The following is a 48586-nucleotide window of genomic DNA, read 5'->3' as shown; positions in this document are numbered from 1 at the left end:
TCCCTTACCGCGCCTGGAATGAGAAATCAATATAAAAAAGTGAATATTTTACCCTAAATACTACATAATGAGGATAATTATTCGTATCTTTGTCGCCCGAATAAATAAAAGAAGCTTTGGGAAAGTTTGATAAATACAAGATAGATTTGAAAGGTATGCAGGCAGACTCATGCAAATATGAGTTTGTTCTTGATAACCTTTTCTTTGCTGACATTGATGCTCCGGAAGTTCAGAAGGGCAAAGTCAATGTGGGATTAGTTGTAAAGAAAACATCTCGTGCTTTCGAATTGAATTTCCAGACGGACGGGATGGTATGGGTACCTTGTGACCGCTGTTTGGATGATATGGAACAGCCGGTCAGTTCAACTGACAAGCTGCTGGTCAAGTTCGGTCATGAATATGCCGAAGAAGGTGACAATCTGATCGTTATTCCTGAAGAGGAAGGAGAGATCAACGTTGCATGGTTCATGTATGAGTTTATTGCATTGGCTATCCCCATGAAGCATGTACATGCTCCCGGTAAGTGTAATAAGGCTATGAGCAGTAAGCTGAGCAAACATTTGCGTACGACTCCTGACGATGAAATGGCAGAAGATTCTTTTGCCCCTGAAGAGGTTGGATTGATGAATGAAGAAACAGAAACGCCGGTGGATCCGCGTTGGGACGAATTAAAGAAAATATTAGATAACAATTAAACATTAAAGAAAATGGCACATCCTAAGAGAAGACAGTCAAGTACGAGACAAGCTAAGAGAAGAACTCATGACAAGGCAGTAGCTCCTACATTGGCTATTTGCCCGAACTGCGGTGAATGGCATGTATATCATACTGTATGTGGAGCATGTGGCTACTACAGAGGTAAGCTTGCAATCGAAAAAGAAGCTGCCGTTTAATAGCAGGCGGTTTGACTAAAACTTATACTTGAATATCGGGCGTCTAAAAAGATTTGTGAATGGAATGAACAAACCTTTTTAGACTACCGTTGTTTAAGTATTTCTATACGAAAATAAGATTTTAATGGAAAAAATAAATGCAGTAATTACAGGAGTCGGTGGATATGTACCTGATTACGTCTTGACAAACGACGAAATCTCGAAAATGGTGGATACCAATGACGAATGGATTATGACCCGTATCGGAGTAAAGGAAAGACACATCCTGAATGAGGAAGGCTTGGGTACCTCGTATATGGCGCGCAAAGCGGCTAAACAGTTGATGCAGCGTACGGGGGCCAATCCCGATGATATTGATTTGGTGATTGTATCTACTTCCACTCCGGATTATCAATTTCCCTCTATCGCGTCTATCCTGTGCGACAAGCTTGGTTTGAAGCATGCTTTTGCATACGACTTATCCGCCGCTTGTTGTGGTTTTCTCTTTTTGATGGAAACTGCCGCGAACTTTATCCGTTCGGGAAGATACAAGAAGGTGATTATAGTAGGTGCGGACAAGATGTCGTCGATTGTGAATTATAGCGACCGTGCCACTTGCCCGATTTTCGGTGACGGAGCCGCGGCCTTTATGATGGAGCCTACTACGGAAGAGGTAGGGGTTATGGATGCAATCTTGAGAACGGATGGCAAGGGGCTGCCTTTCCTCCATCTGAAAGCCGGAGGGTCGGTTTGTCCTCCTTCTTATTTCACGGTGGACAACCACATGCACTATCTCTATCAGGAGGGACGTACGGTATTCAAATATGCCGTGTCCAACATGTCGGATGTCAGCGCCGCGATTGCAGAGAAGAATGGTTTGACCAAGGAGACGATTGACTGGGTGGTTCCGCATCAGGCAAATCTCCGCATCATTGATGCCGTGGCACATCGCTTGGAAGTTCCTCATGAAAAAGTGCTGATCAACATCGAACGTTATGGCAACACAAGTGCCGGCACGCTTCCGCTTTGTATCTGGGATTTTGAGGAGAAACTGAAGAAAGGCGATAATCTTATCTTTACGGCATTCGGCGCCGGATTTACCTGGGGAGCTGTTTACGTGAAGTGGGGGTACGACGGAAAAAAGCACTGACAATTTAATGGCGGATATTGAATCGCGGATTAAATTCAGCTGAATACATAAATATAAAGAAACGCATCCTATTTCGATTCGATGCGTTTTTTTGTCTCAATCCAAATATGTAAAGTTATGCACAAAGCAGGTTTTGTAAATATTGTAGGGAATCCCAATGTAGGCAAGTCCACATTGATGAATGCCCTGGTAGGCGAGCGTATTTCCATTGCTACCTTCAAGGCTCAGACTACACGCCATCGGATTATGGGAATCTATAATACGGACGATATGCAAATTGTATTCTCGGATACTCCGGGCGTGCTGAAACCAAACTACAAGTTGCAGGAGTCCATGCTGAATTTTTCTACTTCGGCATTGGCGGATGCGGACGTCTTGCTGTATGTGACCGATGTGGTTGAGACTCCCGACAAGCATAATGATTTTGTGGAAAAAGTGGCCCGCATGGAGGTGCCGGTATTGTTGCTTGTCAACAAAATAGACCTGAGCAATCAGGAAAAGCTGGTGGAGCTGGTGGAAGCATGGAAGGAATTGTTGCCGAAAGCGGAAATTATCCCTATTTCAGCGGCAACCAAGTTCAACGTGGACTATGTGATGAAACGGGTAAAAGAACTTTTGCCGGACTCTCCCCCTTATTTTGACAAGGACCAGTGGACTGACAAGCCGGCGCGTTTCTTCGTTACGGAAATCATTCGCGAAAAGATTCTATTGTACTATGACAAGGAGATTCCTTATTCGGTAGAGGTCTCGGTGGAACAGTTTAAGGAAGAGGCGAAGAAAATACATGTCAGCGCCGTAATTTATGTAGAGCGTGATTCGCAAAAGGGTATCATCATCGGCAAGCAGGGAAAGGCTTTGAAAAAAGTGGCCACCGAGGCGCGCCGTGATTTGGAGAAGTTCTTCGGAAAAACGATTTTTCTGGAGACATTCGTGAAAGTTGATAAGGATTGGCGCAGCTCGGACAAGGAGTTGCGTAATTTTGGTTATCAGCTGGATTAAGAGTTATTCATACGACTGGGATAGTCGCAAAAACAAAGAGTGTGAACTATGGGAAATTTAGTTGCAATCGTAGGACGCCCCAATGTGGGAAAGTCTACGCTGTTTAACCGTCTGACTAAATCACGTCAGGCGATTGTGAATGAAGAGGCAGGGACCACGCGTGACCGGCAGTACGGAAAGACTGAATGGCTGGGGCGTGAGTTTTCGGTAGTGGATACCGGTGGTTGGGTAGTGAATTCCGACGACATTTTCGAGGAGGAGATACGGAAACAAGTTTTGATGGCCGTTGATGAAGCTGATGTGATTCTGTTTGTTGTCGATGTGATGAATGGAGTGACTGACCTTGATTTGCAGGTAGCTGCCATATTGCGTCGTGCCAAGAAGCCGGTGTTGCTGATTGCCAACAAGACCGACAATAACGAGCTGCAGTACAATGCTCCGGAGTTTTATAAACTCGGATTGGGAGACCCTTATTGCATTTCGGCCGTGACCGGTAGTGGCACGGGGGATATGATGGATCTGATCGTGGGCAGCTTCAAGAAGGAATCGGAAGAGATCCTGGATGAAGACATTCCCCGCTTTGCGGTCGTGGGACGTCCGAACGCAGGTAAATCTTCTATTGTGAACGCTTTTATCGGGGAAGACCGCAATATTGTGACGGAGATAGCGGGAACTACACGGGATTCTATCTATACCCGCTATAATAAGTTCGGCTTTGACTTTTATCTGGTAGATACGGCGGGTATCCGAAAGAAGAACAAAGTGAGCGAGGATTTGGAATATTATTCTGTCATCCGTTCTATCCGTTCCATTGAGAATTCGGATGTGTGTATCTTGATGTTGGATGCCACCAGAGGTATTGAAAGCCAGGATTTGAATATATTCTCTTTGATTCAGAAAAATTCCAAAGGACTGGTCGTGGTCGTCAATAAGTGGGATCTGGTGCAGGATAAGACGGTCAAAGTGATGAAGACTTTTGAGGATGCCATCCGTAACCGTTTCGCTCCGTTTGTGGATTTTCCCATTATCTTCGCTTCGGCATTGACAAAGCAACGCATCTTGAAGGTGTTGGAAGAAGCGCGCAGCGTATATGAAAACCGTATGACCCGCATTCCCACCGCTCGCTTGAATGAAGAAATGCTTCCGTTGATCGAAGCCTATCCGCCTCCTGCGATCAAAGGTAAATATATCAAGATAAAATACATTACACAGTTGCCCAATACACAAGTTCCTTCGTTTGTTTATTTCGCCAATCTTCCGCAATATGTAAAGGAACCATATCGTCGTTTCCTTGAAAATAAGATGCGCGAAAAGTGGAATTTGACCGGAACGCCGATAAATATATATATACGGCAGAAGTAAGATAATATAGAATTACTTATTTAGAATAGAGTATTATGAAAAAATGTATTTTGTTTTTGTGCATGTGCTATGACTTATGCCAGTGAAGTAAAGGATACTAAAAAATCAGGGACAGGAAAGAAGGTGAATAGTGCTATAGATAATCCTTCTTCTTATTATAAGCGGCGAACTTTGCAAAAACAAAGCAATGATTCTATCGCAATAACCCAACGAAAAATTCGGCTTAATAAAGATGGATTAAATCCATTTGCGAAAATAATTAAGAAATAACAAGACTGTAGGTAAAGCATATATTGCATGTTACTTTATGAAAAGGATGTCCTGAAAGGGAACATCCTTTTTGTTTTGGAGCGAGATATGATAAAATTATTAATATTTTATTAATATATGGAGCGTTGGGAAAAATTTGCTTATTTTTGTTCGCATACTTAATGAATGTGTATATGGGATTGAAAAAAACAATTTATATATCTGTAGTATTACTTTTCATTCAGGGAATTGTGTTAGCCCAAGAAAATAATGAATTGTCGGAATTGCGTCATAAAGCTGCTAAAGTGAAAGATTTAGATGCTTATTGTGAAGTATGCAAGTATCTTTATGAAATGGGGAGTGGAGCTGATTTACTTTTGATTTATGCCGATTCTATTCGTCAATTAGCTATTCGTGATAAATCCTTGGACTGTTTTCTGGAAAGTTATAATTGGAGCAGTGAAGCTTATTTCATGAAAGGAGATTTTTCAAAAGGATTTAGTTTAAAGTACAAGACTCTTGTGTTGGCTGAGAATGCTCGGAGAATAGGTGATGCACTAATCCTTTGTAGCGATATAGGATATTATTATAATGTATGTGCCCGCTATGACTCAGCTCGATATTACTTTAACAAAGGGATGCAGTTGGCGGAAAAGACTCCTCTTTTGGCGGATAGATATAGGACAATGCTTACTAATTATGCAAGTTCTTATTTATTTGAGGGAAAAATGGATTCGGCGTTAGTATATACACTCCAAGCAAAAGAGCGTTCGGCTGCTGATAAAGATACCGCTATGCTGATAGAAAATCTGAATCAACTGGGGACCATTTATCGTCGGCAAAAGAATTTGGAAAAGTGTATCAGTAGTTTCGAGAATGCTCTTCATCTTTGTGAAGCCCAGAATAATTTCAGGACGGCTGCGTATATCTATGGCAACATCGCTACTGCTTATTGTGACTGGAAACGTCCGAAGGATGCAATCCCTTTTTCGGAAAAAGCTGTGGAGTATGCATTGAAACTGGGTAATCATCAGATGATTGGTGTTTGTTACGTCAATCTTGGAGCCATCATGTGTAATATTTCCGGCAGGAGGGAAGAAGGGATAGCTGTTCTGCAAAAGGCAATCCCTATTCTGGAGGAAGTGAATAACAGGAGGCGTCTCTGCGAGGTATATAGTTATCTGATAAATGCGTATCGGCAGAATGGGCAACAGAAAGCCGCAATGGATTATTTGGGCAAACTCGATAAGTTGGCTCATGAGCTGAAGACGGATGTGGAACATTATCGTTATTATAAATCAAAAGCTCCTTTGTTGCAGATGGGTGGGCGGTATGCCGAAGCCACGGATTATTATCTCCGGATGATAAATATGTTAGAGAACGGGTATCGCGACCCGATGGACTATGAACATTATATGCGTCTTGCAGAATGTTACCGGGCATTGCGTAAGGATGCTGCGGCATACGATTGTCTGTACAAAGCCTACGCCTTGCGTGATTCGTCATTTCATTTTGAATATACGGAGCAGTTGTCCGACTATTCAGTGAAATATCATACGAAAGAGAAGGAACTGGAGATCATCCGTTTAAGAAAGAATGAATTGGAGCGGGAAGCAGAGTTGTTGAAGCGGCGTATCATATTCGGTTCTGTGCTTGCTTTGCTTGTTATTGTAATGCTTTTCATGCTGTATATACGTCTGCGGCAGCAAGTCCGTATAGCGAGACTGGCTAAAATAGCAAGCGAGAAAGAACAGCAATTCCTGGTATTGCAGAAAGATACGGAACAACGTCTGACGCGTAAGTATATAGATGGCCTGGAGAGTGAACGGCAGCGCATGGCGACGGAGCTGCATGATGACGTATGCAATAGTCTGCTGGCTCTTGAGATGAATGTATGTTCATTGCCCGAGGTGAAGGACGGAAGGATGGATGGACAGTTGAAGCAGCTTGAAACGATCCGGCAGCGGCTGAGAAATATGTCGCATGAACTGATGCCTCCGGCTTTCCAATATGCTACCATTGATGAGATGCTGTCCGATTATGTATTGCATCTGACCTTGCCGGAGGGGATGAAGGCGGAATATTCTTCAACGGAAGGGGTGGATTGGCATAAGATTCCCCAGAAGGTAGGATTTGAATTTTATCGTATTGTGCAGGAAGCAGTCAGTAATGCCTTGAAATATTCGGCAGCGTCCTGTATCCGGGTGAGACTTGAGTGGAAGGACGGATTGCTTTCGGTCCTGATTGCGGACGACGGCAGAGGGTTTGAACCGAATAAAAAGACAAATGGTGTCGGATTGCGTACCTTGCTGCAACGTGCGGATGCCGTTGGTGCCAAGGTGGAACTTGATAGTGGAATAGGGAATGGAGTTCAAGTGAAAGTAACCGTTTTAGTATAATAGCTATGGAAAAAGGGGGAAAAGCAGAAATGTTGGTGGTAGATGACCACAGCTTGATATTGGAAGGCATTTGCAGGCTGGTAAGCAAGATGCCGGAGGTGGCAGTGGTCGATGCCGTTACTTCCGGTGTGGAAGCTGCCGGGCTGATTGCCAAGCGTGATTATGATTTGTATATATTGGATGTAAGGATGCCGGACATCTCCGGTTTCGATCTGATCGCCCGGATCAGGGAGGTGAATGAGCATGCGCGGATTATTGTCAATACGATGCATGAGGAAGTATGGATTATAAACCGGTTGGCGCAGAGTGGTGTAAATGCTGTAATTCTGAAAAGCTCGACTGCCTCCGAACTGGTGAATGCCATACATGCCGTACTGCGGGGAGAGCCGTATGCTTGTCCTCGTTTTACTTCCATTTACCAGAAGTTGCGCCGCTCTTCATCTGAATTGCAGCCGAGAGACGTTCCGACACGGCGTGAACGGGATGTCCTGCAGGCTGTAGCCAAAGGGATGAATACCCATGAAATAGCTGATTTATTAAAAATATCAGAAAATACTGTAGAAACTTTTCGTAGAAGGTTGATTTCGAAGTTCGGAGCAAAAAATGCGATAGATATGGTGTTGAAGGCTATTTCTCAAGGTTGGGTTATTGTTGAATAATTCATAAAAATGACATTTGTCATGGTTTTCCGTGATTTTTTTATTGAACGCTTTTGTGTAACTTTGTCCCGTAATTGAAATTGTACTTTACACTTTTATGTGAAGTTGTGGGGACAATCAAAATATATCGTGATGATATAAGTCAATTCTATTAACTGGTTTTATGAGGATGAGGTGTCCGGAATACTGTTCCGGACACCTTTTCTCGATTATAATAATGGCAGGATTTCTTATCCCTCTATATTCTGTATCTCCACTTCTTTTACCTTACGGAAAAGCTCGGATGCAAAGATAAAATTGTTCAGACGTTCATTGGTGGAGGTGAAGATATCGTCTTTGCTGCCTTCCCATTCCTTGTGCCCTTGGTAGATGTAGATGATTTTTTCACCGATGCCCATCACTGAATTCATGTCGTGGGTGTTGATGAGTGTAGTCATGTTGTATTCGCGGGTAATATCCTGTATCAGTTCGTCAATAACGAGCGAGGTCTTGGGATCCAGGCCGGAATTAGGCTCATCGCAGAACAAGTATTGGGGGTTCAAGGCTATGGCGCGGGCTATGGCGACGCGTTTCTGCATGCCTCCGCTGATCTCCCCCGGGAACTTGTCCTTGGCTTCAACCAGGTTGACACGTTCCAGGCAGAACATGGCACGACGGGTACGGTCCCGTAGAGTGTCGTTGCTGAACATATTCAAGGGAAACATGACATTGTCAAATACGGTCATGGAGTCAAAGAGTGCGGCGCTCTGGAAAATCATCCCCATCTCACGGCGCAATGCTTTCTTTTCCTTTTTGCCCATGGCAAGGAAATTACGGTTGTCATACAGCAGCTCTCCTTTCTCCGGTACCAGCAGCCCGACAATACATTTCATGAGTACGGTTTTTCCCGAACCACTTTGGCCGATAATGAGGTTTGTCTTCCCGTTTTCAAAAGTGGCGTTGATATCTTTCAGTACTTCTTTCTCTTCAAATGACTTACAAAGTCCTTTTAGTTCAATCATTTTGATTCTTGTGATTTAGCCACGCTCAAAACATTTCCAATATGAATCTCAGCGCATGGTGGTGATTATGATTTGCTGTTTTCATCCCATCAGCAATTGTGTCAGTATCAGGTCGGAAAACAGGATGAGCACGCTGCTGCACACAACGGAGTCTGTGGATGCCTTGCCCACTTCTATGGAACCGCCTTCTACCGTGTAGCCGAAAAAGGCCGAAACGCTGGCTATGATAAAAGCAAAAAACAGTGATTTGATGATGCCGCACCAGATGAACCATTCCACAAACATGTATTGTAAACCGTATTCCAGATCGACTGCCGACATGATGCCGCCGAACCAGCAAGTGCAGAAAGCACCGATGATGCCGGCGAATATACTGAACGTTACCATCAGCGGAATGGTGGTCACCATGGCTGATATCTTGGGCAATATCAAATAGTTGGCGGAGTTGACTCCCATGATTTCAAGGGCGTCTATCTGCTGGGTTACCCGCATGGTGCCTAATTCGGAGGCGATATTGGAGCCTACTTTTCCGGCCAATATCAGGCACATGATGGAAGAGGAGAACTCCAGAAGCATGATTTCACGGGTGACGTATCCCACTGTCCAACGGGGCATAAAGGGACTTTCGATGTTCAGCTTGATTTGTATGGTAATGACGGCTCCGATGAAAAATGATATCAGGAGTACGATACCGATGGAGTTCACGCCAAGCTGTTCCATTTCATTGATGTATTGGCGGAAGAACATACGCATGCGCTCGGGGCGGGCAAACACACGCCCCATCAGCATTATATATCTTCCCACTGTTTTAAGTGCTTTTATCATAACTCGTAAGTATTTGACTGCAAATGTACTCATTTCAGCTTATTTTTGCTACATTTGCGGCAAAATAAAGCAAGTATGGAAGAAAGCAAAATGGTACTCCGCACGGAAGATCTGGTGAAAAAGTACGGGAAACGTACCGTGGTAAGCCATGTCTCCATCAACGTGAAGCAGGGTGAGATTGTGGGGTTGTTGGGGCCGAACGGTGCCGGTAAGACGACTTCGTTCTACATGACCGTGGGGCTGATCACTCCGAACGAGGGGCGTATCTTCTTGGATGATTTGGATATAACGAAGTATCCGGTATATAAACGTGCGCAGACTGGTATCGGCTATTTGGCACAGGAAGCGTCTGTGTTCCGCCAGATGAGTGTGGAAGATAATATAGCCTCGGTACTGGAGATGACGGACAAGCCGTTGGAATATCAAAAGGACAAATTGGAAAGTCTGATTGCGGAGTTTCGCTTGCAAAAGGTAAGAAAGAATAAAGGAAATCAGTTGTCCGGTGGCGAACGGCGCCGTACGGAGATTGCGCGCTGTCTTGCCATCGACCCTAAATTCATTATGCTTGATGAGCCGTTTGCCGGTGTGGATCCCATTGCTGTGGAGGATATCCAGCAGATTGTGTGGAAACTGAAAGACCGTAATATCGGCATTCTGATAACCGACCATAACGTACAGGAAACATTGAGCATTACGGACCGGGCATATCTGCTGTTCGAAGGAAAAATTTTATTCCAGGGCACTCCGGAAGAATTGGCGGAAAACAAGATCGTGCGCGAGAAGTATTTGAGCAATAGTTTTGTGCTCCGCAGAAAGGATTTTATGGTATGAAGCGGAAAGCCGGCCGGTTGATAGGTCCTGCTTTCCTCCCGTGTATGGATATAAAAAAGACCGCCTCAAGCGGTCTTTTTTTTATATCTCCTTAAATCAATATATGATTAGAACTTGGGAGGTCTTGCTTCTTTAACTACCATTTGGCGTCCGAAGAATTCGGCTCCATCCAGTTCAGCGATAGCTTTGGCTGCAGCAGCGGCGTCTTCCATTTCAACGAATGCAATGCCTCTAAAACGCTTCGTTTCGCGGTCGTTAATGAATTTGATAGAAGTTACAGTACCATAATCTTCCATGACCTTCTGCAGGTCTTCTTCCTTAACACGGTAGTTAAGGTTTCCAACATAAATGTTCATAATGAAAAATGTAAAATAAATAAATGAATAAAACTCTCTTGGAAATCATGGCTGAATAATAACAAGGATCACAACGACAGAGAGTTTACAAAAACGTTCTTAAAACGGAAGTAAAAACCATGTAATGGAAATCGAGAAACTAATGCGCCATCATTCCGCGACAAAGAAACATATAATATTCGGATAAACAATATTTTTCCTTAAATATTTTAGAACCTGTTTTGATTTAGCTTCATTTTCTCGGAGAACCTAAGGCAAGGGAATAATGGAAATACCGTATGCCCCTGCAGGCAAGTACTTCTTGCGAACATTCCGGAAAGCTACTGAAAAGACTTTTGAAGCTAAGACTAAAAGTTGGAGGAGTTAAGTGAAAACTCTGTTCGCAGTGCGCGAACGGATATTCAAAGCTTGCGAACATGTATTCGCGGCTTGCGAACGGATATTCAAAGGCTTTGAACAGATTTCTTTCACTCGAAAACCAATTCCCCTCGCAGGGTCTTTATGATGATGCAGTTTCTTGGCCTGCCTTTAGGTGTATGCTTGAAATAATTCGGCAATGTTTTTTGATATTTGAAAGAATAACGCTAATTTTGCACGCTCATTTGAGAAGTGGAATAAAGTATAAATCAAATAAATAATTGTCAGAATGAACGTTTCATTACAAAACATTGACAAAGTAAGTGCATTGCTTACTGTAAAGCTTGAGAAAGCAGACTATCAGGAAAAGGTAGATAAATCTTTAAAGAGTTTCCGCCAGAAGGCACAGATTCCCGGTTTCCGCAAGGGAATGGTTCCTATGAGCCTCGTTAAGAAAATGTATGGTAAATCCGTAGTAGCTGAAGAAGTTAACAAACTGCTTTCAGAATCCGTATATAATTACATCCAGGATAATAAGATCAATATGCTTGGTGAGCCGTTGCCTAACGAAGACAAGCAGCCGGAAATTGATTTCGATACCATGGAAGAATTTGAATTCCTGTTTGATATCGCTTTGGCTCCTGAATTCAAGGCAGAGGTTTCTGCCGATGATAAGGTGGCTTATTATACGATCGAGGTGACCGACGATATGGTTGAAAACCAGGTCAAGGCTTATACGCAACGTACAGGTAAGTATGATAAGGTAGATGTTTACGAAGACAATGACATGTTGAAAGGTCTGCTTGCCGAGTTGGATGAAGAAGGTAATACCAAAGAAGGCGGTATCCAGGTAGAGGGTGCCGTAATGATGCCGTCGTACATGAAAAACGATGAGCAGAAAGCTGTTTTCAACGGCGCGAAGGTTAATGACGTACTCGTATTCAACCCCAGTACGGCTTGGGACGGTAACGCTGCGGAACTGGCTTCATTGTTGAAGATCGAAAAGGAAGCGGCCGAACAGATGAAATCAAACTTCAGTTTCCAGGTGGAAGAGGTTACCCGCTTCGTTGCCGGTGAGCTGAACCAGGAAATCTTCGACCAAGTGTTCGGTGAAGGTGCAGTGAAGAGTGAGGAAGAATTCCGCGCTAAGATAAAAGAGAATATTGCCGCTCAGTTTGTTGTTGACAGTGATTATAAGTTCTTGATTGATACGCGCAAGGTTATGATGGAAAAAGTGGGCAAGCTGGAATTCCCGGATGCACTGCTGAAACGCATCATGCGCTTGAACAACCCGGACAAGGATGAAAAGTTTGTAGATGACAACTATGACAAGAGCATCGAAGAACTGACTTGGCATCTGATCAAGGAACAGCTGGTGAAAGCTAACGACATCAAAGTTGAACAGGAAGATGTCACGAATATGGCTAAGGAAGCTACACGTGCGCAGTTTGCACAGTATGGCATGATGAGCATTCCCGACGACATCCTGGAAAACTATGCTAAAGAGATGTTGAAGAAGAAAGAATCTGTCGAAGGTTTGGTAAACCGTGCGGTCGAGACTAAGTTGGCTGCCGCGTTGAAGCCTCAAGTGACATTGGAAAATAAAAACGTTTCATTGGAAGAGTTCAACAAAATGTTTGAATAAGATTTTATTGGAAAATAGTTGATTTTATAAAGAAACACAGAGTTTGACAAACTATAACTCTGTGTTTTTTTGTGTCTCTGTGTTCTTTTTTGTTTCTTTGCATTCATAATATAAAACTAAAACAGAAATAAGAATGGATGATTTCAGAAAATACGCTACCAAGCATTTAGGCATGAACGGCTTGGTGCTGGACGATGTGATCAAGTCACAAGCCGGGTATTTAAATCCTTATATCTTGGAAGAACGCCAGCTTAATGTTACACAGCTGGATGTGTTCTCCCGTCTGATGATGGACCGCATCATTTTCCTTGGTACACAGATTGATGATTATACAGCCAATACGTTGCAGGCGCAGCTGTTGTATCTGGATTCCGTTGATCCGGGCAAGGATATCTCTATCTACATTAACTCGCCCGGTGGTTCGGTATATGCCGGATTGGGCATTTACGACACGATGCAGTTCATCAGCAGCGACGTGGCTACCATCTGTACCGGTATGGCTGCCAGTATGGCTGCCGTGCTGCTGGTGGCAGGAGCCGAAGGCAAGCGTTCTGCTTTGACTCATTCCCGCGTCATGATTCATCAGCCGATGGGCGGTGCGCAGGGGCAGGCTTCGGATATCGAGATTACAGCACGCGAAATCCAGAAGTTGAAGAAGGAACTTTATACGATTATCGCCAACCATTCTCATACGGACTTTGACAAAGTGTGGGCCGACTCTGACCGTGATTATTGGATGACTGCCCAGGAAGCCAAAGAATATGGTATGGTAGATGAAGTATTGATTAAAAAATAAATATGGCAGAATCAAGAAAAAATAAAAACAGATGCAGCTTTTGCGGACGCTCTGAAGATGAAGTCGGTTTTCTCATTACGGGAATGAACGGCTACATCTGTGACAGTTGTGCTACCCAGGCATACGAGATTACTCAGGAGGCCTTGGGGGGCGCCAAAAAAGGAAGTGCCACAAAACTAAATCTGAAAGAACTCCCTAAACCTGTAGAAATCAAAGGGTTTCTCGACCAGTATGTCATCGGGCAGGATGATGCCAAACGTTTCCTGTCCGTATCGGTCTATAATCATTATAAGCGGCTGCTACAGAAAGAAGGCGGTGACGATGTGGAGATCGAAAAGTCCAACATCATCATGGTGGGCAGTACCGGCACGGGCAAAACCTTGTTGGCGCGGACCATTGCGAAATTGCTTCATGTGCCTTTTACCATTGTGGACGCAACCGTGTTGACAGAGGCCGGGTATGTAGGCGAGGATATTGAAAGTATCTTGACCCGTTTGTTGCAGGTGGCAGATTATAATGTACCCGAGGCGGAACAAGGCATTGTATTTATCGATGAAATAGATAAGATAGCCCGTAAAGGCGACAATCCTTCCATCACCCGTGACGTGAGCGGTGAAGGCGTGCAGCAGGGATTGCTGAAATTACTGGAAGGTTCCGTTGTAAACGTGCCCCCGCAAGGTGGCCGTAAGCATCCGGACCAAAAGATGATTCCGGTAAACACCAAGAATATCTTGTTTATTTGTGGCGGTGCTTTCGATGGTATTGAGAAGAAAATAGCCCAGCGTCTGAATACTCATGTGGTAGGATATAGCGCAGCGCGCAATACGGCTGTCATAGACAAGAACAATCTGATGCAATATATAGCTCCGCAAGATTTGAAGTCTTTCGGACTGATACCCGAAATTATCGGGCGCCTTCCGGTATTGACTTACTTGAATCCATTGGATCGTACTGCATTGCGTGCCATCTTGACCGAACCGAAAAATTCCATTATAAAGCAATATGTCAAATTGTTTGAGATGGATAATGTGAAGCTGGATTTTGAAGATGCCGTATTCGAATATATCGTAGATAAAGCGATTGAATACAAGTTGGGTGCCCGCGGTTTACGCTCCATTGTGGAGACAATTATGATGGATGCGATGTTCGAAATCCCGTCAGAGCACAAAGACAGTTTTGTGGTGACGTTGGATTATGCGCGGCGACAACTTGAAAAAGCAAATTTGGCGAGACTTCAAAGTGCTTAGAATCAATAGGTAATACGTAGTGAGACTGACTTTTTTGCTTTTTATTGAAAAATATTAGGCGGATTATGCTTGAAATTTAAGAAGTTGTTTATAACTTTGTTAGGGTTCTTCATAAGAAAAAGTGCCGGGTGGCACTTTAAAAGATAACTCTATAAACAACAACCTAATGAATCATGGCAGGGAAGAAAACTAATTTGACAGACCAGCTGAAGAAATACTTCGGGTTCGATACATTTAAGGGAAATCAGGAAGCAATTATCCAAAACCTGTTGGATGGAAACGATACTTTTGTGTTGATGCCTACAGGAGGAGGCAAGTCATTGTGCTACCAGTTGCCTTCTTTATTGATGGAAGGAACGGGTATCGTAATCTCTCCCTTGATTGCTCTGATGAAAAACCAGGTCGATGCGATGCGTAACTTCAGTGAAGACGACGGCATTGCGCATTTCATCAATTCTTCTCTGAACAAGAGCGCGATAGACCAGGTTAAGTCTGATATTCTCAGCGGCAAGACAAAACTGCTTTATGTAGCTCCCGAGTCGCTGACGAAAGAAGAGAATGTCGAGTTCCTCAAAACAGTGAAAATTTCTTTCTATGCCGTAGATGAAGCTCACTGTATTTCTGAATGGGGACATGATTTCCGTCCGGAATACCGCCGTATCCGTCCTATTATCAATGAAATCGGGAAAGCCCCGTTGATAGCGTTGACTGCGACCGCCACTCCTAAAGTACAGCATGATATCCAGAAAAACCTGGGCATGGTGGAAGCACAGGTGTTCAAGTCATCGTTCAACCGTCCTAACCTCTATTATGAGGTACGCCCTAAAACAGCTAACGTGGATAGGGACATCATCAAGTTCATCAAGAATAATCCGGAGAAGTCGGGTATCATCTATTGCTTGAGCCGGAAGAAAGTGGAGGAACTTGCCGAGATTCTGCAGGCCAATGGCATCAATGCCCGTGCCTATCATGCCGGAATGGATTCGGCCACACGGACACAGAACCAGGATGACTTCCTGATGGAAAAGATAGATGTGATTGTGGCTACCATTGCTTTCGGTATGGGAATAGACAAGCCTGACGTACGTTATGTAATCCATTATGATATCCCTAAAAGTCTGGAAGGATATTATCAGGAGACCGGACGTGCCGGCAGAGATGGGGGAGAAGGACAGTGTATTACTTTCTATACTAACAAGGACTTGCAGAAACTTGAAAAGTTTATGCAGGGCAAGCCTGTCGCAGAGCAGGAAATAGGCAAGCAGCTTCTGCTGGAAACCGCTGCGTATGCCGAATCTTCCGTATGCCGTAGGAAGGCATTGCTTCATTATTTCGGTGAAGAATATACGGAAGAGAATTGTGGTAATTGTGACAACTGTTTAAATCCAAAGAAACAAGTGGAAGCTCAGGAATTATTGTGTACCGTGATTGAGGCAATCCTCGCGGTGAAAGAGAATTTTAAAGCGGACTATATTATAGACATAATACAAGGTAAAGAAACTTCAGAAGTACAGGCTCATCTGCATGAGGATCTCGAGGTGTTCGGATCTGGTATGGGTGAAGAAGACAAAACATGGAATGCCGTTATCCGTCAGGCGCTTATAGCCGGGTATCTGAGTAAAGATGTTGAAAACTATGGTTTGCTGAAAGTAACGGATGCTGGAAAGAAGTTCCTCAAACACCCGAAGTCATTCAAGATTGTGGAAGACAATGACTTTGAAGAAGTGGAAGAGGAGGCACCGGCACGTGGAGGCGGAGCTTGTGCGGTTGACCCTGCGTTGTACTCCATGTTGAAAGATTTGCGTAAGAAACTGTCCAAGAAGCTGGAAGTCCCTCCATACGTGATATTCCAGGATCCTTCCCTGGAAGCCATGGCAACCATTTATCCGGTGACGCTGGATGAGTTGCAGAATATTCCGGGAGTCGGAGCCGGCAAGGCAAAGCGCTATGGCGAGGAATTCTGCAAGTTGATTAAACGTCATTGTGAAGAAAATGAGATTGAACGTCCGGAAGACTTGCGCGTGCGTACCGTAGCCAATAAATCCAAAATGAAAGTAGCCATTATCCAGGCTGTTGACCGTAAGGTTGCGTTGGATGACATCGCCATGTCGAAAGGCATAGAATTTGAGGAGCTGCTGGATGAAATAGAGGCCATTGTCTATTCGGGAACCAAGCTGAATATTGATTATTTCCTGGAAGATATTATGGATGAAGACCACATGCTCGATATCTATGACTATTTCAAAGAATCTACTACGGACAAGATTGACGATGCATTGGATGAATTGGGTGATGACTTCACCGAAGAGGAAGTGCGTCTGGTACGTATCAAGTTCATTTCAGAAATGGCAAACTAAAAAAGAACGAATTTATAGATGGATAGCCCGGATCTGTGTTTCATAGGTCCGGGCTGTCTGTTATAGCTCCCTAAAGGGTTGTAGAGAGGAAAAATGTGATTCCTGCATTAAAAAAACGGCAGTTAGTATATTCTGTTTTGAATAAAAAACCGTATATTTGCACGCAATAAAATTTAAACGCATAGCCCTATGTCATTTATTGCTGATAAGATTGTAATGGATGGGTTGACGTACGATGACGTATTGTTGATTCCCGCTTATTCTGAAGTCTTGCCTAAAACAGTCGAACTCTCGACTAAGTTTTCACGAAACATCGAGTTGAAAATACCGTTTGTAACAGCTGCCATGGACACGGTTACTGAAGCGAAGATGGCGATTGCCATTGCTCGTGAAGGTGGTATCGGCGTCATTCACAAGAACATGTCCATTGAAGAACAGGCACGTCAGGTCGCTATAGTAAAACGTGCTGAAAACGGTATGATTTACGATCCGGTAACGATCAAGAGAGGTTCTACAGTTGCTGATGCGCTGGCATTGATGGCTGAGTACAAGATTGGTGGTATTCCGGTGGTAGATGATGAAAAGTATCTGGTGGGTATCGTTACTAATCGTGACCTGCGTTTTGAGAAAGACATGGACAAACGCATCGACGAGGTGATGACCAAGGACAATATCATTACCACGAATCCTACTACGGACATGGAAGCTGTTTCGCAGATCTTGCAGGAGCATAGGATCGAGAAATTGCCGGTGGTAGATAAGGAAAACAAGCTGGTGGGCTTGATAACCTACAAGGATATCACGAAGGCGAAAGACAAGCCGATGGCTTGCAAGGATGCCAAGGGACGTTTGCGTGTAGCTGCCGGTGTAGGTGTGACGGCTGATACACTTGACCGTATGCAGGCTTTGGTAGATGCAGGGGCCGATGCGATTGTAATTGATACGGCGCATGGACATTCCATGTACGTCATTGAAAAGCTGAAAGAAGCCAAAAAGCGTTTTCCGGATATTGATATCGTAGTAGGAAACATAGCTACAGGCGAGGCTGCAAAGGCGTTGGTGGAAGCCGGTGCCGACGGAGTGAAAGTCGGTATCGGTCCGGGTTCTATTTGTACTACCCGCGTTGTTGCCGGTGTAGGCGTTCCGCAGTTGTCTGCCGTATATGATGTGGCAAAAGCCTTGAAAGGAACCGGAATCCCCTTGATTGCAGACGGTGGCTTGCGCTATTCCGGTGATGTTGTGAAGGCTTTGGCGGCCGGTGGTTGCTGTGTGATGATCGGCTCATTGGTTGCCGGAACGGAAGAATCTCCGGGTGAAACAATTATTTTCAATGGCCGTAAGTTCAAGTCCTATCGTGGTATGGGCTCTTTGGAGGCTATGGAGCACGGTTCAAAGGACCGTTATTTCCAAAGCGGAACGAGCGATGTGAAAAAACTGGTGCCGGAAGGTATTGCAGCCCGTGTTCCTTATAAAGGAACTTTGTATGAAGTGATCTATCAGTTGGTAGGTGGCCTGCGTGCCGGTATGGGATATTGTGGCGCTGCGAATATCGAGAGACTGCATGATGCTAAATTTACCCGTATCACGAATGCAGGTGTGCTGGAAAGCCATCCGCATGATGTAGCTATCACCAGTGAAGCTCCGAATTACAGCCGTCCCGAATAAGGATATTGACTGATAAAATATATATGCCCGGAAAGAATGGATTGCTTTTCGGGCATTTTTGTATCTTTGGCGTCTGATAAGGGAATCTTTTTCCAATTATGATTTTATGCAGTCCAAAATGATGACTATGGTAAAGAGTGGCTTGGCGATTCTGTTTTTGCTGTCCGGTCTGGCGGTTATTGCCCAGCCGGATCCAGTGTTGATGCGTATCAACGGGAAAGAAGTGTTCCGTTCCGAGTTTGAGTATGCCTGCCGGCAGAATGGTAAGTTGGCGGATGGGGTACGGAAGCAACGGCAAGATCTTTTGGATTGGTTCGTCAATTTCAAGCTTAAAGTTGCGGAAGCAGAGGCGGCCGGGTTGGATACGGCAGAGGTTTTTCGGAGCAGACTGGACAGTTGCCGCCGTCAGTTGGTAAAGTCTTATTTGACGGATGAAGAAACAAATGAACGGGTTGCACGCAGGTTTTATGATAAAATGAAGTCCGGCCGACGCGCAGGACAGGTGCGTGTCAGTCATATTTATAAATCTCTTCCCCAGAATATCTCCGGTTATACGCTTCGGAAGGTGGAGGCGAAAATGGATTCAATCTATGAATCACTTGGAAAGGGAGCGACAGCCGCTGCCTTTGATGCCTATGTGAAGGACTTTTCGGATGACAAGACGACATTCTGGGTGAGGTGGCTGCAAATGCCGGCAGAGTTTGAAGAGGTGGCTTTTGATTTGCAGCCCGGTGAGATATCGCGTCCTTTTTTCACTCCGCAAGGCATCCATATTGTAAAGGTACTTGAAAGGAAGGCGGTACCCCCGTTTGATGAGGTAAAGGAAGAGATGATACGTTGCCGGACACGCCGTCATGGAATGGATAAGGGAACAGAGGCTTTGGTTGAAAAACTGAAGCAGGAATATCATTATACGCCTGACCGGGCGGGAATGGAAGAGCTGATGTCGAAGGGGCAGACCGGGCGAACATTGTTTACGCTGGGCGGACGATCCTATACCGGAAAAGAGTTTGCCCGTTTTGCCGCGGCGCATCCTGAAGGCATACAACGCCAACTGAATGGATTTGTCATGAAATCGGTATTGGATTACGAAAACAATCACTTGGAACGGAAATATCCGGTTTTTCGTTTGTTGATGCAGAAGTACCGGGAGGATATGCTGTTCAATGAAATCAGTAACCGGGAAGTCTGGGGACGTAGCAAGACGGACGAGGCAGGCTTGAAGGGCTATTTTGAGGATCACCGTCAGAATTATCATTGGGAAGCACCCCGTTATAAGGGGATTGTATTGCATTGTACGTCCAAACGTGTGTCAAAGCAGGTACGCAAATTCTTGAAGGGGTTACCGGAAAATGAATGGCTGGATGCCATCCGGTTGACTTTTAATGTGGGAGATACTCCTAAAGTGCAGGCAGAACAGGGATTGTTTGCGCGTGGTGATAATGCGTATGTGGATGATTTGGTGTTCAAAGGCAAGGAACCGGCTCCGGTAATGTCATTCCCTTTTACTGCTGTTCTCGGCAAGAAAGTGAAAGGTCCGGAGGACTATCGTGAAGTGGGCGGACAGCTTGTTACCGATTATCAGAACTACCTAGAACAACGTTGGATAGCGAAATTACGTGCTGCCGGTAAGGTTGAAATTAACCAAGAGGTTTTAAAAACCGTTAATTATCACTGATGCAACCAATTAAAGCACTATCTTCGTACCTTAAAATAAAGTAAATATCAATTGGCGATGCGAACAACTTGCTTCCTGCTTTTCATAACTCTTCTCTGCACGGCGTGTAGCGAACGGCACGACCATAAGGGACAAACGCCGTTGGTGGAGCTGGATGGCAGTTTTTTGTACCGGGAAGATTTGCAGGCAGTGCTTCCTGCCGGGTTGTCAAAGGATGACAGTCTGTTGTTTGCAGAACACTATATCCGCAATTGGGTGGAGGATATATTGCTGTATGACAAGGCGCAGAGTAATATTCCCAATAGTGGTGAGATTGATAGACTTGTGGAAAATTATCGCAAGGCATTGATAATGCATACCTACCAGCAGGCTCTCATACACCAGCAGCTATCAGAGGAGATTTCAGAACAGGACTTGACAGATTATTACGAAAAGAACCAGGCGCTTTTTAAAGTGGAGCGTCCGTTGATGAAAGGGTTGTTCATCAAGGTTCCTTTGACGGCGCCCCAGTTGGCTAATGTCCGGCGTTGGTACAAGACCGAAACGCAGGAGGCTGTGGAACATCTCGAAAAATACAGTTTGCAGAACGCGGTGAAATACGAGTATTTCTACGATAAATGGGTCACTGTATCGGAAGTTCTGGACCTGATGCCTTTGAAAGTGCCCGATGTGGATGACTATCTGGACAAGAACCGCCATGTGGAATTGAAAGATACGGCCTTTTGCTATTTCTTGAATGTGAGTGATTACCGCAGGATGGGAGAGGAGGAACCGTACGAGTTTGCCCGTACTCAAGTAAAAGACATGCTGCTGAATGTAAGGCAGGTGGAATTCATGAAGCAGGTAAAGGACGATTTATACCGGCGGGCTGTGAAAAGAGACAAGATTAAATATTATTAGTATAAGATACCAAGAATGAAAAAGTGCATGAACTTTAAGTTTGTAGTTTTATTTGCCTTGACGTTATTAGCCGGTTCTACCGTTTATGGACAAGACAACGTGATTGACGAGGTAGTTTGGGTAGTAGGCGACGAGGCTATATTGAAGTCCGAAGTAGAAGAGGCGCGTATGAGCGCCTTGTTCGATGGACGTAAGTTTGACCGTGACCCTTATTGTGTGATACCGGAAGAAATAGCTGTGCAGAAGTTGTTTCTCCATCAGGCGGCACTCGATAGTATTGAGGTTTCAGAAAATGAAGTTATCCAGCGTGTGGACTATATGACGAACATGTATATTGCCAATATCGGTTCACGCGAGAAGATGGAGGAGTATTTTAACAAGACTTCCAGTCAGATTCGGGAGACATTGCGTGAGAATGCCCGTGAAGGTCTGAAGGTACAGAAGATGCAGCAGAAGCTGGTAGGGGAAATAAAAGTCACTCCTGCTGAGGTGCGCCGCTATTTCAAGAATCGCCCTCAGGACAGTATTCCCTATATACCTACACAGGTAGAGGTGCAGATTATCACCCTGCAACCGAAGATTCCTTTGGAGGAGATTGAAGACGTGAAGAAGCGCCTGCGCGAATATACCGACCGTATCAATAAGGGGGAGAGTTTTTCCATGTTGGCGCGTATGTATTCGGAAGATCGCGGCTCGGCTATGCGTGGTGGCGAAATCGAATTCTCGGGACGTGGAATGTTGGATCCGGCTTATGCAAACGTAGCTTTCAATTTGCAGGATCCCAACAAAGTGTCGAAGATTGTAGAGTCTGAATACGGCTTTCATATCATCCAGTTGATCGAGAAACGCGGTGACCGTATCAAGACGCGTCACATCTTGTTGAAACCTCATGTGCCGGAGGAAGCACTGACGGCGGCCAATGCGCGCCTGGACTCCATTGCCGATGATATCCGCAACAATAAGTTCAGCTTTGAGGAAGCGGCTTCCGTACTTTCACAGGATAAGGATACGCGTAATAATCACGGACTTCTGCCGAATCCCAACAACAATACTTCCAAGTTTGAGATGCAGGAACTGCCGCCCGAAATCGCAAAGGTTGTAGATAAGATGAAAGTCGGTGAGATTTCCGAGGCATTCACCATGATTCCGCAAAAAACCGGTAAAGAGGAATGCGTCATCGTGAAATTGAAAAGCCGTACCAACGGCCATAAGGCTACGATTGCCGACGACTATCAGAATCTGAAAGAAATTGTATTGGAAAAACGTCGTGATGAGGTGTTGGACAAGTGGATCCGTGAGAAACAAAAACACACTTACGTACGCATCAAGGACGAGTGGAAGAAAAACTGTACATTCAAGTATCCGGGCTGGGTTAAGGAATAACCTGGCGGGAGTTACATAGAATTTTGTATGCAAAAGAAAAATACAAGAATGAGTTTTCTGAACAGGCATAGGTACCTACTTGCGGGTATTCTATGCCTGTTTGGCATGTGTCTGCTGAGTGCCCAGGACAAGAAGGCAAATCCCGGGGCGCCGGGGAAAAAGGATTCGGTGGCGGTGGGGCAGCAGAAAGCCGATACGTCCGGAAAGAAAAAGACACGTGTTGACCTGCTGTATGCCGATGAGGCGCAGGCAGACAAACAATTACGTCCGGATGTACAGGTGCTGATCGGTTCGGTAAGGCTGAAGCATGACAGTATGTATATGTTCTGCGACAGTGCCCTGATTTATGAAAAGATCAATTCGGTGGAGGCCTTCGGCAACGTGCGTATGGAGCAAGGTGACACTTTGTTTATCTACGGTGATTACTTGTATTACGACGGTATGTCCCAATTGGCGATGTTGCGCGAGAATGTACGTATGATCAACCGTAACACGGTACTGACTACCGACAGTTTGAACTATGACCGTCTGTATAATTTGGGGTATTATTTTGAAGGCGGTATGCTGACGGACGAGGACAATGTATTGACTTCGGAATGGGGGGAATACAGTCCTACTACCAAGCTGGCGGTATTCAACCATGAGGTAAAGCTGGTCAATCCCCAGTTTGTGCTGACGTCGGATACGTTGAAGTACAGTACTGAATCGAAGATAGCTACCATATTAGGGCCTTCAGACATTGTGAGTGACAAGAATCATATCTATTCCGAACGTGGTGAGTACAATACCGCTACCGGGCAGGCTGAATTACTTGACCGTTCCGTATTGACCAACGAAGGCAAGAAACTGACCGGCGACAGCCTTTTTTATGACCGTAACCTAGGATATGGCGAAGCTTTCAACGATGTCCGGATGAACGACACTGTCAACAGGAATATGCTGACAGGGGATTATTGCTTCTATAATGAACTTACCGGCAACGCTTTGGCAACCATACGTGCCGTGGCGATAGACTATTCGCAAGGCGACAGCCTCTTTATGCATGGTGATACCTTGCGGTTGGTTACTTACAATCTGAATACGGATTCCATGTATCGCGAAATGCGTGTCTATCATAAGGTACGTGCCTATCGGACGGATATTCAGGCTGTATGCGACTCATTGGTCTATAACTCAAAAGATTCCTGTATGACCATGTATTATGATCCCATCCTGTGGCATGGCAGCCAGCAATTGTTGGGTGAGGAGGTCAAGGTCTATATGAATGACAGCACTATCGACTGGGCACATATCATCAATCAGGCTTTGGCCGTGGAGCAGAAGGACAGCGTCCATTATAACCAGGTGACCGGCAAAGAGATGAAAGGTTTCTTTGTCGATGGAGATATGCGCCGGGTGGAAGTGAATGGAAATGTACTGGTGGTATTCTATCCGGTGGAGGAGAAAGACAGTTCCTTGATTATGATGGATTATACCGAAGGCAGTTTCCTGAAGATGCTTTTGAAAGACAGAAAGATGGAACAGGGCACGTTTGTCGGTAAGACCAATGGGGTAGCTTATCCCTTGGACCAGATTCCGGCAGATAAGTACAGGTTGCCTTCTTTTGTATGGTTTGACTATATCCGCCCGTCGAGCAAGGAAGATATCTTTAACTGGAGGGGCAAGAAAGCCGGTGAAGCCTTGCAGAAGAGCGACCGGAAACCTGTGGCTTCACCAAGGAATATGCATATAAAACGTAATAACAAGTAGCGCTATGGGAATGTTTACAATGCGGAAACCGCGTAGTTTTAATCACCGTTATATCTATGTGGATGAGCGGAAGGAAAAATTGGCGAAGATGGAAGAAAAAGCCAAGCGTGACCTGGGGATGTTGCCCGAAAAAGAATTCTCGCCCGAGGATATACGAGGCAAGTTCATAGAAGGAACTACTCACTTAAAGCGCCGCAAGGAGAGCGGACGCAGGCCGATGCACTTGGGAATAATTCTTGTGGTCATTGCTGTGCTGGCTTATCTGTGGTATGCTATCAGTAGCGGAATTATCTAATTCAAAATTCAAAACTTATCATGAGCGACATTATTCATTTGCTGCCCGATTCGGTTGCCAATCAGATTGCTGCCGGAGAGGTGATACAGCGTCCGGCATCTGTGATTAAGGAATTGGTTGAAAATGCAATTGATGCCGAGGCGCAGGAAATTCATGTTTTGGTTACTGACGCGGGGAAAACCTGCATTCAGGTGATTGATGACGGTAAGGGCATGTCGGAAACGGACGCCCGCCTTTCCTTTGAACGCCATGCTACTTCAAAGATACGCGAAGCTACTGATTTGTTCGCCTTACGTACGATGGGCTTTCGCGGAGAAGCCTTGGCCTCCATTGCGGCAGTGGCGGAGGTGGAGCTGAAGACACGTCCCGCCAATGAAGAATTGGGCACCCGTTTGCTGATTGCCGGTTCCAAAGTGGAGAGCCAGGAAGCTGTCTCTTGTCCCAAAGGAAGCAATTTCTCCGTGAAGAACCTGTTCTTCAATGTTCCTGCCCGCCGCAAGTTTCTGAAAGCAAACTCTACGGAGCTGAGCAATATCCTGAATGAGTTTGAACGTATTGCGCTGGTCCATCCCGAAGTAGCCTTTTATCTTTATAGCAATGATACGGAGCTGTTCAATCTTCCGGTAATGCCTTTGCGCCAGCGCATTATGGCGGTGTTTGGCAAGAAGTTGAACCAGCAGCTGCTTTCCGTGGAGGTGAACACCACTATGGTGAAGGTAACGGGCTTTGTTGCCAAACCGGAGACTGCCCGCAAGAAAGGTGCCCATCAATACTTTTTCGTCAACGGACGTTACATGCGGCATCCATACTTTCATAAAGCGGTGATGGATGCATACGAGCAGCTTGTACCGGTTGGCGAACAGGTTTCCTACTTCATTTATTTTGAGGTGGATCCTGCTAACATTGACGTGAATATACATCCTACAAAAACAGAAATAAAGTTTGAGAATGAGCAGGCCATCTGGCAGATCTTGTCTGCCGCGGTGAAAGAGACGCTGGGGCGTTTCAACGCTGTGCCTACCATTGACTTCGATACGGAGGACATGCCGGATATCCCGGCTTTTGAGCAGACTCGTCCGATAGAACCGCCGAAGGTGCACTATAACACGGATTTCAATCCTTTTAAAACCTCTTCGGCTTCCTCTTATGGAGGAGGTGGAAGTTACTCCCGCCCGAAGGTGGAATGGGAGGGGCTTTATTCCGGTGTTGAAAAAGCCAGCAAGTTGAATGGCCCCATGGAGGAAGAGCCTCCTATAGAGGAGGCTTGGACCATTTCCGATACCTCCCAGGAAGTAGCTGATGAAGGCAGGGAACCTTATCTTGAGGAGGCGGGCCGGGCTACCGCTTCCCTTTATGGAAATGAGCCTGTCATGGAAATGGGAGCCCAGCATCTACAATTCAAGGGACGTTTTATTCTCACTTCCGTCAAATCCGGTCTGATGCTGATTGACCAGCACCGTGCGCATATACGTGTACTGTTCGACCGTTATATAAGCCAGATCCGTCAGAAACAGGGAGTGTCGCAAGGTGTGCTGTTCCCTGAAATCGTGCAGTTGCCGGCCTCTGAAGCGGCTGTGCTGGAAAGTATTCTGGACGATTTGGCGGCAGTGGGGTTCGACCTTAGTCCGTTGGGAGGCGGCAGTTATGCCATCAATGGTATCCCTTCCGGCATAGAAGGATTGAATCCGGTAGATTTGATCCGGAATATGGTGCATACCGCCATGGAAAAGGGGAATGACGTAAAAGAGGAGATACAGACTATTCTTGCGTTGACGCTGGCACGTGCGGCAGCCATTGTTTACGGGCAGGTCTTGAGCAATGATGAGATGTCCAGCCTGGTAGATAACTTGTTTGCCTGCCCTTCTCCCAATTATACTCCGGACGGACGTACCGTGTTGACTACAATCAAGGAAGAGGATATTGAAAAGCTCTTCAGCAAGTAATTTCCCATCCTTTTTTTGACTCCTTCATGGCGGAATGTCAAAGCTCAAATTTTGAAAATATGAACTTGTAATTTGAGCATATTAAAAGACTAAAGAAAGGGTCGTATCATAACTCAATACAGAGCTTGATACGACCCTTGACACACCTTCCCACTTTTTTTTCTGTTTTCCGAACCTTTTAGTTTTGTTGGTGTTAATTAATCAGTTTGAATGATAAAGAATGAATTAACCACTTAACTATTTTAAGGTATATGAAAAAGATTCTAATGTTGCTGGCTTTGGCCGGCGTATCTTCTGTTGCTATGGCGCAGCAAAAGACAGAAGTTGTGGAGCAGATTGATGTTATCCAGATCCAGGATAAATATCAAGTAGTCACTAATCCGTTCTGGAGTAACTGGTTCTTCTCCATTGGCGGTGGTGCGGAAGCCACATTTGGAGACAATGACAAAGCAGGAAGTTTCGGTAAGCGCATCAGCCCGACGCTGAATTTCGCGGTTGGCAAATGGTTTACTCCCGGACTGGGACTGCGTTTGCAGTACAGCGGCCTTCAGGCCAGAGGCTATACATACGATGCCGGTGCGGATTATGTAAGAGGAACTCAGATGAAGGACGGCTATTACAAGCAGCGTTTTGACTATATGAATCTTCACGGTGACGTGATGTTCAACCTGAATGCTCTTTTCGGAGGCTACAACCAGCACCGGGTCTATGAAATTATCCCATACGTGGGTGCCGGATTTACTCACAATTATACAAAGCCCCACCGCGAGGCGTTGTCCGTAAATGCAGGTATCATCAACCGCTTCCGTATTTCAAACGCGATGGATATCAATCTTGAATTGAGCGCTATGGGTGTTGAAGATAAGTTTGACGGCGAAGTCGGAGGTGATCACGGCTATGACGGTGTGCTGAGCGCTACAGTCGGTTTGACTTACCGTTTCCCTGCCCGCGGTTTCCGCCGTCCTATGCCGCAGTTGGTTTCCCAGGCGGAATTGGCCATCATGCAGGACCAACTGGCTGAACTGGGTGCTGCCAACCAACAGTTGCAGAACGCCTTGACTGCTGCTCAAAACCAGCCGGTAGAGGAAGTTGCCGAGACGGAAGTCATCCTTACCGATCCGGATATTGCACCGCGTACCGTATTCTTCAATATTGGTTCTGCTGAGGTTTCCGCACGCGAGGCTATGAATTTGTCTTATCTGGCAGACCAGATGAAGCAGTTCCCGAATGCCACTTATACTGTAAACGGTTATGCCGACTCTGCTACCGGAACGCCGGCATTCAATAAGGAATTGAGTTTGAAGCGTGCGCAGGCTGTAGTAGATGTATTGGTAAAACAATACGGTATCCCCGCCGACCGTTTGAAGGTTGACGCAAATGGTGGTGTCGATAAATTCGGCCAACCGATTCTGAATCGTGTGGTATTGGTGAAATCTGCCAATTAGGAGATAAGAGCTACGAGCTGCAAGAGTTACAAGCTACAAGGAGTTACGAGTTATAGAAATGAGAAGGGGCATGTGTCATAATAACGCATGCCCCTCATTTTTTGTAACCGGTAACTTGTAACCGGTAGCTCCTTGTAGCTTGTAACTATCCCCCTCCTTACTCTCCGCTGAATTTTCTCACCTGTTCGGCAATCAGCTCTTCGTCATCGAAATAGTTTATTTTCATAGCTTTCCTGACGTCGTCCAAAGTTGAGGCGGCGGCTTCCCTTGCAGTATCACAGCCTTTCTTCAACATATCGTAGATGGAAGGAATGTCCTTTTCAAATTCTTTGCGGCGGTTGCGGATGGGTTCCAGTGTCTCCTGCATGATTTCGTTGAGGAACTTTTTCACTTTCATGTCACCCAGGCCTCCACGTTGGTAGTGTGCTTTCAATTCGTCCAGATTTAGGTATTCGGGCAGATACAGTCCGAAGTGTTCCGGACGGCAGAAAGCGTCGAGGTAGGTAAATACGGTGTTACCTTCAATCTTTCCCGGATCTTGCACGCGCAGGTGGTCGGGGTCGGTGTACATGCTCTTAACTTTCTTCTGTACTTCGTCGGCTGTGTCCGAAAGATAGATGCAGTTGCCGAGGCTCTTGCTCATTTTGGCCTTACCGTCAGTTCCCGGCAGGCGCAGGCAGGCGGCGTTGTCCGGCAACAGGATTTCCGGTTCCACCAATGTTTCACCATATATATAGTTGAAGCGGCGTACTATTTCACGAGCCTGCTCAATCATCGGTTCCTGGTCTTCACCTACCGGGACGGTGGTTGCCCGGAAAGCGGTGATGTCCGCTGCCTGGCTGATGGGGTAAGTGAAGAAACCTACAGGGATGCTCGTCTCGAAGTTACGCATCTGAATTTCGGTCTTCACCGTCGGGTTACGTTGCAGGCGGCTGACGGTAACCAAGTCCATGTAATAGAACGTCAGTTCGCAGAGCTCCGGTATTTGTGACTGGATGAAGATGGTGCTCTTCGTCGGGTCCAGTCCGCAAGCCAAGTAGTCGAGAGCTACCTCGATAACGTTTTGGCGCACCTTTTCCGGATTCTCCATATTGTCGGTCAACGCTTGTGCGTCGGCGATGAAGACGAAAGTCTTGTCATACAATCCGGAATTCTGTAATTCAACTCTTCTGCGCAATGAACCTACATAGTGTCCTATGTGCAGTCGCCCGGTGGGGCGGTCACCCGTGAGGATAATCTTTTCTTTAGCCATATTCTTGTACTTTTTTAATTCTTTGTTTGTATAGCCGTTCTCGGCCATAATGGTTACAAAGGTAAGTTTTCTTGGGAGAATAAGCAAGTTTGTATAAGGTATTCATGAAATATACTTATAACCAGGCGTCTGCAAGGCTGCCCGACGCCTTGCGGGATGTCTGTTCTTGTCAGTCAGGGAAAGGAACGGCAAGGGTTGGATGATACCTTGTTTCCGTAAAGCGTTAGTTCACAGGTGTGAACACTTTGTTTGGTTTAAGGAAACAGAATGCTGTTTGTAGTTTAATGCTTTAGGTTGACTACTCCTTAATCTTACTTGTAAGGATGGTTGACGGAGTTAATACTTAGTTATAATATCAGTTGACTCTTTCAAGAGTTATTTGCTGAAGGTTGCCCTTAAAAAATATTATTCTGATTAATTTGCTCTTCTCATAAATAAGTCGTTACTTTGCACAAATTTTAAAGACAACTATGCAACCGCAGGAAATGAGACTTAATTATAACCTCCATTCGAATGAGTTCCATTCGGGAGTCATTAATTTCTCTTTTTCCGAAAACGATATTTTTAGTTCTTTGGTAATGCGTTAATCCTTTATTGGGGTAACGCATTTTTTTTGTGAAATAGCTACAACTCGTAGTTCGTAGCTTGTAACTTGTAACTCGTAACTTAATAGACAACAAGAGAATATGGAAAAGAATTTAAAGAAGGTGCTTGTCTTGGGTTCTGGTGCGCTCAAGATTGGTCAGGCCGGGGAGTTTGATTATTCCGGTTCGCAAGCGTTGAAGGCATTGCGTGAAGAAGGTATCAGTTCGGTATTGGTAAATCCGAACATTGCTACTATCCAGACATCGGAAGGTATTGCCGATAAAGTCTATTTCTTGCCGGTGACTCCTTATTTCGTGGAGGAAATCATTAAGAAAGAACAACCCGACGGCATCCTGCTGGCATTTGGCGGACAGACTGCCTTGAACTGTGGTACTGAACTTTATTTGAACGGAATTCTCCAGAAATATGGTGTGCGTGTATTGGGTACTTCGGTAGAGGCTATCATGTACACTGAAGACCGTGATCTCTTTGTGAAGAAATTGGACGAGATTCCAATGAAGACTCCGAAAAGTCATGCGGTCGAGAGCATGGAGGAAGCGCTGAAAGCCGCCCGTGAAATCGGTTATCCGGTAATGGTGCGTTCTGCATACGCTTTGGGCGGTCTGGGCAGCGGTATCTGTCCGGACGAAGATACATTCATTAAGTTGGCAGAGAGTTCTTTCACTTTCTCTAAGCAGATTCTGGTGGAAGAATCTCTGAAGGGTTGGAAAGAAATAGAATTCGAGGTAATCCGTGATGCCAACGACCACTGCTTTACGGTGGCAAGCATGGAGAATTTCGACCCGTTGGGCATCCATACAGGTGAGTCTATCGTAGTGGCTCCCACTTGCTCCTTGACCGACGGGCAAGTGAAGATGCTGCAGGAACTTTCTACGAAATGTATCCGCCATTTGGGCATCGTGGGTGAATGCAACATACAATATGCATTCAATGCCGAAACCAATGATTATCGTGTCATTGAGGTGAATGCCCGCCTGTCACGTTCCTCTGCATTGGCATCCAAGGCTACCGGTTTCCCGTTGGCGTTTGTGGCTGCCAAGATTGCACTGGGCTATACGCTCGACCAGATCGGTGAGATGGGAACTCCCAACTCTGCGTACGTCGCTCCGCAATTGGATTATCTGATTTGTAAGATCCCGCGTTGGGACTTGACGAAATTCGCGGGTGTCAGCCGTGAAATCGGTTCCAGCATGAAGTCTGTTGGTGAAATCATGTCTATCGGACGTACTTTTGAGGAGATTATCCAGAAGGGGCTGCGTATGATCGGACAAGGCATGCACGGTTTTGTAGGCAATGACGGTCTGGAATTCGATGATTTGGATTATGAATTGTCCCATCCTACCGACCTGCGTGTGTTTGCCATCGCTGAGGCCTTGGAGAAAGGGTATACTATTGACCGCATTTTCGAATTGACGAAGATCGACCCGTGGTTCCTCGGCAAACTGAAGAACATTGTTGACTACAAGCTGAAATTGTCTCAATATGATAAAGTGGAAGATATTCCGGCCGATGTGTTGCGTGAAGCGAAAGTTTTAGGTTTCTCTGACTTCCAGATTGCCCGTTTCGTGTTGAATCCGGCTGGCAACATGGAGAAAGAAAACCTGATGGTTCGTGCCCGCCGTAAGGAATTGGGCATCTTGCCGGCTGTGAAGCGCATCAATACGGTGGCTTCCGAACATCCGGAACTGACGAACTACCTTTATATGACATATGCGGTGCAGGGGTATGACGTGAACTACTACAAGAACGAGAAATCAGTGGTGGTATTGGGTTCGGGTGCCTACCGCATCGGTTCTTCCGTAGAGTTTGACTGGTGTTCGGTGAATGCCATTCAGACGGCCCGTAAGTTGGGTTATAAATCCATCATGATCAACTATAACCCGGAAACGGTTTCTACGGACTATGATATGTGCGACCGTCTTTACTTTGACGAACTTTCCTTCGAGCGTGTGCTTGATGTGATAGACCTGGAACAGCCGCGTGGTGTCATTGTGTCTGTAGGCGGACAGATTCCGAACAATCTGGCAATGAAACTCTACCGCCAGTCTGTTCCTGTCCTAGGAACTTCACCGATTTCTATTGACCGTGCCGAGAACCGTAACAAGTTCTCTGCCATGCTTGACCAACTGGGCATTGACCAGCCGGCTTGGCAGGAACTTACCAGTCTGGAAGATGTAAAAGGCTTCGTGGAGAAGGTGGGGTATCCGGTACTGGTCCGTCCGTCGTACGTGCTTTCCGGTGCTGCGATGAATGTATGCTATGACGAAGAAGAGCTGGAGAACTTTTTGAAGATGGCTGCCGAGGTGTCCAAGGAATATCCGGTGGTGGTATCCCAGTTCTTGCAGAATACGAAGGAAATAGAATTCGACGCTGTTGCCCAGAACGGTGAAGTGGTGGAATACGCCATCTCCGAGCATGTGGAATTTGCCGGTGTGCATTCCGGTGACGCCACGCTGGTGTTCCCGGCGCAGAAGATTTACTTTGCCACGGCGCGTCGTATCAAGAAAATCAGCCGCCAGATAGCCAAAGAACTCAATATCTCCGGTCCTTTCAATATCCAGTTCTTGGCCCGCAACAATGAGGTGAAGGTCATCGAGTGTAACCTCCGCGCTTCACGCAGCTTCCCGTTCGTGTCGAAGGTGCTGAAACGTAATTTCATTGAAACGGCTACTCGCATCATGCTGGATGCCCCTTATACGCGTCCGGACAAGTCTGCGTTTGATATCGACTGGATTGGCGTGAAGGCTTCCCAGTTCTCTTTCTCCCGTTTGCACAAGGCAGACCCGGTATTGGGCGTAGATATGTCATCTACCGGTGAAGTGGGATGTATCGGCGACGACTTCTCCGAAGCGTTGCTGAATGCCATGATAGCTACCGGTTTCTCTATCCCTCAAAAGGGTGTAATGTTCTCTTCGGGTGCCATGAAGTCGAAGGTTGATTTGCTGGATGCCAGCCGTATGCTTTTTGCCAAAGGCTATAAGATTTACGCTACGGCAGGTACGGCGGCCTTCTTGAATGCGCATGGAGTGACTACCGAAGCTGTCTATTGGCCGGATGAGCGTGCGGATGCCGAGAACAATGTGATGAAGATGATCGCGGAACATAAGTTTGACCTGATTGTGAATATTCCGAAGAACCATACGAAGCGTGAGCTGACCAATGGTTACAAGATTCGCCGCGGGGCTATTGACCACAATATTCCGTTGATTACAAACGCCCGCCTGGCGGGTGCTTTCATCGAAGCATTCTGTGAAATGAAGCTTGAGGATATCCAGATCAAGAGCTGGCAGGAATATAAGTAATATAAGTCGTTCAGGAAACGATTGCGGGAGCGGGTTGCCGAAAGGTTGCTCGCTCTTTTGTTATATCAGGTTTAAATGTTTATCTTTGTTTGGCTTGCTGGATAAGAATTTGGCTTGTTGAATAAGGATTTGTCTTACTGGATAAAAAAGAAACTTTATGAATGAGGTTGAAAAAATGCGGAGTTCCCGGTTGGCGGATATGTCTGCTCCGGAGATACAGGTGAAGTTTGAGCATGCCAAGAGGTTGTTGGCGAAAATGCGTGTATTGAGTACCTATGATGAGGAGTACCGGAGTTTATTGGAAGAACTGGTTCCGGGGATTCCCGCGACATCCGTTATTTGTCCGCCCTTTCATTGCGACCATGGAGACGGGATACGTTTGGGCGGGCATGTTTTTGTCAATGCAAACTGCACTTTTTTGGACGGGGGATATATAACGATAGGCGCGCATACATTGATCGGCCCCTGTGTGCAAATTTATACCCCTCACCATCCGATGGACTATCTGGAACGCCGGACGGAAAAAGAATATGCCTATCCGGTAACGATAGGGGAGGATTGCTGGATTGGCGGAGGAGCTGTCATCTGTCCCGGAGTGACGATTGGCGACCGTTGCGTAATCGGCGCGGGCAGTGTGGTTACTAAAGATATTCCGTCCGATAGTGTGGCCGTCGGCAATCCTGCAAAAGTGATCCGAAAAAATATTGCAAAAAATATAGAAGTATAATTGCTTGAAAAACAGTGTGTATTGAAGTTTGATGAAAAAAAGATTAGAAAATAATACGCAAAAGTTTTGGTAATGTCAAAATAAGCTGTACCTTTGCATCGCTTTTGAAACGGAAGTGTAAGGGCGTTTAGCTCAGCTGGTTCAGAGCATCTGCCTTACAAGCAGAGGGTCGGCGGTTCGAATCCGTCAACGCCCACACAAAAAAACAAGCACTTTCGTTCTCCAAAAGGGCGTTTAGCTCAGCTGGTTCAGAGCATCTGCCTTACAAGCAGAGGGTCGGCGGTTCGAATCCGTCAACGCCCACGTTTAGAACATTTTTATTTGTTTGGTCTCGCAAGTAAATGCGGGACCTTTTTTTATCCGTTAACTTCCTTTTCTTAATTTCTTTTCCCTTTATGCCTTGTTACTCAGAAAAAAGCAGTAATTTTGCAGCCTGATAATTATCAAAATACGACGTATGAAACTTGATTTACTTACCGCAATCTCTCCGATTGACGGTCGATACAGAGGTAAAGCCGAAGCTTTGGCTGCCTATTTTTCGGAATTTGCACTGATAAAGTACCGCGTACAAGTTGAAGTGGAATATTTCATAACCTTGTGTGAATTGCCTTTGCCTCAGTTGAAAGGGGTGGACAAGGGTGTGTTCGAAACCTTGAGAAACATCTACCGTAACTTCTCCGAAGCCGACGCACAGCGTATCAAAGACATTGAAAGCGTGACGAATCATGATGTGAAGGCTGTAGAATACTTTTTGAAAGAAGAATTTGACAAGTTGGGCGGAATGGACGATTATAAAGAGTTCATTCATTTCGGACTGACTTCCCAGGATATTAACAATACCTCCGTTCCTTTGTCTATAAAAGAAGCTTTGGAACAGGTGTATTATCCCCAGATTGAGGAACTGATTGCGCAGCTTCGCACATATGCCGAAGAATGGGCAAACATACCGATGCTTGCTAAAACGCATGGGCAACCGGCTTCTCCGACTCGTCTGGGCAAAGAGGTGATGGTGTTTGTTTACCGTTTGGAACGCCAACTGGCTAACTTGAAGGCTTGTCCGGTGACTGCAAAGTTCGGTGGCGCTACCGGTAACTATAATGCCCATCACGTTGCATATCCTGAATATGACTGGAAGGCGTTCGGCAACAAGTTCGTGGCTGAAAAGTTGGGACTGGAGCGTGAGGAATATACTACCCAGATTTCAAATTACGATAATCTGTCCGCCATCTTTGATGCAATGAAGCGCATCAATACGGTTATGATTGACATGAACCGTGATTTCTGGCAATATATTTCCATGGAATACTTCAAGCAGAAGATCAAGGCCGGTGAAGTGGGTTCCAGCGCGATGCCGCATAAGGTGAATCCGATTGACTTTGAGAATGCTGAGGGCAATTTGGGGATGGCAAGCGCAATATTGGAGCATCTGGCCGTGAAGTTGCCGGTGTCCCGCTTGCAACGTGACTTGACGGATTCTACCGTGCTGCGTAATGTCGGTGTGCCTTTCGGACATATCATTATCGCAGTTCAAAGCTCGCTGAAGGGGTTGCGCAAGCTGTTGCTGAACGAACCTGCCATCTATCGCGATTTGGATAATTGCTGGAGTGTGGTGGCCGAGGCCATTCAGACTGTTTTGCGTCGGGAGGCTTATCCGCATCCATACGAGGCATTGAAGGCGTTGACTCGTACTAATCAGGCTATTACAGAGGCTTCTATCAAGGAGTTTATAGAAGAATTGAATGTTAGTGAAGAGATAAAGAATGAATTGCGTGTGATTACTCCCCATACATATACGGGAATTTAAGCAACATGAAGGAGCCGGAGTGGATTCACAACCTTTTGATCCGGTAATTGTTTATAGACTACAATAAATTTAAGGTATAAGTGAGAAAATGAATGACCGTGAGGTCAGTAGGTTTAATTTTATTCGAATAAAACAATGAGTACAGAAAACGAAACTTGGCGTGATGCTTCTTCCTCAGAGGAGAACTCGGGTGCCGGCCGTGATGGTAACCAGTTTAACAGAGAAGGGGGCTACAGCCGCCCGGCTTACAATCGTGAAAACAGCGATCGTCCTTATCGTCCGCGTTATAACAGTGAAAGCGGTGATCGTCCGCAGCGGCCTTATAATAGTGACCGCCCTTACCGCCCGCGTTTCAATCCTAATGCTGAAGGCGGTGAACGTCCGCAACGTCCTTATAACAGCGACCGTTCATACGGTAGCGGTGACCGCCCTTACCGTCCGCGCTACAATAGTGAGAATGGCGGCGAACGTCCGCAACGTCCTTACGGAAATAATGCAGGGGGTGACCGTCCTTACCGTCCGCGCTATAACAGTGAAAGCGGTGATCGTCCGCAGCGTCCTTACAATAGTGACCGTCCGCAGCGTCCTTATAATAGTGATCGTCCGCAACGTCCTTATAATAATGATCGTTCGTATGGCAGCAGTGACCGCCCTTATCGTCCGCGCTACAATAGCGAGAACAACGGCGACCGTCCGCAACGTCCCTACGGAAATAATGCAGGAGGCGACCGTCCTTATCGTCCGCGCTATGACTCAAATGCCGGAGGAAGACCCGGCGGGTATGGCAGCAGAGATAGCTATAGCCGTCCGATTCGCCGTTCTGCCGATTATGACCCCAATGCCAAATACAGTAAGAAAAAGCAGATTGAGTATAAAGAGCAGTTTGTGGATCCGAACGACCCGATCCGTTTGAATAAATTCCTGGCTAATGCAGGTGTTTGCTCACGTCGTGAGGCTGATGAGTTTATCACGGCAGGAGTGGTATCGGTGAATGGAGAAGTGGTGACGGAATTGGGAACCAAGATCAAGCGTGGTGATGAAGTGAAGTTCCACGACCAGGCGGTCAGCATTGAACGTAAGATTTACGTTTTGCTGAACAAGCCGAAAGATACTGTGACAACTTCTGATGATCCGCAGGCGCGTCGTACCGTAATGGATTTGGTGAAAGGAGCTTGCAGTGAACGTATCTATCCTGTAGGCCGTCTGGACCGTAATACCACCGGTGTGTTGTTACTGACGAATGATGGCGATTTGGCTTCCAAATTGACGCATCCCAAGTATCTGAAGAAAAAAATCTATCACGTACACTTGGACAAGAATCTGACGAAAGCCGATATGGAACAGATTGCCGCCGGTATCCAGCTGGATGACGGTGAGATTCATGCGGATGCTATCAGCTATACGGATGATTTCAAGAAAGATGATGTAGGCATTGAAATTCACTCCGGCAAAAACCGTATCGTACGCCGTATCTTTGAATCGTTGGGATATAAGGTTGTAAAACTGGACCGTGTGTTCTTTGCCGGTTTAACCAAGAAAGGTCTGCGTCGCGGTGAATGGCGGTACCTCACGGAACAGGAGGTGAACTTCCTGCGCATGGGATCTTTTGAGTAATATATAATATAAGGTATAATAACTGTTTTATGGAAAAGATTAGTAGAACAAAGATTGTTGACCTGTTGAAGCGTGAGGATTTTGGCGCTATGGTCAACGTGAAAGGCTGGGTTCGTACCCGCAGAGGTAGTAAGCAAGTAAACTTTATTGCGCTGAATGACGGTTCTACAATAAATAATGTGCAGGTTGTAGTGGATTTGGGCAACTTCGACGAAGAAATGTTGAAGGACATCACTACCGGTGCTTGTCTGAGTGTGAACGGTATATTGACCGAATCTGTGGGTTCCGGTCAGAAAGCTGAGGTGCAGGCTCGGGAAATAGAGGTGCTGGGTACCTGTGACAATACATACCCGTTGCAGAAGAAGGGGCATTCCATGGAGTTCTTGCGTGAGATAGCTCACCTGCGTCCCCGTACGAATACATTCGGCGCCGTGTTCCGTATTCGTCATAACATGGCGATAGCTATTCACAAATTCTTCCATGACAGAGGCTTCTTCTATTTTCATACGCCTATCATTACCGGCTCGGACTGTGAAGGTGCCGGACAGATGTTCCAGGTGACTACGAAGAACCTGTATGATTTGAAGAAGGACGAGAATGGTTCTATCATTTATGATGACGACTTTTTCGGAAAACAGGCAAGCCTGACGGTTTCCGGTCAGTTGGAAGGCGAACTTGCGGCCACCGCATTGGGAGCCATCTATACATTCGGTCCTACGTTCCGTGCGGAAAATTCCAATACTCCCCGCCACTTGGCAGAGTTCTGGATGGTTGAGCCGGAGGTTGCATTCAATGACATTACGGACAACATGGATTTGGCTGAAGATTTCATCAAATATTGTGTGCAGTGGGCATTGGACAACTGTGCCGATGACGTGAAGTTCCTCAATGACATGTTCGACAAAGGCTTGATTGAGCGCCTGCAAGGGGTGTTGAAAGAAAGTTTTGTCCGTCTTCCTTATACGGAAGGTATCCGGATTCTGGAAGAGGCGGTTGCCAAAGGTCATAAGTTTGAATTCCCGGTATATTGGGGCGTTGATTTGGCTTCTGAACACGAACGTTATTTGGTAGAAGAACATTTCAAACGTCCGGTCATCTTGACTGATTATCCGAAGGAGATCAAGGCATTCTATATGAAGCAGAATGAAGACGGCAAGACGGTTCGTGCCATGGACGTATTGTTCCCGAAGATCGGTGAAATCATCGGTGGCTCTGAACGCGAAGCGGATTACGGCAAGCTGATGACACGTATCGAAGAACTCCACATCCCGATGAAGGATATGTGGTGGTATCTTGATACACGTAAATTCGGTACCTGCCCTCACTCCGGTTTCGGTCTGGGCTTTGAACGTCTCTTGCTGTTCGTTACCGGTATGACAAATATCCGTGACGTGATACCGTTCCCGCGTACTCCGCGTAACGCTGAATTCTAATTCTTCCGGAACAGAGCATAAGTCAGATAATGAAGTCCGCGCAAACTTTACGTTGTGCGGACTTTTTTTATGTCTGGAGTGTTATAATCCCGAAATAAATCTTTATATTTGTATCATACCGGAACGACATAACGTTAACCAATATCATACGAATATGAAAAGGAAGTATTTCTTTACCATGCTGGCGGCGGTGCTGCTTGCGGTAACAGGAGCGAAGGCGCAGGAGAACGCCAGGTTTAAACCTGCGAATCTGGTGGGTATCTGGCAGTTATGTCATTATGTGTCCGAAATTCCGGATGTTCCGGGAATGTTGAGGCCCAGTAATACATTCAAGGTATTAAGTGATGACGGGCGTATTGTCAATTTTACGATTATTCCCGGCTCGGACGCTATCATCACGGGTTACGGCACTTATGAACAGCTGACAGACAACTCCTATAAGGAAAGTATCGAGAAGAATATCCATTTGCCCATGTTGGACCATAAGGATAATGTACTGGAATTCGAAATGGGTGAGGATGGGGTGATGTACCTGAAGTATTTCATTTCGAAAGATTTGAATGGGAACGAACTGAATACCTGGTTTCATGAAACCTGGAAGCGGGTGAGTATGCCTGACAAGTTCCCTGAAGATATCGTCAGATGACGGAATTTGTTTATCCCTTCCGCCTGCTTGAAAAGTTCTGTAAGAGGAGCATTGCATGCGGAAGGCCGGTTGGGGAGTTATCCTCCGGGGAAGTTGAAACAAGCCCCGCAGGATAACTTTTTTTGTTGTATATCAGCCGTATGGCTTTCTAAAAAAAAGTAGAAAACGTTTGCCAGTTTTAAGAAAATCCGTACCTTTGCAAGCCGATTATTATCTCATAAGGATAAGCATTTAATTCATAGCGAGTTAATCTCCCTTTGTCCGAGGCGGTTAATTCGTGGTGAAGCAAATATTTAGTAGTAACATTTAAAAAACAATTAAGAGTGGATACTTTAAGTTACAAGACCATTTCTGCAAACAAAGCTACAGTGACTAAAGAATGGGTCATTGTTGACGCTACAGACCAAGTATTGGGTCGTCTGGGCGCAAAAGTTGCGAAACTGTTGAGAGGAAAGTATAAACCAAACTTTACTCCTCACGTAGATTGTGGCGATAATGTGATCATTATCAACGCCGACAAAGTAAAATTAACCGGTAACAAGTGGAATGACAAGGTATATTTGTCATATACAGGTTATCCCGGCGGTCAGAGAGAAATTACTCCTGCTCGTTTGCAGGCGAAGCCGAACGGTGATGACAAGTTGCTGAGAAAAGTAGTAAAGGGTATGTTGCCTAAGAATAAACTGGGTGCTCAATTGCTGAGCAATATGTACGTTTATGCAGGCAGCGAGCACAAACATGAAGCTCAAAGCCCGAAAATGATTGATATTAACGCACTTAAATAAGAGATAATGGAAGTAGTAAATGCATTAGGCAGACGTAAAAGTGCAATTGCACGTATTTTCGTAAGCGAAGGTACTGGAAAGATTACTATTAACAAGAGAGACCTCGCAGAGTACTTTCCATCAAGCATTCTCCAGTATGTAGTAAAACAACCGTTGAACAAACTGGGTGTAGCTGAAAAGTATGACATCAAAGTGAACCTCTGCGGTGGTGGTTTTACAGGTCAGTCTCAGGCTTTGCGTTTGGCAATTGCCCGTGCACTGGTGAAGATCAATGCTGAGGACAAGGCTGCTCTTCGTGTTGAAGGCTTCATGACTCGTGATCCTCGTTCTGTTGAACGTAAGAAACCGGGACAACCGAAAGCACGTCGTAGATTCCAGTTCAGTAAACGTTAAGAGTTGGAGAACGGTTGGGGCGGACAAGTTGCTTAATTCTCGACTTTCACCTCTCAACTCTCAACTGAAAAAGCGTTTAGTATCTAAACTACCGGGACTCTTTGTTTGGACAGACTACCCGGCGGTTGGTTTAGAAAAAACAAAAAAGAAAGTAAACGATTTAAAGATTAAAACAAAATGTCAAGAACTAATTTTGATACATTATTGGAAGCCGGTTGCCACTTCGGTCACTTGAAAAGAAAGTGGAACCCTGCAATGGCTCCTTATATCTTCATGGAGCGCAATGGTATTCATATCATTGACCTCAACAAGACGGTTGCTAAAATTGACGAAGCTGCTGAAGCTTTGAAGCAAATCGCTAAATCAGGAAAGAAAGTCCTGTTTGTTGCTACTAAAAAACAAGCTAAGCAGGTGGTTGCCGACAAGGCTGCATCTGTAAATATGCCTTATGTAATCGAGCGCTGGCCGGGTGGTATGTTGACTAACTTCCCGACAATCCGTAAGGCAGTGAAGAAGATGGCTACTATCGATAAACTGACTAACGATGGTACTTATTCTAACCTCTCCAAGAGAGAAATTCTGCAGATCTCTCGTCAACGTGCCAAGTTGGACAAGACTTTGGGCTCTATCGCTGACCTGACTCGTCTGCCTTCTGCTTTGTTCGTAATCGACGTAATGAAAGAAAACATTGCAGTTCGTGAAGCTAATCGTTTGGGTATCCCTGTGTTCGGTATCGTTGATACGAACTCTGATCCTTCAAACATCGACTTCGTTATTCCGGCAAATGACGATGCTACTAAATCAATAGAAGTTATTCTTGATGCTTGCTGCGCTGCTATGCAGGAAGGTCTGGAAGAACGTAAGGCTGAAAAGGTGGATATGGAAGCTGCCGGTGAAGCTGCTGCTAACAAGGGCAAGAAAAAAACTGCGAAAGCAAGACTCGACAAGTCTGACGAGGAAGCAATCAATGCTGCCAAGGCTGCTGCTTTCATCAAGGAAGACGAAGAGGCTTAATCATAGAAGTAGTCAAGTAGTAGGTAGTTAAGTAGTAAGTAGAAAATGTTCTGCTTACATAAGTTAGCAAATAGAGTATCTTCTACTTACTACTTAACTACCACTACTTGCTACTTTTTTTATTATAAACATTAAAACAATAAAGATATTATGGCTGTAAGTATGGCTGATATAACCAAGCTCCGCAAAATGACCGGTGCTGGTATGATGGATTGCAAGAACGCATTGACCGAGGCAGAAGGTGATTTCGACAAGGCAATGGAAATTATCCGTAAGAAGGGACAGGCTGTAGCTGCCAAGCGTTCAGACCGCGAAGCTTCCGAAGGTTGTGTTTTGGCTAAGACTACCGGGGACTTTGCCGTTATCATCGCTTTGAAGTGTGAAACTGACTTTGTTGCCCAGAATGCCGACTTCGTAAAATTGACTCAGGATATTCTTGACCTTGCTGTTGCCAACAAGTGCAAGACTTTGGATGAGGTGAAAGCATTGCCGATGGGTAACGGTACTGTGCAGGATGCAGTAACCGACCGCAGCGGTATTACAGGTGAGAAAATGGAACTCGACGGTTATATGACTGTAGAAGGTGCAGCTACCGTTGTTTACAATCACATGAACAGAAACGGTCTTTGTACGATCGTTGCCTTCAACAAGAATGTGGACGAGCAATTGGCTAAGCAAGTAGCTATGCAGATTGCTGCTATGAATCCTATCGCTGTTGATGAAGACGGTGTTTCTGAAGAAATCAAGCAGAAAGAAATCGAAGTTGCTATCGATAAGACAAAAGCTGAACAAGTGCAGAAGGCTGTAGAAGCTGCTCTGAAGAAAGCAGGTATCAATCCGGCTCACGTGGACAGCGAAGACCACATGGAAAGCAACATGGCCAAGGGATGGATTACAGCCGAGGATGTAGCCAAAGCAAAAGAAATCATTGCTACGGTTTCTGCTGAGAAGGCTGCTCATCTGCCCGAACAAATGATTCAGAACATTGCTAAGGGTCGTCTGGGTAAATTCTTGAAGGAGGTTTGCCTGTTGAACCAGGAAGACATCATGGATGCCAAGAAGACGGTAAGAGAAGCGTTGAAGGAAGCTGATCCTGAATTGAAGGTGGTTGACTTCAAGCGTTTCACTTTGCGCGCTGAATAATTCTATTTCGATTAGAATACGAAAACGGTCGCACGGGACATCCGTAGCGACCGTTTTTTTATGCTGTTTTATTCTCTCGAAACGCATCATCTGTTGAGGGCAAACGCATCATCTGTTTCCTCCTGACAGATCATCTGTTTGACCCAAACGCATCATCTGTTTTGAAGTGGTAATTTTATCCCACCGGTTTGGTCTGCGTATAGCCTTCTTTCTTCAATAATTCCAGCACTTTCTGTTTGAAATCACCTTGTACGATGATTTCTCCATCTTTGGCACTTCCACCTACACCGCATTTGCTTTTCAGCAGTTTGCCCAATTCCTTCATATCGCTATCGGTACCGACAAACCCGGTGATTAAGGTCACTACTTTGCCGCCCCGGTTTTTTCTGTCCAGTTGTACGCGGAGGCGTTGCCGGGCAGCTGGAAGGGTGGTTTGCTCTTCATCGTTTTCCATTTCGTAGTTATAGTCGGGGTTTGTAGAATAGACTACATTCAATCTTTCTTTCCAATCATTATTTTTCATATCAGTTCTGTATTATCCGAATCAAAAGTACTATTTTGTATGGAATCTTGCAATCTTTTTCTGTATAGTTTGCTGCCGTGGTGCCTGCTTTGATGTAACACTTTTGTAGAAATTATGTTAACTTTGCTTTGTATGGCTCTTATTTTGCGGAAAAAGATGTATTTTTGTCAATCCGTAATCTAAAGGAATGAAGAGATGACCGCGAACCGAGCAATTCAACAAAAGGATAGCATGAAAGTGCCGGAGCCTACTTTGCGCAGGTTGCCGTGGTACTTGTCGAATGTGAAGTTGCTGAGGCAAAAGGGCGAACGCTTCGTCTCCTCTACTCAGATTTCTAAGGAAATCAATATAGATGCCTCCCAGATAGCGAAGGATTTGTCGTATGTGAATATCTCGGGGCGTACACGCGTGGGGTATGAAGTGGATACGCTGATAGCTGTTTTGGAGGATTTTCTGGGATTTACCAATATACATAAGGCTTTTCTTTTCGGAGTTGGAAGCCTGGGCGGTGCTTTGTTGCGCGACTCGGGTCTGAGCCATTTCGGGTTGGAAATAGTGGCTGCTTTTGATGTGAACCCCGGTTTGGTAGGAACAATGCTGAACGGAATCCCCATTTACCACTCGGATGAGTTTGAACAGAAGATGAAGGAATATGATGTCAATATCGGCGTGCTGACTGTCCCCATTGAAATAGCGCAGCAGATAACGGATGCTATGGTTGCAGGAGGCATTAAGGCTGTATGGAACTTTACTCCGTTCCGTATCCGGGTGCCGGAAGATATCGTTGTCCAGAACACTTCCTTGTACGCCCATTTGGCTGTCATGTTTAACCGGTTGAATTTTAACGAAATCAAGTAAATGAAGATTATAGCTGTAGGAATGAACTATGCCCGGCACAATCAGGAACTGGGGCATGCGATAGTAAACAAGGAGCCGGTCATCTTCATGAAGCCCGATTCTGCCATATTGAAAGATGGAAAGCCATTTTTCGTTCCCGATTTTTCGGAAGAGGTGCATTATGAGACGGAAGTGGTGGTACGTATCTGCCGTTTGGGGAAAAATATTGCCCCGCGGTTTGCACACCGTTATTATGATGCGGTAACCGTGGGCATTGATTTCACGGCGCGCGACCTTCAACGTAAATTTCGTGAAGCAGGTAATCCGTGGGAACTATGCAAGGGTTTTGACAATTCCGCAGCTATTGGCGCGTTTGTTCCTTTGGAGCAGGCGGGAGGCGATGTGCAGAACCTTGATTTTCGTCTGACAATAGATAACAAGGAGGTACAGCACGGCAATACCTCGGATATGCTGTTCCGGGTAGATGATATCATAGCGTATGTCAGCCGCTTCATGACACTGAAAATAGGTGATTTGTTGTTTACGGGTACCCCGGCCGGTGTAGGGCCTGTCAGTATAGGCCAGCATTTACAAGGTTATCTTGGAGAAGATAAACTGCTGGATTTTCATATCCGTTAGAAGGTGTTGATTTATATTCGTTTGTTTCATTGTATCTCATTTAGTCGAATCATTCTTATAAATTTTGTACGCTGATGCCCGATTATGCGTTTTTTGACAAACTGCGGGATGTTTATCGTCGGTTGGCCTGTCAATACAAGGATTCTGCACTCTGCGTTTGAAATGTATGGGTTCACAAGATATCAGTTGGCATTGGGCGATAAGCTTCTTTAGGAAAAAAATCTGATGTAAACCGTGCAATTTGTGTTTTCTCCTTTTCTGGTATCTGTTTTTTCCGTATTTTCGTGTCATTTAAAAGAAGTGATTATATGAAGATACGTGTAGGTTTTGGTTTTGATGTCCACCAGTTGGTGACAGGTCGTGAGCTTTGGTTGGGGGGTATCCGTCTGGAGCATGAGAAGGGATTGTTGGGGCATTCGGATGCAGATGTGCTTGTTCATGCCCTTTGTGATGCATTGCTGGGGGCGGCGAATATGCGGGATATAGGTTACCATTTTCCCGATACTGCCGGTGAGTTCAAGAATATCGACAGCAAAATTTTATTGAAGAAGACTGTGGAACTGATAGCGGCTAAAGGTTATTCTGTCGGTAATGTTGATGCCACTATCTGCGCTGAGCGTCCCAAACTGAAAGCGCGTATTCCCGAAATGCAGCAGGTCTTGGCTGTTGTGATGGGAATAGATGAGGATGATGTCTCTATCAAAGCCACTACTACAGAGAAACTTGGTTTTACGGGGCGCGAAGAAGGTATCTCCGCCTATGCCACTGTACTGATTGTTAAGGAATAATCATATTGGTTTTCTATAAAATGTCCTAATCTATAATTAACCTCAGAAATTAAAATGAAGAAGATCTCTTTAACCCTTTGCCTGGTATTCTTGTCTGTTTTGTTCTGTCAGGCACAAGTTGCACCTTTAAAGTTCAATAAGAACGGAGAATTTAAAATAGTGCAGTTTACCGATGTTCATTTTAAATACGGAAATCCTGCTTCCGATATTGCTTTGAAGCGCATCAATGAAGTGCTTGATGCGGAGCGTCCCGATTTGGTTGTCTTTACAGGGGATATTGTATATGCCGCGCCTGCTGATACGGCTATGCGTGCGGTATTGTCCTGCGCTTCTTCCCGTAAGATTCCTTTTGTGGTAACCTTTGGCAATCATGACAATGAACAGGGTAAGACGCGTGCCGAACTGTATGATGTGATTCGCTCCATGCCTTATAATATTCAACCGGACCGCGGGGCGGTAGAGTCTCCTGACTATGTTCTTGCCCTGAAGTCTTCGGATGGCAAGAAGGATGCGGCTTTGCTTTATTGTCTGGATTCCCATTCGTACTCAAAATTGCCGGATGTGAAAGGCTATGACTGGCTTACGTTTGATCAGGTGAACTGGTATCGTGGACAAAGTGCCGCTTATACGGCACGAAATGGTGGAAAACCTTTGCCTGCGTTGGCTTTTTTCCATATCCCTCTGCCGGAATACAATGAAGCTGCTGCGGATGAAAATGCCATATTGATAGGAACTCGCATGGAGAAAGCTTGTGCCGCTGCTGTTAATACAGGGATGTTTGCGGCCATGAAAGAAGCCGGAGATGTAATGGGTACCTTTGTGGGACATGACCATGATAATGATTATGCCGTGATGTGGAAAGGTCTTTTGTTGGCTTATGGCCGTTTTACCGGTGGAAATACTGAATATAACCATTTGTCAAATGGTGCGCGTGTTATTTTGATGAAAGAAGGTGCGCGTACGTTTACTACCTGGATTCACTTGAAAGGTGGCGAGATTATTGATAAGACTGCTTATCCGGATAGCTATGTGAAGGATGATTGGCGCAAGCGTCCCTTGCAAGTTGAATAAAGAAAGTATAATCCGCCGTTTGTGGAAGGTCTGTCTGGTATGACAGATGCTGGTTTGTAGTATGTTTCGTCTATGTTTTTTTATAAAAAAACGTCCGGATGCTTTGTCTTATAAGATCCGGACGTTCTTTGTATTGTAGATTGGGGGATTACAGGTAAGTCTTATTCTTTCTCCTCTTGGGAAGTAATGTGCTTGCCGTTGACTTCTATATTGTCAAGAGTCAGATTGACAACATTGTCCATCTGTATGGCTTTCGGAGCCTTTTTAACTTTGATATTCCTCAGTGTGATATTGTACAGTTTAGCTTCTGGCAGGCCATTGGCCATCAATGCCACACTATCTACCCGGTTGCAGTTGATGTCTTCTATGCAGATATTACGGAAAAGGGTAGGATGGTTTCCACCGCGGTATCCATGATAGTTTGTGCGGAAATTGACAACTCCCCATAAGCATACGTCAGCCTCGATACGACGCATGTTCAAGTTTTCGAAATAACCACCTCTGTCCAGATTGGACTTGAAATAAATACCGTTCCGGCAACTGTCGATTTTGCAGTCTTCTATGTAGACATTCCGTACTCCACCGGACGTTTCACTACCGATCGTGATAGCCCAACGAGCAAAATGGCAGTTACGGATAATTACATTTTCTGTAGCTTGCCCGATACGCCATCCGTCTTGGTCACGTCCGGACTTGATGGCTATTCCGTCATCGCCCACATTGAAGTCCATGTTCTCTATAAGTACGTTCGTGCAAGACTCTGGATCGCATCCGTCGTTGTTGTAGTTGTTGCTGTCAATGTATATGTTCCGTACGGTAACATTGTTGCAGAATACAGGATGGATAATCCAAAATGGAGAGTCGAAAATCCGGACATCTTCAACTAACACGTTTTTACAGCCATAGAATTGTATCATGCAGGGACGGAGATAGTACCCTTCGCCAAATACACGCTCATAAACGGGGATGGAATCAATTCCCATTTGGCGGAGCCGGTCAACGGCGGGGCCTTGTTTGGCATGCCATCCGTTGAATGTGACAGCGCCGTTTCCGTCTAAAGTCCCTTTGCCGGTCAGTGCCACATTGGTACATTGGTAAGCGTAGATGAAAGGGGTGTAGTTGAAACATTCAGTTCCTTCCCATTTGGTCAGTACCATAGGGAGGTAATCAGAAGCTGCGGTTGAAAATTCCAGTCGTGCTCCTTCTACAATGTGTAGATTTACATTGCTTTTCAGGGTAATGGCACCTTTGATGAAATAATTTCCGGCGGGGATAAGTACTGTACCTCCCCCATTTTGGTTACATTTATTGATTGCCTCCAAAATTGCAGGACGACTGTCGAATGCTGTATCATTCTTGGCTCCGTAATCAGTTACGTTGTAAGTGCTGTCGGGAAAAGTGGGAGGTATGATATTCTTCAGGATTTCGGGCATCTTTGCCCATTGACCGCTTTCTTTTTGAGATGTTGTAGTACATGCAGATAAGAATAAGAGAAATAAATAGCCAAGTACGGATCGCTTTTTCATGATTTTTTAAGATTTATAATGTGCGGAACAAAATACGGCTTTCTTTTTCGAATGAGTAGGACGAATTGACTTTTAAATTGGATTTTTTGATTCAAATAGTATGTTTATATTTTAATTTTTTCTTTTTATATAGGCTATGGTTAGTATGTATAAAGTGATTAGTGACATGTATGTGCTAAGCTTATTTAGTTTTTATATATTGGATCCGGGTTGCATATCCATATACTTTTGAAGCGCTGTATATACGCGCGTATATATATAATGTGTCCCCCTTTTTCCCCTCCTCCCTTACCTTGAAAAAACATGTTCTTCAACCTCTT

General features: G+C 45.3%; 41 protein-coding genes and 2 tRNA genes. 37 read left to right on the top strand and 6 right to left on the bottom strand.

The window, feature by feature from the left end:
* Positions 1-116 precede the first annotated feature (116 nt).
* The 8 genes from HMPREF9446_RS09675 to HMPREF9446_RS09645 all read left to right on the top strand — a co-directional run bounded on the left by HMPREF9446_RS09675 (position 117) and on the right by HMPREF9446_RS09645 (position 7690).
* Complete coding sequence (locus HMPREF9446_RS09675) at positions 117-695, top strand: YceD family protein (RefSeq protein WP_009125438.1); 579 nt, start codon at positions 117-119, stop codon at positions 693-695.
* Positions 696-707: 12 nt separating this feature from the next.
* Positions 708-893 carry a 50S ribosomal protein L32 gene (gene rpmF, locus HMPREF9446_RS18310; RefSeq protein ID WP_004296852.1) on the top strand — a complete coding sequence of 62 codons (186 nt, stop codon included), beginning with the start codon at positions 708-710 and terminating at the stop codon, positions 891-893.
* A 124-nt stretch (positions 894-1017) separates the two neighbouring features.
* Complete coding sequence (locus HMPREF9446_RS09670; protein ID WP_009125436.1) at positions 1018-2022, top strand: beta-ketoacyl-ACP synthase III; 1005 nt, start codon at positions 1018-1020, stop codon at positions 2020-2022.
* Positions 2023-2139: 117 nt separating this feature from the next.
* Positions 2140-3021: a GTPase Era gene (gene era / locus HMPREF9446_RS09665; RefSeq protein ID WP_039968984.1), complete on the top strand. Its 882-nt coding sequence runs from the start codon at positions 2140-2142 to the stop codon at positions 3019-3021.
* Between the two features lie 48 nt (positions 3022-3069).
* Positions 3070-4383: a ribosome biogenesis GTPase Der gene (der, locus tag HMPREF9446_RS09660; protein WP_009125434.1), complete on the top strand. Its 1314-nt coding sequence runs from the start codon at positions 3070-3072 to the stop codon at positions 4381-4383.
* Between the two features lie 69 nt (positions 4384-4452).
* A complete protein-coding gene (locus tag HMPREF9446_RS09655; RefSeq protein WP_009125433.1) occupies positions 4453-4653 on the top strand; it encodes a hypothetical protein in 201 nt (66 codons plus the stop codon).
* Between the two features lie 284 nt (positions 4654-4937).
* Complete coding sequence (locus HMPREF9446_RS09650; protein ID WP_245532267.1) at positions 4938-7031, top strand: tetratricopeptide repeat-containing sensor histidine kinase; 2094 nt, start codon at positions 4938-4940, stop codon at positions 7029-7031.
* 5 nt (positions 7032-7036) lie between these two features.
* Complete coding sequence (locus HMPREF9446_RS09645) at positions 7037-7690, top strand: response regulator (RefSeq protein WP_009125431.1); 654 nt, start codon at positions 7037-7039, stop codon at positions 7688-7690.
* Between the two features lie 230 nt (positions 7691-7920).
* Here the strand turns inward: HMPREF9446_RS09645 and HMPREF9446_RS09640 are convergent, their stop codons facing one another.
* On the bottom strand, positions 7921-8691 hold the full coding sequence (locus HMPREF9446_RS09640; RefSeq protein ID WP_009125430.1) for an ABC transporter ATP-binding protein: 771 nt from the start codon (positions 8689-8691) through the stop codon (positions 7921-7923).
* Between the two features lie 81 nt (positions 8692-8772).
* Positions 8773-9516, bottom strand: coding sequence for an MlaE family ABC transporter permease (locus HMPREF9446_RS09635; protein WP_039968982.1), 744 nt, complete (start codon positions 9514-9516; stop codon positions 8773-8775).
* Positions 9517-9591: 75 nt separating this feature from the next.
* On the opposite strand from HMPREF9446_RS09635, the gene lptB reads away from it, so the two are divergent.
* A complete protein-coding gene (lptB, locus tag HMPREF9446_RS09630) occupies positions 9592-10347 on the top strand; it encodes an LPS export ABC transporter ATP-binding protein (protein ID WP_009125428.1) in 756 nt (251 codons plus the stop codon).
* Between the two features lie 107 nt (positions 10348-10454).
* Here lptB and HMPREF9446_RS09625 read toward each other — a convergent pair whose 3' ends face one another.
* Positions 10455-10703 (bottom strand): RNA recognition motif domain-containing protein, encoded by a 249-nt coding sequence (locus HMPREF9446_RS09625; RefSeq protein ID WP_009125427.1) that lies wholly within the window; start codon positions 10701-10703, stop codon positions 10455-10457.
* A gap of 646 nt (positions 10704-11349) precedes the next feature.
* On the opposite strand from HMPREF9446_RS09625, the gene tig reads away from it, so the two are divergent.
* From tig to HMPREF9446_RS09565, 12 genes are all read left to right on the top strand, one after another.
* Complete coding sequence (gene tig / locus HMPREF9446_RS09620) at positions 11350-12705, top strand: trigger factor (RefSeq protein WP_009125426.1); 1356 nt, start codon at positions 11350-11352, stop codon at positions 12703-12705.
* Positions 12706-12838: 133 nt separating this feature from the next.
* Positions 12839-13501 (top strand): ATP-dependent Clp endopeptidase proteolytic subunit ClpP, encoded by a 663-nt coding sequence (clpP, locus tag HMPREF9446_RS09615; protein WP_009125425.1) that lies wholly within the window; start codon positions 12839-12841, stop codon positions 13499-13501.
* Between the two features lie 2 nt (positions 13502-13503).
* Positions 13504-14748 (top strand): ATP-dependent Clp protease ATP-binding subunit ClpX, encoded by a 1245-nt coding sequence (gene clpX / locus HMPREF9446_RS09610; RefSeq protein WP_009125424.1) that lies wholly within the window; start codon positions 13504-13506, stop codon positions 14746-14748.
* Between the two features lie 173 nt (positions 14749-14921).
* Complete coding sequence (gene recQ, locus HMPREF9446_RS09605) at positions 14922-17105, top strand: DNA helicase RecQ (RefSeq protein WP_009125423.1); 2184 nt, start codon at positions 14922-14924, stop codon at positions 17103-17105.
* Between the two features lie 189 nt (positions 17106-17294).
* Positions 17295-18770, top strand: a complete 1476-nt coding sequence (gene guaB, locus HMPREF9446_RS09600; protein ID WP_009125422.1) for an IMP dehydrogenase — start codon at positions 17295-17297, stop codon at positions 18768-18770.
* A 118-nt stretch (positions 18771-18888) separates the two neighbouring features.
* Positions 18889-20448 carry a peptidylprolyl isomerase gene (locus HMPREF9446_RS09595; protein WP_039968981.1) on the top strand — a complete coding sequence of 520 codons (1560 nt, stop codon included), beginning with the start codon at positions 18889-18891 and terminating at the stop codon, positions 20446-20448.
* Positions 20449-20505: 57 nt separating this feature from the next.
* Positions 20506-21348 carry a peptidylprolyl isomerase gene (locus HMPREF9446_RS09590; RefSeq protein ID WP_009125420.1) on the top strand — a complete coding sequence of 281 codons (843 nt, stop codon included), beginning with the start codon at positions 20506-20508 and terminating at the stop codon, positions 21346-21348.
* Between the two features lie 15 nt (positions 21349-21363).
* On the top strand, positions 21364-22731 hold the full coding sequence (locus tag HMPREF9446_RS09585; protein ID WP_009125419.1) for a peptidylprolyl isomerase: 1368 nt from the start codon (positions 21364-21366) through the stop codon (positions 22729-22731).
* A gap of 27 nt (positions 22732-22758) precedes the next feature.
* Positions 22759-24480, top strand: a complete 1722-nt coding sequence (locus HMPREF9446_RS09580; RefSeq protein ID WP_009125418.1) for an OstA-like protein — start codon at positions 22759-22761, stop codon at positions 24478-24480.
* Between the two features lie 4 nt (positions 24481-24484).
* Positions 24485-24775: a hypothetical protein gene (locus HMPREF9446_RS09575; RefSeq protein WP_009125417.1), complete on the top strand. Its 291-nt coding sequence runs from the start codon at positions 24485-24487 to the stop codon at positions 24773-24775.
* Between the two features lie 20 nt (positions 24776-24795).
* A complete protein-coding gene (gene mutL / locus HMPREF9446_RS09570) occupies positions 24796-26718 on the top strand; it encodes a DNA mismatch repair endonuclease MutL (protein ID WP_009125416.1) in 1923 nt (640 codons plus the stop codon).
* Positions 26719-26969: 251 nt separating this feature from the next.
* Complete coding sequence (locus HMPREF9446_RS09565; protein ID WP_009125415.1) at positions 26970-28163, top strand: OmpA family protein; 1194 nt, start codon at positions 26970-26972, stop codon at positions 28161-28163.
* Positions 28164-28320: 157 nt separating this feature from the next.
* On the opposite strand, the gene trpS is transcribed toward HMPREF9446_RS09565, so the two are convergent.
* Positions 28321-29415, bottom strand: coding sequence for a tryptophan--tRNA ligase (gene trpS, locus HMPREF9446_RS09560; protein ID WP_039968979.1), 1095 nt, complete (start codon positions 29413-29415; stop codon positions 28321-28323).
* Between the two features lie 686 nt (positions 29416-30101).
* Here trpS and carB point away from each other — a divergent pair.
* The 12 genes from carB (at position 30102) to tsf (ending at position 42882) form a co-directional block, all read left to right on the top strand.
* Complete coding sequence (gene carB / locus HMPREF9446_RS09555; protein ID WP_009125413.1) at positions 30102-33323, top strand: carbamoyl-phosphate synthase (glutamine-hydrolyzing) large subunit; 3222 nt, start codon at positions 30102-30104, stop codon at positions 33321-33323.
* A 157-nt stretch (positions 33324-33480) separates the two neighbouring features.
* Entirely contained in the window at positions 33481-34050 is a 570-nt protein-coding gene (locus HMPREF9446_RS09550; protein WP_009125412.1) for a sugar O-acetyltransferase, read from the top strand.
* A 121-nt stretch (positions 34051-34171) separates the two neighbouring features.
* A tRNA-Val gene (locus HMPREF9446_RS09545) sits at positions 34172-34246 on the top strand.
* 32 nt (positions 34247-34278) lie between these two features.
* Positions 34279-34353 (top strand) — tRNA-Val (locus HMPREF9446_RS09540).
* Between the two features lie 154 nt (positions 34354-34507).
* The gene (gene purB, locus HMPREF9446_RS09535; RefSeq protein ID WP_009125411.1) at positions 34508-35854 is read left to right on the top strand and encodes an adenylosuccinate lyase; all 1347 of its coding nucleotides are present in this window, start codon (positions 34508-34510) and stop codon (positions 35852-35854) included.
* 135 nt (positions 35855-35989) lie between these two features.
* A complete protein-coding gene (locus tag HMPREF9446_RS09530) occupies positions 35990-37468 on the top strand; it encodes a pseudouridine synthase (RefSeq protein ID WP_039968976.1) in 1479 nt (492 codons plus the stop codon).
* A gap of 29 nt (positions 37469-37497) precedes the next feature.
* A complete protein-coding gene (asnS, locus tag HMPREF9446_RS09525) occupies positions 37498-38901 on the top strand; it encodes an asparagine--tRNA ligase (protein WP_009125408.1) in 1404 nt (467 codons plus the stop codon).
* A 154-nt stretch (positions 38902-39055) separates the two neighbouring features.
* Complete coding sequence (locus tag HMPREF9446_RS09520) at positions 39056-39547, top strand: DUF4488 domain-containing protein (protein ID WP_009125407.1); 492 nt, start codon at positions 39056-39058, stop codon at positions 39545-39547.
* A gap of 323 nt (positions 39548-39870) precedes the next feature.
* Positions 39871-40332, top strand: coding sequence for a 50S ribosomal protein L13 (gene rplM, locus HMPREF9446_RS09515; protein ID WP_009125405.1), 462 nt, complete (start codon positions 39871-39873; stop codon positions 40330-40332).
* A 6-nt stretch (positions 40333-40338) separates the two neighbouring features.
* Positions 40339-40725, top strand: a complete 387-nt coding sequence (rpsI, locus tag HMPREF9446_RS09510; protein ID WP_009125404.1) for a 30S ribosomal protein S9 — start codon at positions 40339-40341, stop codon at positions 40723-40725.
* Positions 40726-40902: 177 nt separating this feature from the next.
* On the top strand, positions 40903-41739 hold the full coding sequence (rpsB, locus tag HMPREF9446_RS09505; RefSeq protein WP_009125403.1) for a 30S ribosomal protein S2: 837 nt from the start codon (positions 40903-40905) through the stop codon (positions 41737-41739).
* Between the two features lie 150 nt (positions 41740-41889).
* Positions 41890-42882, top strand: coding sequence for a translation elongation factor Ts (tsf, locus tag HMPREF9446_RS09500; RefSeq protein ID WP_009125402.1), 993 nt, complete (start codon positions 41890-41892; stop codon positions 42880-42882).
* A 175-nt stretch (positions 42883-43057) separates the two neighbouring features.
* On the opposite strand, the gene HMPREF9446_RS09495 is transcribed toward tsf, so the two are convergent.
* Positions 43058-43405: a translation initiation factor gene (locus HMPREF9446_RS09495; RefSeq protein ID WP_009125401.1), complete on the bottom strand. Its 348-nt coding sequence runs from the start codon at positions 43403-43405 to the stop codon at positions 43058-43060.
* A gap of 195 nt (positions 43406-43600) precedes the next feature.
* Here HMPREF9446_RS09495 and HMPREF9446_RS09490 point away from each other — a divergent pair, with 195 nt between their 5' ends.
* The 4 genes from HMPREF9446_RS09490 to HMPREF9446_RS09475 all read left to right on the top strand — a co-directional run bounded on the left by HMPREF9446_RS09490 (position 43601) and on the right by HMPREF9446_RS09475 (position 46740).
* Positions 43601-44263, top strand: a complete 663-nt coding sequence (locus tag HMPREF9446_RS09490) for a redox-sensing transcriptional repressor Rex (RefSeq protein WP_009125400.1) — start codon at positions 43601-43603, stop codon at positions 44261-44263.
* The gene (locus tag HMPREF9446_RS09485) at positions 44264-44881 is read left to right on the top strand and encodes a fumarylacetoacetate hydrolase family protein (protein WP_009125399.1); all 618 of its coding nucleotides are present in this window, start codon (positions 44264-44266) and stop codon (positions 44879-44881) included. It begins immediately after the preceding gene.
* A 308-nt stretch (positions 44882-45189) separates the two neighbouring features.
* Positions 45190-45669, top strand: a complete 480-nt coding sequence (gene ispF, locus HMPREF9446_RS09480; protein WP_009125398.1) for a 2-C-methyl-D-erythritol 2,4-cyclodiphosphate synthase — start codon at positions 45190-45192, stop codon at positions 45667-45669.
* Between the two features lie 54 nt (positions 45670-45723).
* Positions 45724-46740, top strand: coding sequence for a metallophosphoesterase family protein (locus HMPREF9446_RS09475; protein ID WP_009125397.1), 1017 nt, complete (start codon positions 45724-45726; stop codon positions 46738-46740).
* Between the two features lie 161 nt (positions 46741-46901).
* Here the strand turns inward: HMPREF9446_RS09475 and HMPREF9446_RS09470 are convergent, their stop codons facing one another.
* On the bottom strand, positions 46902-48266 hold the full coding sequence (locus HMPREF9446_RS09470; RefSeq protein ID WP_009125396.1) for a glycoside hydrolase family 28 protein: 1365 nt from the start codon (positions 48264-48266) through the stop codon (positions 46902-46904).
* Positions 48267-48586 lie beyond the last annotated feature (320 nt).

This window comes from Bacteroides fluxus YIT 12057, assembly GCF_000195635.1.
Lineage (GTDB): Bacteria > Bacteroidota > Bacteroidia > Bacteroidales > Bacteroidaceae > Bacteroides > Bacteroides fluxus.
Note: the sequence above shows the minus strand (reverse complement) of the source record. Positions and strands in the feature narration are given on the sequence as shown.

What these genes read in the sequence shown, in the direction of transcription:
- recQ (WP_009125423.1), top strand. Translation starts at nt 14,922, where the DNA reads ATGGCAGGGAAGAAAACTAATTTGACAGACCAGCTGAAGAAATACTTC.
- HMPREF9446_RS09670 (WP_009125436.1), top strand. Translation starts at nt 1,018, where the DNA reads ATGGAAAAAATAAATGCAGTAATTACAGGAGTCGGTGGATATGTACCT.
- HMPREF9446_RS09530 (WP_039968976.1), top strand. Translation starts at nt 35,990, where the DNA reads ATGAGTACAGAAAACGAAACTTGGCGTGATGCTTCTTCCTCAGAGGAG.
- HMPREF9446_RS09655 (WP_009125433.1), top strand. Translation starts at nt 4,453, where the DNA reads ATGACTTATGCCAGTGAAGTAAAGGATACTAAAAAATCAGGGACAGGA.
- purB (WP_009125411.1), top strand. Translation starts at nt 34,508, where the DNA reads ATGAAACTTGATTTACTTACCGCAATCTCTCCGATTGACGGTCGATAC.
- HMPREF9446_RS09495 (WP_009125401.1), bottom strand. Translation starts at nt 43,405, where the DNA reads ATGAAAAATAATGATTGGAAAGAAAGATTGAATGTAGTCTATTCTACA.
- ispF (WP_009125398.1), top strand. Translation starts at nt 45,190, where the DNA reads ATGAAGATACGTGTAGGTTTTGGTTTTGATGTCCACCAGTTGGTGACA.
- guaB (WP_009125422.1), top strand. Translation starts at nt 17,295, where the DNA reads ATGTCATTTATTGCTGATAAGATTGTAATGGATGGGTTGACGTACGAT.
- HMPREF9446_RS09580 (WP_009125418.1), top strand. Translation starts at nt 22,759, where the DNA reads ATGCAAAAGAAAAATACAAGAATGAGTTTTCTGAACAGGCATAGGTAC.
- lptB (WP_009125428.1), top strand. Translation starts at nt 9,592, where the DNA reads ATGGAAGAAAGCAAAATGGTACTCCGCACGGAAGATCTGGTGAAAAAG.
- carB (WP_009125413.1), top strand. Translation starts at nt 30,102, where the DNA reads ATGGAAAAGAATTTAAAGAAGGTGCTTGTCTTGGGTTCTGGTGCGCTC.
- der (WP_009125434.1), top strand. Translation starts at nt 3,070, where the DNA reads ATGGGAAATTTAGTTGCAATCGTAGGACGCCCCAATGTGGGAAAGTCT.
- rpsB (WP_009125403.1), top strand. Translation starts at nt 40,903, where the DNA reads ATGTCAAGAACTAATTTTGATACATTATTGGAAGCCGGTTGCCACTTC.
- HMPREF9446_RS09625 (WP_009125427.1), bottom strand. Translation starts at nt 10,703, where the DNA reads ATGAACATTTATGTTGGAAACCTTAACTACCGTGTTAAGGAAGAAGAC.
- HMPREF9446_RS09550 (WP_009125412.1), top strand. Translation starts at nt 33,481, where the DNA reads ATGAATGAGGTTGAAAAAATGCGGAGTTCCCGGTTGGCGGATATGTCT.
- rpsI (WP_009125404.1), top strand. Translation starts at nt 40,339, where the DNA reads ATGGAAGTAGTAAATGCATTAGGCAGACGTAAAAGTGCAATTGCACGT.
- HMPREF9446_RS09485 (WP_009125399.1), top strand. Translation starts at nt 44,264, where the DNA reads ATGAAGATTATAGCTGTAGGAATGAACTATGCCCGGCACAATCAGGAA.
- HMPREF9446_RS09635 (WP_039968982.1), bottom strand. Translation starts at nt 9,516, where the DNA reads ATGATAAAAGCACTTAAAACAGTGGGAAGATATATAATGCTGATGGGG.
- HMPREF9446_RS09585 (WP_009125419.1), top strand. Translation starts at nt 21,364, where the DNA reads ATGAAAAAGTGCATGAACTTTAAGTTTGTAGTTTTATTTGCCTTGACG.
- HMPREF9446_RS09645 (WP_009125431.1), top strand. Translation starts at nt 7,037, where the DNA reads ATGGAAAAAGGGGGAAAAGCAGAAATGTTGGTGGTAGATGACCACAGC.
- HMPREF9446_RS09640 (WP_009125430.1), bottom strand. Translation starts at nt 8,691, where the DNA reads ATGATTGAACTAAAAGGACTTTGTAAGTCATTTGAAGAGAAAGAAGTA.
- HMPREF9446_RS09520 (WP_009125407.1), top strand. Translation starts at nt 39,056, where the DNA reads ATGAAAAGGAAGTATTTCTTTACCATGCTGGCGGCGGTGCTGCTTGCG.
- tsf (WP_009125402.1), top strand. Translation starts at nt 41,890, where the DNA reads ATGGCTGTAAGTATGGCTGATATAACCAAGCTCCGCAAAATGACCGGT.
- trpS (WP_039968979.1), bottom strand. Translation starts at nt 29,415, where the DNA reads ATGGCTAAAGAAAAGATTATCCTCACGGGTGACCGCCCCACCGGGCGA.
- clpP (WP_009125425.1), top strand. Translation starts at nt 12,839, where the DNA reads ATGGATGATTTCAGAAAATACGCTACCAAGCATTTAGGCATGAACGGC.
- HMPREF9446_RS09475 (WP_009125397.1), top strand. Translation starts at nt 45,724, where the DNA reads ATGAAGAAGATCTCTTTAACCCTTTGCCTGGTATTCTTGTCTGTTTTG.
- rpmF (WP_004296852.1), top strand. Translation starts at nt 708, where the DNA reads ATGGCACATCCTAAGAGAAGACAGTCAAGTACGAGACAAGCTAAGAGA.
- tig (WP_009125426.1), top strand. Translation starts at nt 11,350, where the DNA reads ATGAACGTTTCATTACAAAACATTGACAAAGTAAGTGCATTGCTTACT.
- HMPREF9446_RS09595 (WP_039968981.1), top strand. Translation starts at nt 18,889, where the DNA reads ATGATGACTATGGTAAAGAGTGGCTTGGCGATTCTGTTTTTGCTGTCC.
- HMPREF9446_RS09590 (WP_009125420.1), top strand. Translation starts at nt 20,506, where the DNA reads ATGCGAACAACTTGCTTCCTGCTTTTCATAACTCTTCTCTGCACGGCG.
- era (WP_039968984.1), top strand. Translation starts at nt 2,140, where the DNA reads ATGCACAAAGCAGGTTTTGTAAATATTGTAGGGAATCCCAATGTAGGC.
- asnS (WP_009125408.1), top strand. Translation starts at nt 37,498, where the DNA reads ATGGAAAAGATTAGTAGAACAAAGATTGTTGACCTGTTGAAGCGTGAG.
- HMPREF9446_RS09575 (WP_009125417.1), top strand. Translation starts at nt 24,485, where the DNA reads ATGGGAATGTTTACAATGCGGAAACCGCGTAGTTTTAATCACCGTTAT.
- HMPREF9446_RS09470 (WP_009125396.1), bottom strand. Translation starts at nt 48,266, where the DNA reads ATGAAAAAGCGATCCGTACTTGGCTATTTATTTCTCTTATTCTTATCT.
- HMPREF9446_RS09490 (WP_009125400.1), top strand. Translation starts at nt 43,601, where the DNA reads ATGACCGCGAACCGAGCAATTCAACAAAAGGATAGCATGAAAGTGCCG.
- mutL (WP_009125416.1), top strand. Translation starts at nt 24,796, where the DNA reads ATGAGCGACATTATTCATTTGCTGCCCGATTCGGTTGCCAATCAGATT.
- HMPREF9446_RS09565 (WP_009125415.1), top strand. Translation starts at nt 26,970, where the DNA reads ATGAAAAAGATTCTAATGTTGCTGGCTTTGGCCGGCGTATCTTCTGTT.
- clpX (WP_009125424.1), top strand. Translation starts at nt 13,504, where the DNA reads ATGGCAGAATCAAGAAAAAATAAAAACAGATGCAGCTTTTGCGGACGC.